Below are 57,671 nucleotides of genomic sequence, written 5' to 3'. Positions count from 1 at the left end.
TACGATGACCCGGTCACACATGCCGGCAACCACGCCGAGATCATGTGTAATCAGGATGATGGAGGTCCCTAGTCTTTGCTGCATCTCTTTCATAACTTCCATGATTTGCGCCTGAATGGTTACGTCAAGCGCCGTTGTCGGCTCATCCGCAATCAGGAGAGCCGGGCGGCAGGCCAGAGCAATGGCAATCATTACGCGTTGGCGCATCCCGCCGGAGAATTCGTGGGGATATTGGTTAAAGCGAGCCTCCGCATTTTTAATGCCTACTAATTGCAGCATTTCAATACCTTGCTGTTTCGCTTCGGCCGCTGACATATTCTGATGTTTGATCAAAACTTCGGTTATCTGTTTGCCCACTTTGATAGTTGGGTTCAAAGAAGTCATCGGGTCTTGAAATATCATGCCAATATCTTTGCCGCGAATCGATTCCATTTGTTTCATGCTAAGGTCCAGCAGATTCTTTCCTTGAAAAACAATCTCGCCTTGCTTCACTTTGGAGAGCGGGGCAGGCAGCAGCCGCATAATTGACTGTGCAGTGACACTTTTGCCGCTGCCGGATTCACCGACAATGGCTACGGTCTCGCCTTTGCCTACTTCAAAGTTCATACCGCGTACAGCCTGAACTTCTCCGCCTTTTACAAAAAAGGAAACTTGCAAATCCTTGACTTGCAGAATGGGTTCCATCATTGTTCACCTCCTTATTTCTTCAGCTTAGGATCCAGTGCATCACGGAGACCGTCACCAAAAATATTAAAGGAAAGCATGGTCAAGCTGATCAGGATAGCCGGGAACAGGAAACGCCACGGATAATAAAGCCAGCCAGTCAGTGAATCATTGATCATCGATCCGAGGGAAGCTACAGGAGCCTGTACACCAAGTCCGAGGAAACTCAGGAACGCTTCAGCAAAGATGGCATTTGGTACAGACAGTGTAATGGTTACGATAATCGGACCTACCGCATTAGGCAAAAGGTGTTTGAACAACAGTCTTTTGGACCCTGCACCCATCGAACGCGAAGCCAGAACGAACTCACGGTTCTTCAACTGCATAATCTCGCCGCGGACAATCCAGGACATGGTAATCCAGCCCGTTATCGTCAGCGCCAGGATGATCGTCCCAAGGCTTGGTTCAAGCACAACCAGGAGCAGGATAACAACCAACAGGTAAGGAATGGAGTAAAGAATTTCAGATACTTTGTTCATGATATTGTCTACACGTCCACCGAAGTAACCCATGATTCCGCCGTAGATAACCCCGATCAAAAGGTCAATGGCAGCGGCAGCCAGGCCGACAATCAGTGAGATACGTGCACCGTACCAGGTACGGACAAAGATATCGCGTCCCAGATCATCTGTACCAAACCAGTGCTCGGATGAAGGAGGCTTATTGGTACTGAGCAAATCATTTGAGTAGTAATTGTACTTTGAGAACAACGGAGCGATAAGCGCCGCAAGGATAATCAGTCCAAGAATACCCAGTGCTGTCATTGCCATTTTGTTCTGGCGCAGACGTTCCCAGGAATCCCGCCAGGCAGACAAACTTTCGCGCTGAATGACTTCAGCTTGCCGCTCATCAATTCCGATTTTACGGAAATCTTCCGGTTTCAGGTTCGCATCCTGCGATACCAATTTTTTGTCAGAAGCCAATCTTTAGCCCTCCTTTCCACCACTTAGTTTGATACGCGGATCTACAAACACATAAGCAATATCCGTGATAAAGCGTGCTAGCATGAGCAATACGCCGTAGAAGATCGTAATCCCCATAATAACGGTATAGTCACGCACACCAATCGCTTCGACGAATTGCTTACCGATACCGCCGACACCGAAGATCTGCTCGATAACTACAGAACCTGTTACGATGTTAGCCGTCATAGGTCCCATATAAGTTACAACCGGCAGAATTCCGTTCCGCAGTACGTGACGGCTTAGGATTGCTGCCCAGCTTAGGCCTTTGGCCTTAGCCGTCTTGATGTAATCTGCATGCAGCACTTCCAGCATACTTGAGCGCGTTAGCCTCGCTATAAAGGCTATCGGCTGTGCCGAGAGTGCGGTTACAGGTAAGACATAATACAGCGGCCCCTTAAATCCGGAAACCGGGAACATGTGGAACTTGTAGGCGAACACATACTGAAGCAGCGAGGCGACTACAAAGCTCGGAACTGCAATCCCCAGCACCGCCAGCACCATAGCCGCACTGTCAATAAACTTGCGATGATAGAGTGCCGCCATCATGCCGAGAAAGACTCCGACAATAACCGACACAATAATTGCGATAACCCCCAGCTTTAGAGACGCCGAGAACGTCTGTCCGATCAAGTGAGTTACATCCTGATTCAGACGCTTCATGGATACACCCAGATCACCCTGGACAATTTCACCCAAATACTTGAAATACTGATGATAGAGCGGCTTGTCCAGTCCATATTGCTCGTATAAACGCGCTTTTATTTCCGGCGGAACTTTCTTTTCAGAAGTAAACGGGTCCCCCGGAATGGCTTTCATCAGAAAAAAGGTCGCTGAAATTAGCACAAACAGCGAGACAAGCATATAGAAGAACTTATTGGCAACATAACGAACCATCCCCATCAACACCTCCTTCGACAATTTTTTTGAGACACATAATTAGATTTTATGAAAAAAATGGCCATTTGTCTAATTTCTTATTTTGTAAGTTCGTGAAATCTTTAACAAAAAGCCTGAAATGCAAAAAAAAGGGATATATATGGAATTCCACATATATATCCCGAAGTATATTGCTACCTTCAGACAACCACTATTCAGTTATGTTAACCGAAGGTTCTACAATTCTTAGTGCTCAAGCAGGTAAGCACGAGTGAAGTCAATTGCACCGCTGAAGTCAAGAGTTACACCTTTGAGGTACTCTTTAGTCAGGGAGTTGTTTGTGTAGTAGTAGAACGGAATCAGGATCATATCATCTTCAATGATCATTTTTTCAGCTTTAGCAAACATTTCTTGACGTGCTGCCAAGTCGGAGCTTGCTTTAGCGTCAGCGATCAGCTTGTCATATTCAGGGTTAGCGTAACCAGTATCGTTGTTACCGCCGCCTGTTACCCACATATCCAGGAAGGTCATTGGATCATTGTAATCCGCAGTCCAGCCAGCACGTGCGATCTGGTAGTTCAGGTTTTGACGGTTGTCGATAAATACTGCCCATTCCTGGTTAACAGTGTTTACAGTGATACCCAGAGCTTGTTTCCACATGTCAGCTACAGCCAAAGCGATTTTCTTGTGGCCTTCACTTGTGTTGTAAGACAGTTCAACCGGTGGCAGTTCAGTCAGACCTTCTTCAGCCAGACCTTCAGCCAGCAACTTCTTAGCTGCTTCGGTATCTTCAGTGAAGTAGCTGTCTTTAACTGCAGTACGGAATTCACCGTCAGCGCCAGCGATACCCGGAGGTACATAGCCGTATGCCGGAATTTGTCCGCCAAGTGTTACATTGTCGATCAGCGATTGACGGTTAACAGTCATTGCCAGGGCTTTACGGATTTTAACGTTGTCGAAAGGTTTTTCAGTGATGTTGAATTCATAGTAGTAGGTACTTGCGATACCTTTTCTCTGGAATTCGTTAGGAAGCTCTTTTTGTACGATAGGAATCTGTTCTTGCGGGATTTCGCCGTGTGGTGCACCAGCGCGGTCAAGTTCACCGTTCTTGTAGCTCAGCAGTTCAGTTGCACCGCTGTTAACCAGGGAGAAGTCGATTTTAGCAAGCTTGATGTTAGCAGCATCCCAATATTTATCGTTCTTGCTTACTTGCAGGGATTGGCCGGTAGTCCACTCAGTCAATGTGAACGCACCGTTAGTGATCATAGTATCTTTGTTTGTTGCCCATTTAGTATTACCCTCAACGGATTTGTGTACAGGGTAATAAGTATAGAAGGACAGAAGGCCAAGGAAGTATGGAGTTGGTGCTTTCAGCGTAACTTCAAGAGTTTTCGCATCAACAGCTTTTACGCCCACTTCGTTGAAATCTGTAACTTTCTTTCCATAATATTCTTCAGCATTCTTCAGGTAGTACAATTGGTAAGCATAAGGTGCAGTTGGATCTGTGTTAGGATCCAGCACGATTTTCCAAGCGCGAACGAAGTCAGCAGCTTCTACAGGGTCGCCGTTGCTCCATTGTGCATCACGCAGTTTGAATGTATATACCAGACCGTCAGGGGAAATTTCCCAAGATTCGGCAATTCCCGGCTCAGCTTGGCCAGTTTCGTCATTCATGCGGGTCAAACCTTCATACATAGTTTTCAGGACGGTATTAGCTTGGCTGTCCTGAGCTTGAGCAGGGTCAAAAGTAGGTGGTTCTGCAGTCAGGTTGACTCTAAGTGTCTGGTCAGCAGCCAGTTTCTCGTCACCAGTTGTTCCTGTGTTCGTGCTACCTTCATTACCAGCTGCATTTGTTGCTGCAGCATTGGTGCCGCTGTTAGCATTGTTGTTGTTTCCGCCGCAGCCAGCAAGCACTGTGCCGATAACCAAAACTAATGCGAACATGAGCAATAGACTTTTACTCTTCTTCATCTAGCAGTTCCCCCTAAATAGAATGTGGTATATGGTTTATGATTATACAACCAGTGGTCAAAAAAATCTAGAGCAATATTTTCTGAAAACGACTTTTTTTTAATTCTTTAAAATTTTGTGACGTTGACGCTTCACCGGAGCAGCGGAACATTACATCGCTTGTGATATGTATCGTATAAGGCCTACAATCATAAATAATACGTAACTGGCACCCATAAAAAAGAAAGAAAGTCGCCAAACTGCCCGTAGTAACCGTTTTCCGTCTACCGATCCTTTGAGCCGGTTTTGCGCGCCTCCAATCAGTCCAGCGGATATTAATACAATAAGTAGTATAAGAAAGAACCCGAAATTCGAATGAAAGATCGTATTAAATAATCCTGAAACTGACAGCAGTAAAAATAAAGTAGTCACGTCCATCGCCAGCAAAAAAGTTTTCCTCTTCTCTTGCTTAAGACCGATGCCCGTGAAATATACAATTAAAAAAGGAACAATCGGAATAACGCTTAACACGCCGAACGAATTCCGCAAAAATTCCAAACAGCCTCACCTCTCCCTCACAGTCATGCCCTCTACCAGTCCGCAGATCCAGCGGTGCAGCGGGACTTGCGCCCCGTGCTGCAGCCCCATATTCACAATGCTTCCGTTAATCCAGCGGATTTCCGTTTCCCTTGAGGCAAGCACATCGGCCAGCATGGATGAAATATTGCCCGATGTAGCCCGGCATACTTCAAGAATGGCCTCCCAGACATGCTTCTCATAGGTAATCCCGCAGGCATCATAGGTCTGTACAGCCTCTGTGAACAGTTCCTTCATGATCTGTACACGCTCAGGCGAAGCCAACAGCCCGCCGTTTGGGACCCGCCATATTGCGGTTAGAGGATTAATTACAGCATTGATCAAAAGCTTCCGGTAAATGATGGTATCCACTTCTTTCGACAGAGAGGCGTTGAATCCTGCTGCTGCAAGGGCCTCAGCAAAACTTATTACGCTGCCACGGTCCCAATCCTGCGCGTTTAATTCATTGTGATGCAGAGAGTGACTGCTTTTCCCTATACAGATTTCCCCTTTTCCTGCATGAATAACCTCTGTTAATGTTTTCCTCTTGGCAGCCTCAGTGGTTACCGCCACCCAGAGGGAGGATTCCGGCAGCAGCTCCTGCAGCAGCTCTATATGTCCGCAGCCGTTCTGGAAACATATCATTGTAAGATTCCGGTCTTGAAGCGGCCGCAGAATCTCCGGAAGCTCATGATGCAGCACCGTTTGTTTGACGGTTAGCAATGTCACCTCTCCCGGATCCGCCAGCTGCCGCTGCGTATACTTACTCACCGGTTCGGCCGAGAAGCGGTCACCCTTAACGGATATCGCCTCCCCGCCGTCCTCATAGCTGACTGTTAGACCGCTGCTTGCTAATTCTCTGCACTGCTGCTCACTCCGGCACCACAGTCTGACCTCACTCCCCGCACTGATGAGCTTGCCGGCAAGCAGGAGTCCGAGCGCCCCCGCCCCTATAATATCAATTTTCATGCAAACACATCCTCCTGCCGCCCGGTAATTTTCCTAATTATATCCTGCACCTCTGCTCAAAGCAAAACACAAAAAATCCTGCAATGCCGGTGCCGTGAGGCACTGGGATGCAGGATCTGCGGGATTCATGTTCTATTCGATCCGTTCCAGGTTTCCATTCGCGTCCATTTTGAAGCGGGTTTTTTCCTCTTCTTCTTCATTTAGAAATGCGAGTCTGCGGGCCCGGTCCATAATCTGGATCAGCGCTTTGTAATCATCATTGACTACACGGTAATCGCTCTGGGCTAGATTGACTTCCTTGGATAAGCGTTCATTCTCTGCTCTCAGCTCCGTCAGTTCATCTTCCTTCTCTCGCAAATCCCGCTCCAGCATCTTCAGCTGCCGCCCAGCCTCCTGGAACGTGCCTTTCCATTGTCTCAGAAACCGGATTACCGCATCAATCGATAAGCTGTTCTCGCTTAACCCTTCGCTTCGTCCGTAGTCCTCCTCAATGTCTCCAAGAATCAGTCCCGCTACCTGCGCACCTCTGGAAGCCGGCTGTTTCTTCAAATAACTTCGTTTCTGACGCTGGCCTTTAGCAATTCCAATAGCATCCTCGTAACTTTTGCGTACGCAGCTGTTCCAGCGGAAACCGCAGGCAGCCGAGGTTCTGCCGATTTTTTCACCCACCTCTTCAAAAGCAGCAAGCTGTGTGCTGCCCTCACGGATATGACGCAGCGTTATCTCTGCCAATATCAGATCATCTTCCGCACTCCAAGCATCCTGTCTAACGGCTGTCATAAAGCCTAACCCTCCTAACAACATCATGAAATAACCATCTTCAGAACCGGCAGCTCTTGCCGGGTAGTGAATAGGGATAAAAGCTGCTTACTCCATTTCTATGCCTCTATTAGAGTTCATAGAATCTATTTGATACTAAATTGTATTGCCATTTTGGCTGAACCTCATACTTACAATGCTATAAATTCTCGAATTCGAAGAGAAAAGATTGTGTCAATTATAAAAATCATAAAAATTATGATTTCCTGCCTTTTTTTTCAATGAATTCGTTTACAGTGTTTTGCAGAGCCGTTATAATGAATGGTAAGCAGCAGTATCCGGATTCATACTGGAAGGGGGACTCTCTCTTGGACCGCATGTTTCGCGTATTGGGATTTTTCACACTCGTTATCGGACTTATGGCTTTCGCCGGTGATCTTACGGAAATGGCCCTGCTATTCTTTTTACAAACCGCTTTTTTTGTGATCCTCGGCTACATGAAATTCACGGAAAAGACCTACATTCTGCTCTTCTGGGGTTATATGATCCTGACCTTTACAGGCTTCAGTTATTGGACAGTCTTTCAGATGGGTCTGCCGCTGTAACGCATATACCGCACTGAAACGGATAGTGTTCCTTTATCTCAAGGAGCAACTCCGTTTTTTTTGTATGGGAATTTATATGTTTTCGCTGTAATTTTGTTTGTCCGAATGTAGTTCCAGGATGCCGAAACAGGGTATGATATTTTAACAGGCAGAAACATATTATTAGTACATACCTATTACTCAACTCTGTTCAAGGTGGTGATGTGGTGTTATTCCGCAGTTCCTTACGTCGGTTATTTGCAGCTTTACTCCTTCTCACCTGCACACTTCTGCCGCTGGCTTCACCGGTATATCTGTCCGCCGACCCGGGTTCCGGCCTCAGTGCTTCAGCACCTGCCGTTCCGGATAATGAAGAAACCCGCAAGCTGCTCGAACAGACTCTGTCCTCAGCGGAGATTGAACGGGAGATTGTCCGGATTACGGCAGAACAACAAGCACTTGAAAGTGAAGTCGCCACGCTGACCCGGCAGTCTGCCGCCAAACAAACGGCCATTGCAGATCAGCAGGAACGCGCAGGCGCAGTTGTGCGGGCTTATTATATGGGGGAACGCGACGGATTGCTTGCAGCCTTACTGTCCGCCAAAAGCATCAGCAGAGTACTCGCTCTTTATGATTATTATGAGATTATTATGGGGCAGGACCGGGACACGCTGTCACAGTATGAAACACAATACAAGGATTTGAAAAAAACAATTGCGGCCGCACAGCGCAGCTCTGAAGAGCTCGCCGGACTCAAAACAGCGCTCCAGGAGCAGCAGAAGCGTGTGCTTGCTTTGAATGAAGAAATTGAGGGCGGGATTCAGGCCAGTACAGATCCTGAGCGCATGGGGGTACTGCTGGAGGAATTCAGTAAATATTGGGAGAATATCGGAATACATGAGGTTAAGACTTATTTCAAGGCGTTATCCTCGGCGATGAAGCATCTGCCGCAATTCGTTCAGAACCGGGACGGTGTGCTGGTCCGTAAGGGGATGACTTATAATCTTGCGCTGAAGGAAGAGGATTTGAACGAATTCCTGGTCACGCAGAATACGCTGTTCAAGGATTTCGCTTTTCATTTCAAGGATAACGAGATCACAGCCACGGGGAAAAGCGGCGGACTGTCACTGACATTGACCGGTCATTACACCATTCAGGAGGAACCGGTCAACGGATTAATGTTCCATGTGGACCATGTGGTCTTCAATGGACTGGAGCTGCCGGATACCACCCGTCAGGCGCTGGAGGAAGAGTTCGATCTGGGCTTCTATCCGTCAAAAATCGTCTCATTCCTGCATGCCACAGAAGTATCCAGCTCGGACGGCGTGCTCCATGTCAAGCTGTCCCTCTCATTCTGAGGCTGCGGCCGCTGCTTGATATCCTGCAGCATCCAGCTTGCCGGTCAGGAGCAGCATTGCCGCTTCAGCCTTGCGGCTCCACTCGCCCTCAGAGTCTGACTCGGGGGCATTATCATCGGTGAGGAATAATCCGGAGTCGAACGGAAGCCGGGAGATTTCAGGCAATCCAGAGCGGTACAGCTCATCCAGTGCAGGCAGATGGTCTGTATTCTCCAGCCATTCCAGCTGAGCCGAGCTCGAGGTCACATAAGCAAGCCACTTAACCGCCGCTTCAGGGCTGCCGGATTGTGCAGGGAGCGCAAAAAAGCGGCTATGGATTGCCTCGTAGATGTTGTGGCCCGTCTGTTCCAGCGGTGCTTGGACCGCCAGCGTGGAGTTTCCATATTTTCTCCATTCGGAGAGCGGCACTACGGCCACCGCAAGCTTGCCATCCTGCAGCATATCCCAGATATCCTGATTAAACCGGCTGGTCAGATAAAAATATCCGCGGGCAGCTTCCGTCCAAGCTGCTTGCGCATCACTCATAGACAGCAGTCCGCCTCCCATGCTCTGCAGTACAGCAGCATAACCATAAGGGTTCCGCGTATCCATTGCCAGCAAATAATGTTCCTTCGTCTCGTCCCCGTTCAGCCGGCCCAGCAGTCCGTTCCATCCTTCCAGACTTGACGGTGCCCCGGACAGCCCCCATTCCGCAAGCCGCTGCGGAGAATATACCAATACATAGGGATCAATATCGAGCGGAACGCCCCAGTCGTATCCGTTCCACTGCATTTGCGGGATCAGCATGGTAAGAGGGGTGCTCCCGGGAACACTCTGGTATATATCTACAGGCAACAAATAACCCCGGGAAGCCAGATCAAAAATACTGTGGCCGTCCAGCATTACAATATCCGGACTATCCCCAACCGTCAGTTCCTCCCGCACCTGAGAGGCTCCGTCTTCTTCAGTGTTCACATTGGTCAATTGTACGCTGACCCCGCTCGACAGGCTGTAATTATTGCTGATCCGCTGCAGTACGCTAAATTCCAAACTGCTGAGCGATACGCGGATGGTCAAGCTCTGCTCGTCCCCAAGTTCACCTGAAGGGGGGTGCTCTGATTGGTCGAGCGGCTGTCTGGGCGGATAACTTCCCTCGTCCGTGTCCAGCTCCATGCTGGGCGACAGGCTTGTCAGCGACAGCAGCAGAACAGCAAACAGCAGCCAATAGTTTTTGCGTCTCAGCACGTGCTTCTCTCTCCTCCCGCGATCCTCGTCTTCCTCATTTTAGCAGACATATACGTGCTTGTCTGCGTTTGTGAAAACGTTCTCTTTCTATTATATAGGTGTGAACGGCGTGAGGGGGTTAGTCTGATGAACCGGTCGCCGGTTGAGCGGTATTCGCACCTGCGGTGAATATTTGGACTTCCGGCCACTGTTGTCTCCAGATTTCTTCGATTAGACCGCTGCGCGCGGTTGAAATCCGGAGACAAAGGCGGACGCTCCCGCTCCTCCAGTTCCAAAATTCCCCTCCGGCACTCCCGCCTTATCGGCTCCAGCTATCTTAGAGCATCCCCTCCACCGTTCCGGGGCGGGGCAGACAAAAGCCGGGAGTGGTCATCTCCCGGCCGTGATTGTGCTTATCAACCGGCGGGCTGCCGATTGAGGAGCGGGTGCTGCCAGTTAAGCTTGCGGGCTGAAGCCTATTATGCCAGGTGCGAAGAGCGTAAGGCTACAGCAAATCCGCAGCCAGCTGAGCAAGATGCGAACGCTCACCCTTTTCAAGGGTAATATGGCCGCTGATGCCCTGCTGCTTAAATTTCTCAACGATATAGCTGAGCCCGTTGCTCGCGGCATCCAGATAAGGATGGTCGATTTGCTCCGGATCTCCCATCAGAATCACCTTGCTGCCTTCACCGGCGCGGGAGACAATCGTCTTCACTTCATGCCGGGACAGGTTCTGCGCCTCGTCGATGATGATGAACTGCGACGGAATGGAACGTCCGCGGATATAGGTGAGCGCCTCAACCTGGATGCTGCCCAGGCCCATCAATATTTTATCGATATCTCCGGCTTTTTTGGTATCGAACAGGAATTCGAGGTTATCATAGATCGGCTGCATCCATGGACGGAGCTTCTCGTCCTTCTCCCCCGGTAAATACCCGATATCCTTACCCATCGGGACCACTGGACGGGCGATCAGCAGCTTCTTGTATTTATGTTCGTCCTCCACCTTGAACAGTCCGGCGGCAAGCGCCAGCAGCGTCTTCCCTGTACCCGCTTTACCGGTAATGGTCACCAGCGGAATATCATCATTCAGCAGCAGCTCAAGCGCCATCCGCTGCTGGGCATTCCGGGCGCTGATGCCCCACACCGCATCATTGCCGAGGTACAGCGGTTCGAGTCGGCTGGCATCGCTGTTCACCTTGAGCAGGGCTGATTTGCCGCTGCCAATCTCATCCTTCAGAATGACAAATTCATGAGGGTAGAGCGGGTAGGACAACGACAGCTGTTTGATGGACAAGAAACGGTGACTATAATATTCATCGATCAGCGAAGGATGCACCATCAGCGACTGGCAGCCGGAGTACAGCTCATTCAAATCTCCGGTGCGGTCGGATAAATAATCCTCCGGTGTTATGCCAAGCACATCCGCTTTGATGCGGACGAGTACATCTTTACTTACGAGTACCACAGGACTGGGATCAGCCTTTTCATTCTCCTCATGGAGATAATTGAGGGCAACAGCCAATATGCGGTTATCGTTCGAGACCTCCCCGAACATTTCCTGTACCTTTACGAAGCTGCGGTGGTTAAGCTCTACCTTCAGCGTGCCTCCATGTTCCAGTACCACACCGCTGTGCAGGTGGCCCAGTTCCCGGAGTCCGTCTAACAAGCGTGACACGGTGCGGGCGTTGCGGCCGATTTCATCGGCATTACGCTTCTTGGAGTCGATTTCTTCCAGGACTACAGCGGGAATGACAACTTCATTCGCCTTGAAAGCAAAAATCGAATTGGGGTCGTGCAGTAGCACGTTAGTGTCTAGTACGAATATCTTTTTCATGTTATCCCCTCCACAGCGCCTGGTTTGATTGATCATACATAACTCTTTTCAGCAAGGGCAAGATAAGGTAAACCACTGAACTATGGCTGAAAGGAGTAAGCACATATGAGAAAATCAATGTGTCTGTTGCTGGTACTGCTGCTGCTGACAAGCTGCGGTATCGCTAATAAAGAGACATCACCCTCTCCTCAGGATAAACAATCGTCAAAGGCCTTGAGCAGCCAGGGGAATCACGGAGTACGGACATTGTCCGAAGATGGTACAGCCCTTGAACCTACACCAGAGAACGGACAACCTTCTGACGTTAAGGGCGAAAGCGATGTTGCACTTAAGGATCATTTTGAACAGTTAGCCAAAAGAGTTCCCGGTGTAAACGGAGCCCACTGTGTCGTAATGAACAACATTGCCGTTGTCGGCATTGATGTCGACGGATCGCTTACCCGCTCACGGGTCGGAAGCGTGAAATACACGGTAGCGGAAGCTATCCGCAAGGACCCGAGGGGTGTAAGAACGCTCGTTACTGCCGACATGGACCTCACCAGCAGGTTAGCCGAGATGGGAAAGCATATTACCAAGGGAAACCCGGTATCCGGCTTCGCCTCAGAAATGGCCGACATTATCGGCCGGATCATCCCGCAGCTGCCGGAGGATACCAAACCGCAAGGTAACGGACAATAAGCTCGCACATTCCTGTACAAAGCGCAGGATCTGGAGACAAAAAAAGCCTAGTGATGGCACACTAGGCTTTTTGCATGGCGGCAAATACTTGTCCGTCCAGCTTCTCAGCCGCACGCGCATCGTATACCTTCGCATATTTCGGAGCAGATTCCAGATGAGCGCCGTAGAACAGCGCATTGCGGACCGCTTCAATCTCAACATCAAAACAGCACATCTTAAAAGGAACATCCTCCAGCGGATCCTGCTTCACAGAAGCACGCCCGTTGATGGCATGAACCGTTCCCTCACCAAATACAGTAATGGTTACCAGCGGGTTGACCTTCATGTTGTTCACAAGTCTGGAACGGTGATCTACCGATAAGCGCACAATAGAAGGGCTCACTGCATAGATCCAGGAAATCGCAGTAGATGTAGGGCCACCGGATTCAGCATCCACAGTGTTTAGAAGAACAAAGGTTTCCGACTGCAGCATAGCTAGCAGAGTTTCGTTGAGCTGAGCAACGGCTTCGGACATAAGTACAGGCCCCCTATGCGGCGTGAGTGCATTCAATTTATTATATTATAGCACAGGATGAAACTTGCATTCAATTTGTAGATTCTTTCCTGCTCTTTAAGGACTGTCTGCGGCCGCAGCAGCAGCGGCACCTGAGAGGCCGGATATCTGGTCCTGAAGGCTTTGCTTGGCTGCGTCCAGCTCCTTATCGTCAATATATACATAGGGACTGCGCCAGGTTCCTGTCACCGGCACAAATTCTACATTCTCCTTAGATATATTCCAGTAAGTCGCTATCATGCTCTTGATCTGGGCATTCTCAATATCGCTGGCCAGATTATCGTCCACGGCATCCAGCACCTTGCCGATTTTGAGCACCCCTCCGAGTGACTGCATCTGCGCGATCAGCGAATTAAGCACTTCATTCTGGCGTTTATTGCGGTCAAAATCATCGGAAGGCTTCGTTGCCGGACTGCAATTGGATTTACGGTAACGTACATAATCAAGCGCCTTATCCCCGTTTAGCTGGGCTTGGCCTTTCTTGAGATTAATATCTGTTCCGTCCACACTGTCCGTGTAGCACATATTCTCGCTGATATTGACATCTACACCGCCGAATTCATCCACGATATCCCGGAAGCCCTGGAAATCAAGCACAGTAACATAATCGACCTGAATATCGAGATATTTACTCATCATGGTCTTCATTTCATCCCCGGCCAGAATCCCTGAGGTCTTCTCCTTGCTCTTGAAGCGGGAGTAGAACGCATTGATTTTCGTTTTCTTATAGCCGCTAAGCTCTACGTAAGTATCGCGCGGCAGTGAGACTACGGTCGCCGATTGGGTCTCCGGGTTCAGCGCCGCGACCATAATCACATCCGTCAGATTGGACGGGTGCTTCGGACGGTTGTCAGTGCCTAGCAGCAGCATCGTAAGCGGCTTCTCTGAAGCGGATTGCCCGGCCTGAACCGGCTGGTCCACTCCGAACCCTCCTTGATCAAACTTCCAGTACAAGTACCCTGCGTAGCCCAGCGCCGCAATTACGGCAACCAGGAGGATGATCAGCAGCAGTCTCATCAGCCGGGCGAAAAACCCGCGTTTCTTAGGCTTCTTCTTATTAGATTTGGTTGAGTTGGTTGATTTCGTTGATTTGGTCGAGGCAGCGGGTCTGGACTGCTGTCTGTTGGTTCCTTGCTGGCCGTTCGATCTGGGTGGCAGACTGCCCTTGCTTGTATTCATAATTGAATTAGGTCCTTTTCATTCAGGTAGAATTAGATAACTTTATAATAAGTTAGACGATCCGGAGCACTAAAAGTTGCGCCTAGTGCCGTTTCGCCGCAGCTGCAGCTTTCCGCTTCTGCCGGGCCTCTACCAGGTAGCGGACCCGCACGAGCAGCATTAACCCTACCGCCACCAGCAGGCACTGGATGATCGGAAGCTTGTCATGCTGGAAGATGAGCAGCATCCCCGAGCCTATAGCCATCATAATATAAAGTACGATCTCTTTGCCGATGGGCAGCTTCTGGTTGACGCGAAATACACGGTTATACACATAAGTCAGTAGAATAAAGATGACAATGTAAGCGACAATTGGATGCTCAGCGAACCAGCTCTGCACAGCTCGTCACTCCTCCCGGATATAAGTATCGTTTACATTATATCATCCTCAGCGGTTTTATACTGCTTTTAATCCCCGCAATTTGAACGGTCTTCTGTCCGGGAAAATAAACAAGAAAAGCCGCCGGATTCTTCATCCGGCGGCTTGAATGGGTGACAGCTTACGCTTGGCTGGCTTGCGCCGCTTTACGCTGCTTCTCTACACGTTCGCGCTCACCCTTGTTCAGGATCTTTTTGCGCAGACGAACGGATTTAGGTGTAATTTCGCAATATTCATCATCATTCAGGTATTCAAGCGCGCCTTCCAGAGAGAACATACGCGGAGTCTTCATCTTAACAGTCTCATCCTTCGTTGCAGAACGAACGTTGGTCAGCTGTTTTTCTTTGCAAATATTTACAATGATGTCATTATCGCGGGTGTGCTCACCTACGATCATGCCTTCATAAATTTCAGTTCCCGGTTCCAGGAAGAGAATACCGCGGTCTTCTACGCCCATCATGCCATATAGAGTCGTATTGCCGGTTTCACTGGATACGAGTACGCCTTGGTGACGTCCGCCAACCTGTCCGCCAATCAGTGGAGCATAGCTGTCAAACGCATGGTTCATAACGCCATAACCGCGGGTCAGGGTCAGGAAGTAGGTGTTGTAACCAATCAGGCCACGTGCAGGAATCAGGAACTCCAGACGAACCTGGCCAGTACCATGATTGATCATGTTGACCATTTCTGCTTTGCGTGTTCCCAGACTTTCCATAACAGCGCCCATGCTTTCTTCCGGAACATCAATCATCAGGCGTTCAAGCGGCTCCATCTTGGCTCCGTCGATTTCCTTGACGATAACTTCAGGCTTGGAAACCTGCATTTCGTAACCTTCACGGCGCATATTCTCGATCAGGATACCCAGGTGAAGCTCACCACGGCCGGATACGACAAATGCATCAGGCGAATCCGTTTCATCTACACGCAAGCTGACATCCGTTTCCAGCTCTTTGAACAGACGTTCGCGCAGCTTCCGGGAAGTTACCCACTTGCCTTCTTTACCGGCAAACGGACTGTTGTTCACGAGGAACGTCATTTGCATTGTAGGCTCGTCGATCTTCAGAACAGGCAGCGCTTCTGGATGCTGCGGATCGGCAATGGTCTCACCGATGTTGATGTCCTTGATACCGGCAATTGCTACGATGTCGCCTGCACCCGCTTCTTCAGTCTCAACACGCTTCAGGCCCTGGAAACCGAACAGCTTCTCGATACGTGCTGTTTTACTCTTGCCGTCACGCATGATAACAGTTACGGACTGGCCCTGCTTGATTACACCGCGGTTAACACGGCCAATGGCGATACGGCCAAGGTATTCATTATAATCCATCAGAGTTACCAGGAACTGCAGGGGCTCTTCAACTTTTTCAGTTGGAGCCGGGATATGTTCAACAATGGTTTCGTAAAGGGCAAGCATCGTTTCATCCTGCTTCTCAGGGTCCATGCTCGATGTGCCGTTAAGCGCAGAAGCATAAACAACCGGGAATTCAAGCTGATCGTCACTGGCCTCAAGCTCAATGAACAGATCCAGAACTTCATCAATAACTTCCTTCGGACGTGCAGCCGGACGGTCAATTTTGTTCACGACAACGATAGGTGTAAGGTGCTGCTCCAGCGCTTTGCGCAGAACGAACTTAGTCTGCGGCATGCAGCCTTCATAAGCATCCACAACCAGCAGTACGCCGTCAACCATCTTCATGATACGTTCTACTTCACCGCCGAAATCGGCGTGTCCAGGGGTATCTACGATGTTGATCAGGAACTCTTTATAGGTAATTGCTGTATTTTTGGCTAGGATAGTGATTCCGCGTTCCCGCTCCAGGTCGTTAGAGTCCATGGCCCGTTCCTGCAAGTGCTCGTGCGCGCTGAAAATCCCTGATTGCTGGAGAAGCTGATCGACGAGTGTTGTTTTACCATGGTCAACGTGGGCAATGATCGCAATATTACGAATATCTTTTCTTGAATGCATGATTTGTATCCAAATCCTCTCATTTATCAAATTAAAAATGTTTAAATTTATAGCATGTCACGGCAGTCTCACAAAAGAAGCGCCAGGCAGAAACCCGACGCTCCAACATATCCTTAATAGTATCGTGAAAGCACCATGAAAAGCAAGTCTTTTTCTGAAAAAAACGTTACCAACTTCGTTTAATTTTTCTAATTTTGCCTTGCGTTACATTCAGCGGTGCCCATTCCCTCAGTCTGTGCCGTTTACCCGGTTGTCTTACCAGCCGCCGTTCCACTTCTTGCGCCCGCCCGGTCTGCCCCGGCCCAGCATCAGCCATAGGCCTGCGGCAACCAGAACGGCACCCAGCAGATACAAGGCTCCAGTCCCGAGCAGGGTGAAGATGAACAATACAATGCTTAGCAGCCCCAGGATAACAGCAGTTGTTGTTAGTCCTCTGCTTCTGGCTGAAGAATACAGCGAATATTCATAAAGTCCGACCGCAATGCCCAGCAGCAGGATAGGCCATAAATGCCTCATCAGGTCCCAGCCCCATGTATTGCATAGTCCAAATAGCAGACCGTATACCGTTAATATGCCCGCAGGTATTAATACAGATGCAGAAGCACGGCGGGTGAAGAAGAGCACATGCAGGAACAGGCCCGGAACCAGAATTACGAGCGGCCACAAGGCATGTCCAAGAAATCCGAACACCCCCAGCTTCCCGAACAGAATCACAATGCCGGCGGCGGCGATGAACACACCCAGTTTCATGTCGTTTTTGGAAGACATCTTTCACCCATCCCTTCAAAATTCGCGTCTTTTCTCTGGCCCTCGTCATTTTATATTTTATCTGAAAAATAATTAAAACACCATCATTCTTCGTGTATTCGGGGGAATTGCACAAAAAAGCTGCACCAAAGCTTTCCAGCTTTTGGCACAGCCTCTAGTATTGCCGCTTCTTATCCTGCAGATACCATCCTCCGCTTAAGCATACCTGTTACTACGACAAGAATCCCCAGCACCATCGGCAGCATGGAGTGGAATGTAGGCAGCATGAAGGAAATGACCGCACCAAATTTGGCATCCTGCAGCAGCATATTACCGGCCGTATACGCCAGAATATAGGCTCCGATGAAGACCAGCACCGGGAAACGGTGCAGCCAGCCCACGATGATGCCGCTTCCCCAGACCACAATCGGAATGCTGATGGCAATCCCGATTACGATGAGTGCCAGATCTCCTTTGGCCAAGCCCGCAATCGCCAGCACATTGTCCAGACTCATGATGAAATCGGCGAGCAGAATGGTGCGCACCGACTTCCATACACTGGAGCTCCCCTCAATCTTAAGTTCCCCTTCCTCCTCCAGCAGCAGCTTAAAGGAGATCCAGAGCAGCAGTATCGCGCCTCCGGCTTCAATATAAGGAATTTTGAGCAGCAGCACTGCGGCAAAAGTCAGGATGCAGCGCAAACCCACTGCCCCTGCAGCTCCCCACCATACCGCTTGCCTGCGGTGCTTCTCCGGGAGATTCTTGCTGGCCATCGCAATGACCATCGCGTTGTCTCCGCTCAGCACCAGATTGATCATCAGTATTTCACCCAGCAGCAATAAAGAATCCATTCTTTTCAACCTCCCTGAACTCCATGTAAATACATGTATGCCTCAGGGTGACAAGCTATGCATCCTGTCCTGCTTTTTTAGAAACTACGCATGAGCGGGGCTGTTCCAGCGTATACAAAATTATAGCCTGCCTGCCGTATGTCAAAAAAGCCCGTATATCTTCCCAACAAATTCGAGGAGTGACCCCTATTGAATCCATCCGTTACGGATTTCATATTATCCCTGCTGAATATTGTCTTCCTCGATCTGATTCTGGCCGGCGATAATGCCATTGTGATCGGACTGGCCGCGCGGAACCTGCAGGGAAGTTCGCAGAAGAAGGCGATCCTGCTGGGTACAGGCGGCGCCGTAGTGCTGCGGATTATCGCGACGATTCTTGTTGTGTGGCTGCTCAAAGTGCCCTGGCTGCTGCTATTCGGCGGACTGCTGCTTATTATGATCGCCTACAGGCTGCTGACAGGGGGAAATACGGAGGACACGGACATACAGGCCGGAGGAACACTGTGGTCGGCCGTACGGACGATCATTGTCGCAGACGCGGCGATGGGGCTGGATAATGTAATCGCGATCGCCGGGGCAGCCAAACACAATATTACACTCGTGGTGCTCGGGCTGCTGATCAGCGTGCCGATTGTGGTCTGGGGCAGCACGCTGTTCATCAAGCTGATCAACAGATATTCCTGGATTATCTATATCGGCTCAGCCGTGCTTGGTTTCACGGCCGCAAGTATGATTACCAGTGAGAAGCGGATTGCCCCCTTCTTCGAACAGCAGCCGCTGCTCCATTATCTGTTTATTGCTCTGGTGATTGCAGGCATCCTTGCCGCCGGCCTCTGGCAGCGCCACCGCGCACAGGGCAGAATTCCGCATAGCGGCAACTCTACCCGGTAATGCATATATCGCCATATATCAGAAAGAGGTGCCCCGGCCAACCAGTATTACCGGCTGCAGGGCACCTCTTCTTCAGCTATTCTAGAACCATTCTTCCTGTAAACCTGCCTGTACAGGGATCACATCGCTCGGCTTCTCATCACCGTATGGTGTAATCGACACCGTCTCTGTTCCGGCAACAGCCGCTTCCAGGAGTGCCTGGTACCCGGGCAGCGTGGCTTCAATCTTATCCACAATCCGCATGTTCGGATTCGTCGTCGGCGACTTGGGCACGAACAGCGTACAGCAATCTTCATAAGGAAGGATGGACAAGTCATAGGTGCCGATGCTCTGGGAGATTCCGACAATCTCACTCTTATCCATCATCACCAGCGGACGCAGCAGCGGCAGCTCGGTGGCACGGCCAATGACATTCATGCTTGGGAGCGTCTGGCTGGCGACCTGCCCCAGACTGTCACCAGTGATCAGGGCCAGCGCCCCTTCGCGTTCGGCGAGAGCGGTAGCAATCCGCAGCATGGCCCGGCGCATTAGTGTAATAATCAGATTATCCTGGCCAATTCCGGTAAAAGAGGTCTGGACCTCCGTGAACGGAACCAGGTGGAGCTTGATCACTCCGGCATAACGCGACAGTACCCGCGTCAGATCTACAACCTTCTGACGGGCAAGCTCGCTGGTATACGGGTAGCTGTAGAAATGGACACATTCCACTTCAAGTCCTCTGCGCATGGATGACCAGCCCGCAACCGGGCTGTCAATGCCGCCGGACAGCAGCAGCATTGCTTTGCCGTTCGTACCGAGCGGGAACCCGCCGACACCGGCAATATTCTCGCAGAAAATATAGGTATGCCCTTCACGAATCTCAATTCTCAGCTCCATCTGCGGAGATTTCACATCCACAAGCAGCCCGGGATACCCCTGCAGCAGAGGAGTGGCAATAAGCTTGCCCATCTCAATGGAGCCATATGGAAATCCCTTCCATACCCGGCGGGCACTAACCTTGAAGGTCGTTCCTGCTGCCGGGGCAATAATATTCAGGAATGTCCTGCTGGCTGCAAGAATCTCTTCAAATTCCGACCGGGACACCTTCACCGGGCTAATTGAAGCAATGCCGAATACATTCTTCAGTGCATCCGTTAATTCTCCCGCCGGCTCACCGTTCAGTTCGACATATATCCGCCCAAATTCTTTGCTAAGCACCACGCCGGGATAGGGTTTAACCATCTCCTTCACATGACGGAGCACTGTTTTTTCGAACCGGCTGCGGTTTTTTCCTTTTAAGATAAATTCTCCAAAGCGCAGCAGAAGCATATCCGCATATTCAATGCTGCTTCCAATCCCCGCAGCGTTTGCTCCGTGGTCTGACTCTATAATTGTCATTTGTTATTTCACGCCTCCTTCAGCAATCTTCAAAGACTGGACAGCGGCAAGCAGCGCCTGCTCCAGCTGCTGCACCTCCTGCTTCGTATGGCTGTCACCCAGACTGATACGGATGCCGCCAAGCGCAGCAGCCCGGTCTCTCCCGATGGACAGCAGAACCCGGCTCGGTTCTGCAAGCCGTGACGAACAGGCGGAGCGGGTGGCAACGGCCATTCCCAGTTCCTCCAGCTTCCTGGCCATAACCTCCCCCTTCATTCCGGGGTAAGAGAAATGGACAATATGAGGCGCCCCGTCTCCGCTGCTGTTCAGCACAAGCTCCGGAATTCCTGATATATAATCCTCCAGCTGTTTTTTAAGCGGCGTAATCCGGCGGGTGAATTCCTGCCGCCGTTCGCCGCTCATGCGCACCGCCTTGGCTGTGGCTACAATATTTGGCACATTCTCTGTTCCGGCACGGTTGCCCATCTCCTGTGAACCTCCGGTAAGCAGAGGGAACAAGGTTACGCCTTCCCGTACATACAGGATTCCTGTTCCGCGCGGGCCGCGGATTTTGTGCGCTGACAAGCTGTACAGATCCGCCTGCCATTCCTTCAGCCGGGTCTCCAGCTTGCCATAGCCCTGCACCCCATCGACATGAAACAGTGTCCGGCGGTTCACCGCCTTGACCTGCCGTCCAATCTCTTGCAGCGGCTGCACCGTGCCAATTTCATTATTCACATGCATTACACTAACCAGCACGGTATCCGGCCGAACCGCAGCGGCAACCCGCGCGGGTTCGACGACTCCGGAGCTGTCCGGTGCAATAAAGGTAATCTCCCAGCCAAGCTGCTGCAGCTGAAGACAGCTCTCATAGACTGAAGGATGCTCCAGCTCGGTAGTTATTATATGTCGGCCTCTGCCCTGATATTGCAGCGCCGCCCCTTTGATGGCCAGGTTATTGCTCTCAGTAGCTCCAGAGGTAAACACTATCTCCTGCGGCTGCACGCCAAGCGCTGCCGCACACACTTCCCGCGCACGCTTGATCAGCTTGTCCGCCTCCGCCCCCGCACGGTGCAGAGATGAGGGATTGGCAAAGTGCTGCCTCATGACTTGTTCCATAGTCTGCACTACCTCCTCATACGGCGGAGCGGCAGCGGCATAATCCCAATACAGCATATATCGGCGTTCTCCTTTGCTTATCGTTTCAGCGAGAAAGAATAAGTATAGCAAAATTCATACTTTATTTATATGTTGCAAAAAGGATCAAACGGGCTGCTGCCGCCGGAGCGGCTGGATGCAGATTCCGTTTGATCCTTTATATTATAACGCGTATTGCGCGCGGGCGCGTTCTATTTTGGCAATATAGGCCTGAGTTTCCTTCGGAAGCTCTGAGAGATTAGCCATCAGTTCGGCATCGTTGCTGACGCCAAGCTTATTAACGCGGCCTGGTCCGGCATTATAAGCGGCCAGTGCCATATTCTCCTCGCCATTGTAACGTTTGAGCTGGTAAGAAAGGTAGCGTACGCCTCCGTCAATGCTCTGGGCCGGGTCAAACGGATCGGAGACACCCAGACCGTTCGCCGTTCCATCCATTAATTGCATCAGTCCTTTGGCCCCTGCAGAAGAAACAACATTAGGATTAAACGAGGATTCCGTATCAATTACAGCCTTGATCAAATCAACAGGAACGCCATATTTCGCGCTGGCCGTCTGGATCAGCTCTTCATAATCCGTCGGCACCGTGTGCGTTATTTCCCCGGAAATGCCGTCATACGTTTCAGCTGTTCCACCAAGCTGCTGCCAGAGCAGATTACTTAGTGAAGAAGCATCCGTGAGTGAGGTTAAAGTGCTTCCGCTGCTGCCGCCGCTTGCGGATTGCAGGGCCGCCTGCTGTAGTAAAGCCGCGAATTCCGCTGCCGAAGAACCTGTTACCCCGGATGAAACCTTGCCGCTTCCGCCCTTCATGCTTGAACTCCTCAGATCAACCCATTTCAGTTGCCCGGTTCCGCTTGCTGCAGCGGGGTCGATTGCCATGCTCCCATTCCCTCTTTCATCATAAATCTATATAAACAAAATAAAGCATTCTATTTAAATTTGAAATACGGCTTTATTTTACAATTTATTTGCAGTAATTACTATATGCCAAACAGAAAAAACAGACCTCAGACCCGCATAGTTAGGTCTGAAAGCCTGTTTTGAAATCATATTTCTGCATGCAGCTTACCCTAACGGGCAAAAGGAATTAAGACAAAATAACTTAAGGTAGAGACAATTCCAAGTCCCATGGACCAGGCGCCAGCAGTTTTTTGTCCCCTGGCATAGGCATAATACCCGAGCACTGCAGCAATAGGCCCCATAATTATTGACCAGATAAATAGGGAAACCACACCAAATCCGAGGCCAATATAACCGATTGTCCGTTCATCGCTTTCCTTTACACCGCCGGTTGTACGTTCTGTTTCCCTGCCTGCGGTACTATGGACCTGTACGGGAAGCGGACTGATTTCAGCAGCATATTCCTCGTTATGACTTCTGTCCCGGCGGGGATAATCCACTCTGCGCGGACGCAAAATAATTTTCCTGCGTTCCGAACGGTCCACTTTGGGTTCATCATTCTGATTGTCCATAAGGGCCTCCTCTAGGCGTTCGGCTTGAACGTCAGACAACAGGTTGCGGATGAAGTTCCGGCATGGTCATGATGATTATTTGCCGTCAGCTCTTCAGCATATTCTTCCTTGAAATGGCTGCCTGCATGCTTGTCAATTTCAATAACAATTTCTTCGGCACGGCACAGGTTCTGTTCTCCCCAATAATGACAGTTGCTCACACTGCATCTCACAAGCGGTTTTGCGTTTGTCATAATGATCACCTCGGCTTCATTATGTCCTCTCCGCTTTACTGCTATGCGGCTGAATGGTTTCCAGCTGATGAATGGAGCCGTTCATATGTACATCCAATTGTGCACGCAAAAAAGACCGGGCTGTCATGTTGCTCATGACAAACCCGGTCCTTTACCTGAAACCGGCAGCTCCGGTATTACACCTGATTCTGCATCCGTTTCTCCGTTAAATAATCGTTCTCATAATAAGCCAGATCATCACGCAGCTCTTCATAGACCTTGGTAATCTCCATAATAATATCGCGTGCCGGACGAACCGGCTTCTTGCGGAAACGGATCGCATCCTGACCTGTGTAGGCATAGCGTCCATCTTCGGAGTAGCTTTCGTTCTTAGGATAGAAGAAGTTGTTCACTCCAAAATGATATACATTATATAGCGCTTTTTGCGCGAAGGCTTCATCAAAAGTGGCGCGGCGCAGAGCAACCCCAAGCTTCTCATAAGACATCTCCGAGAACACCAGCAGATGGCGGAGATCGGACAAGAACCCTTGATAGAAATGCAGTGTTTCTTCATCCTCTTCGGCAACCAGTTGCGGAAGCGCATGCTCGTTCAGGAACAGTTCCATTTTTCCGATTACGGATTTAAGTTTTTCTCTCGTCGATTCACACAATTTCTGCACATTAGCTGCTGACATGGCGATTGCTCCCCCTTATTAGTCCTTGCTTTGTAGTCGTTACGACATAATCATTTCGAGTAGTTCTATCTTGATAGTATCACAAAACTTCACCGGTCTCCACCCACCGCAGGTGAGGAGAGTCATCCCGGTCCGGCAGACCGGATACAAGCCCCGGAAAGCGCTTATTTTCTGATATTAACATAAAACCCTGTACGGCGGTATCCTTTTCTAAGGGTGCATAAAACCGGCCCTCTCTTCTAAACCTAACAGGTATTACAATGCCAGGAAGGAGCGGAAACCATGTCACGAAAAAATTTAACCGTCGCCGGTCTGGTCACTGCTGCGCTGACGGTGGTGCTGCTTACTTTTGCCCTGCGGCCGGAAGACAGCGCCATAAGCGGTACCCTCAGACAAGCCTCTGTGCCGAATCCCTCTCAGGAGAAAATCATCAAGAAAACGGCCCTGGTACAAGATGTGAGTGCTACTGACCGCCTGAACCGCGTGGATGTAAGCAAGCATCTTAGAACTATGCTCTCGGATACCCACGGCGCTTCGCCTGAGGATATCTCAGCATATGCCAGGAACTTGCAGCAGGGACACGGTCATATCACCATGCTGATGCTGATTGATTTCCGCACGCAGAAGACAACTACCTACAAATCCTCCCTTCCGGAAGGAACGGACCAGGAGAACAAGCAGCTGCTCAAATACCTGAACACAGCCAAGTCGGCCATCAAGGGGCATCAAGCCTATGAGTCCCCGTCTTTTGTAATCGGCAGCAAGAAATATTATTTCGTGGCACAGCGTGACCAGGAGGGCCAGCTCGGCGTCATCGCCCTGATCAATCAGAAGATCCTTGACCGGGTAGCCCAGCACCAGCTGAAGAATCTTCGTCTGATCCCTTATCCTAAGGAAGGCAAGTACCGCGTAGAATCCGTTCATGCCGATACGCTGCAGGACCTCACTGTCAAGACAGGCCATGACAACGAGAATGCCAGCCACTACTACGAGAACGAGATCGTCGTCCGGTTCCGGAGCGGGCATCCTACAGCAGGCCAGCTCCAGACCATTGCCGCAGATATTCAGTGCAAGGAGCCGCGTAAGCTGGGATATGCCTATATTTTCCGCTCAGAGAAGATGAACTATTCCCAGCTCAAAACCTACTTCGCTTATAAATGGCACCCGCAATATTCCGAGCCTCACTATATGTATTTAACCAATGATACAGTGAGCGAAAATACAGGAGCCAATGTTATAACGCCTAATGATCTGCTCTTCTCCACCTATCAGTGGAATCTGCCGGCCATTGAAACAGAGCTGGGCTGGAATCTGTCCAAAGGCAGCAAGGAAGTCGTTGTAGCCGTGGTGGATACCGGAGTTCAGGCGGACCATCCCGATCTGCAGGGCCAGCTGCTGGCCGGATATAATGCGATAACTAACGGTGGAGCTCCGGATGATGATGTCGGGCATGGCACGCATGTCTCAGGCATCATCGGAGCATTGACCAATAATGAGGAAGGTGTGGCCGGCATCAGCTGGTATAACAAGATCCTTCCGGTAAAAGCGCTCGACAACTCCGGGGCTGGCACCACTTATTCCGTTGCCGAAGGCATTATCTGGGCTGCCGACCATGGCGCCAAAGTGATTAATCTCAGCCTGGGCAATTATGCCGACTCCCAGTTCCTGCATGATGCCATCAAATATGCCTATGACCGCGACGTTGTCATTGTCTCCGCTTCCGGCAATGACAATACCGAACGGCCGGGTTACCCTGCCGCCTATGAGGAGGTAATTGCCGTGGCCGCAACCAATTCCACCGGAGAGAGAGCGTCTTTCTCCAATTACGGGGATTATATCGATGTGGCTGCACCCGGGGAGAGTATCGCCAGCACCTATCCTGATAATCAGTATGCGGCATTATCCGGCACCTCGATGGCCAGCCCTCATGTGGCAGCGCTCGCCGGGCTGGTACGCTCGCTGAACCCCGAGCTGACCAATAAGGAAGTAACCGAGCTGCTGACCTCAAATGCGGTGGATCTGGGTGATGCCGGACATGATAAATACTATGGCTGGGGTCAGGTGGATATCTACAAGACACTGCAGGCTGCCGGCGGAGGTCAGGTTCCCCTGCAGTTATTCCCCCAGCATGTCGGTAAACAGCTGAAATCCATGCAATGAGTTAGGCGCTTGTCCGCCTGGCCTGACGCGGGAAGGCTTATTGGCGGATTGAACGCAGATGCCGGTCCAGCAGATGCAGGAACTGTCTGAGCCCGCGCTCCATGTCTTCTTGCGTAAGCTGCGAATAACAGAGCCGGATATGGCGGGAAGGCGTGTCTCCGGCATAACAGACATCTCCGGGCAGGAAGGATATCCCTTCCTGATCAGCCAGCGCATGCAGCTTGTCAATCCCGGGGGATTGGGGCAGCTGCAGCCATAGGTTCAGGCCGCCCTCAGGCAGCGTCCAGCTGACTCCGGCCGGGGCATACTGCTTCAGAAGCATCACCGCCGCTTCCTTGCGAAGGTGCAGGGCGGTCCGCAGCTTCGCCGCGTAGGCCTCATACCTGCGGTCGATGAACGGCAATACCGCCCGCTGGGTCAGCAGCGGGCTGCCCAGGTCACTCGACGACTTGGCGGCAATCAGCCTGGACAGGATATTGCCTTCAGCGGCAACGCAGGCGATCCGGCATCCGGGCGCGAGCACTTTGCTGAAGCTCTTCATATAGACTACATGCCCGGCGCCATCCATCGATTTGATCGACGGCGGGGGCGGCTGATGGAAATACAGATCACTGAACGGATCATCCTCCACAATGAGACAGCGGTAACTGCGGGCAAGCTCCAGCAGCCGCTGTCTTCTTGTTATGCTCATCGTAGCGCCGCTGGGATTCTGAAAGGTAGGATTCGTATAGATGAGCTTCGGCGGTCTGCGGTCACACATTGCAGTAAGCCTGTCCACCCGCATCCCTTGCTCATCCATCGGAACGAAGATCATCTCTGCCCCCCGTCCGGCAAAAACATCAATGGCCCCCGTATAGCTGGGTGCCTCCAGATACACGGTGTCCCCGGGACCAACGAAGGTCCGGGCCACCAGATCGATTCCCTGCTGCGAACCGCTGGTAATCATTAAGTCATTGGACCCAATCGCTATGCCCCGGCTCTGCAGATGCCTGCGCATCACCTCCCGCAGCTCCTGATCCCCCTGGAAATTCCCGTAGGAGGCCATCAGCTCCGGCTCTTCTTGTACCAGAGCCGCCATAGTGGCGCCAATCGGTTCAAGCGGAAGGAGGCTGCTGTGTATCGCTGCCAGATGGAAGGGATATTTCACTTCCGAATAATTGAAGTTGCGCCACAGCTGTGCCCGCGGCAGGTAGTCGTCATAACTGTCCTGCCATCCGGCTGAAGTATCGGGCAAATTCCGCTGCCGCTCCGCTACATAACAGCCTTTGCCCTGGCTGCAGACAATATGGCCGCGGGTTTCCAGATCAGCATAAGCCTTGCTGACGGTTACCTGGCTTACCTTTAAGGAGGAGGCCAGGCCTCTTACGGAAGGCAGCTTACTCCCCGGCTGGAGAAGTCCGGAAGTGATCCGCTGGGCGATTGTCTCACTGATCTGCTGCGGCAGAGATTTAGTGCCGCTGCGGAGTAAATCAATACGCATCCCGTTTCCCCCTGACTGTTATATTTAGCGCTTTACTGTTATACTGCTATACCGTTATGATACAACAAAATTCAGATTAGCGGGGAGCATGAACCATGAAGATCAATTATGCTGAGATGACGAACCACCTGGGGTCCTCAGCTGTCCGTGACATTCTCAAAATTACGCAGGGCAAAGATATTATCTCGCTGGCGGGCGGCCTGCCTGCTGAGGAGCTGTTCCCTGTAGAGGCTGTCCGCGATGCCTATAGCCGTGTACTCTCCAGTGATGTTTCAGCGCTGCAATACGGCTTAACCGAAGGATACCTTCCGCTGCGTGAAGCGGTCGCTGCAAGATTGGGACAGCAGGGTATTCCGGTGTCCGCACAGGAAATGCTCCTCACCACCGGTTCCCAGCAGGCTATAGATCTGCTCTGCAGAATACTTATTGATCCGGGTGATGCCGTACTGGTGGAAGCCCCGACTTACCTGGCTGCCCTGCAGGTACTGGGCTCGTACCGTGCAGACATCCGCGTAGTGGACAGCGATGAACAAGGCATGCTGCCTGAGCATCTCGAAGAACAGCTCCGTACGCACCGGCCTAAGCTCCTGTATGCCGTCTCTACGTTCAACAATCCCTCAGGTGCGACCTGGAGCAAAGAACGCCGTGAACAAGTTGTAGGGCTATGCAGGAAATACGGTGTGCTGATATTGGAGGACAATCCGTACGGCGAGATTGCCTTCGACGAGACACCGGGAGCATATCCGCCTGCGCTCGCCGCCATTGACAGAAGTATGGACGGGGATTCCTGTGTGGTCTACACCGGTACGTTCTCCAAAATCGTTGCACCCGGACTGCGCACCGGCTGGATCACCGGGCCCCTGGAACTGATTCGTGTCGTTGCCAAAGCCAAGCAGGCTGCCGATCTGCATTCCAGCGCCATTGATCAGCGCGCTCTGCATGAGCTTCTGCAGAGTTTTGACCTTGAGGGCCATATCCGAGTGATCTCCCGTGAATATCAGTCACGGATGAAGCTGCTCTCGGCTGAGCTCTCCTCGCGGAACTGGGAGGGGGCCAGCTTCCTTGAGCCGCGCGGCGGCATGTTCCTGTGGCTGACCCTGCCCGGCCGCATCCATACCGCTGAGCTGCTCCCGCTCGCCGTAGAGCAAGGCGTCGCCTTCGTTCCCGGCGAGGTGTTCTACTCAGAACATCCGCTGAAGAATGCGATGCGCCTCAACTTCACCCATACGCGGCCGGAGCTGCTGCCGCTTGCGGTGCAGCGGCTGGAGACAGCCATGTCCCGGTATGAGGAGCGCTTGCTTCCTATGTAGCCAGTCCCCCGGATGTTACCTATAACTGTATACAAAAGGCGGCCCCCTGAGGAGGCCGCCGTCTTAATGTCTGTATGTGTATTGAGTTACCGCACAGTGCTTATTTTCGTTGTCAGTTAGGAAAGTTTGCCGTAAGCCGGGTTCTGTGCTCGTTGTGGTTCAAACGGGAACTACCCTCCCACCATAAGCGACAATCATCTATCTAGGCCATACATTACTGCACAGCTCCAGCGACCAACCTAGACACGCCTCAGGCGAAGGCTGCTTCTCCCGGTTAGGGAAGACGCTGCGTCTCATTAGGTCTTGCTCCAGATGGGGTTTACCAGGAACGAAGTCACCAGCGTTCCTCGGGGTCTCTTACACCTCGGTTCCATCCTTGCCTGTGCTGCCCTAAAGCAGCCATCGGCGGTCCATTTCTGTGGCACTATCCTTCGGCTCGCGCCGACTGGACGTTATCCAGCATCCTGCCTTATGGAGCCCGGACTTTCCTCCCGCGGCGTTCTCACGCACACCGGCGATTGTCTGTCAAACTTTCCGGAACAACATTGTATATTATACAGACTTGGACCAGCGGACACAAGTGTAAATAATTGCAGCCCAGCAAGCTTAGAGGAAATTAAAAGGCTCGGTGTTCAGCTTGGAGGCATGCACCACAGTACTGCACTTATGCTCCGTCAGCTTACCGGCAAGAAATTCCGCTACTTTCCCCTTCATGATCTTCTCCGCGTTATGCCCGGGATCGATCAGTGCGATGCCTGCCAGGTGTGCATCCTGTGCCGTATGGTAATCGATATCACCCGTCACCAGCACATCCGCTCCTTTGAAGATGGCACTGCTGTAATACTTGGCACCAGATCCGCCCATCACAGCTGCCTTGCGGATAGGACGGTTCAGATCGCCGACGACCCGCACATGGCCGACATCCAGACCGCTCTTAACGGTCTCCACGAATTCTCCCAGTGTGGTCGGCTCCTTAAGCTTACCCACTCTTCCGAGGCCGAGGCTGCGGCCCTTGAGGTCCATGGAATAGAGATCATAAGCCACCTCTTCATACGGATGAGCCTTCAGCATCGCCTGCACAACTTTGTTCCGGATCGGTTGCGGCACAATGGTCTCAATGCGGATCTCTTCAGCCCGCTCCAGCTTGCCTTGCTTGCCGATATAAGGGTCTGTCCCCTCCTGCGGAATGAAGGTGCCATAGCCTTCAATGTTGAAGCTGCAATGGCTGTAATTGCCGATCCAGCCCGCACCGGCATTCAGAATCGCATCCAGTACCTTCTGATGGTGATCCTTCGGCACAAATACAACGAGCTTGGACAATTGCTCCGTATGAATATCCTTGATCGGTGCGCCGTTCTCAATCCCCAGCGCTTCCGCCATCCAGTCGTTCATTCCGCCTTCGGCCACATCCAGATTGGTATGGCTGATATAGACGGCAATGTCGTTTTTGATCAGCTTCTCATACAGCCGGCCCATGGGAGTATCTGTAAGAATGCCTTTGACCGGCCGGAAAATAATCGCGTGATGCGCGATGATCAGATTGCAGCCTTGGGCAATCGCTTCGTCCACGACACTGTCGTTAACATCCAGCGCGACCAGCACGCCGGTTATCTCCTTCTGCAGACTACCCAGCTGAAGCCCTACATTATCCCATTCCTCCGCCAGATGCTTCGGGGCAAGCTGCTCCATATATCCTATTACAGTCTGTCCTTTGGCAAACATTCCAGCACCTCCGCTATCCGCTTAATCTGTGCACTGATCTTACTGCGCTTCTCTTCTGCCGCCTCCAGCTCTGAACGCGACAATGAGGTCAGGATACCTTCCAGCTTAGAGATTTCCCCCTGCCACTTCGCCATGAACACTTCATTCGGCGCTTGCAGCAGCCAAGGACCCATCTGCAGCAGCAGACCCTGATCAAGGGCCACCTTGCCGCCGGCGAGCTCTTGTTCCCGGTACAGCTGTTCATTCGTCCGGCCAGCTTCAGTGCCTTCAGGGACCGCTGTCAGGATCTCATAAGTTTTGCCGTCTTCCTCCAAAATATGCTCCGAGATCAGCACCCAGCCGTTACCAAGCAGCCAGCGGCGCAGAATATCCTCGCCCACATTCGGCTGCAGCGCAAGTGTCTTCACCCCTGCCAGCTTACCCAGTTGCCGGCCGCGTTCAAGAATGGCGGCGATTAGCGATCCGCCCATGCCGGCAATTGTGATGCAGTCTGCTTCCCCCGGCTCCAGCACTTCCAGTCCGTCTCCACGCCGTACAGCAATCTGCTTGCTGAGGCCTGCTTCGGCTACGCCTCTGCCTGCTGCTTCATATGGTCCCAGGTTTACTTCCCCCGCAATTGCGGAAGGCACACGCCCGCTCTCAACTGCAGCTACAGGCAGCAAGGCGTGATCCGAACCAATGTCAGCAAGCCTGCTTCCTTCCGGTACCTGCTCCAGCAAAAGCTGAAGCCGGTCTGATAATTTTACATTGTTCATGAGGCCACCCACGTTATCCATTTTTTTCTGAAGATGAACAGCAGCGCTAAGCCAGCAGCGATCTTCAGTATTAATACAAGCGAAGTCCATTCCGGGAATCCCGATCTGAGCCACAGCGCATCGATTTCCGGCATCAGCCAGAGTGAAACGCCGACGCCCAGGTACACACCCGAGACCCCGCTAACCCGGTGATACAAAAGCCAGCTTAGCCAGATCATCAGCACACAGAGCGGAAGCCAGAGCAGTTCCAGCATGAGAATGGAAGCATCCGGCCGCGCCTGGCCGAAGAATCCGGCATACAGCAGGGCCCAAAAAGAAAAACCGCAAAAATGAAGGAGTCCGATACGCAAAAAGAAGCCAAGTACACACCATAGAAGACCGCAGGTTGCGATCAGCAAAGGTCTCCAAAAGTCCGGATCCAGATCATGCAAAGCAATTAACCATAGCCCGAACCCAAGGGTTAACACGCTACCGATTCCAGCCAGCACCAGACTGATCATCTTGTTGCGGTCCTGATAAATAGCAGAGTAGCCATAACATACAATTAATACACAGAGCGCCGTGGCAAGTTGCAAAGGCCAGGGAAAAACGCTAAAATAAAGACTAATCAAGAAAATCAAGGAAATTATTCCAAAACCAAACAGCCATATTTTGATGCTTCCCTGCTGGAGATTCCGCAGCGACACCGGATTGCTATCCTTAATTTCTGCTTGATCATCATACAGGTTGGTCAGGAAGTCACAATATTGCTCCGGCAGCAGCTTGCTTCTTCTCCAGTACTGAATTTCTCTTAAAATAGTGTCACGTTTCTCCAAATTCAACGGCTCATCCCTCTTTCCAGATCTTGCCTCCGGCCTGTTACATAACCCCCCGCAAAGTGGGGCTTTAGCTTCGATGATGACTCAGGTACTTTGCGGGGGCCCCAGAATATACACAAAGGACCTCCTGCCACCGTGCAGCAGAAGGTCCGGCCTTATACGTCTATTCGAGGAAATCCTTCAACCGCTTACTGCGGCTCGGGTGACGCAGCTTGCGCAGTGCTTTGGCTTCAATCTGGCGGATACGCTCGCGGGTAACACCGAACACCTTACCCACTTCTTCGAGGGTTCTCGTCCGTCCGTCATCCAGTCCGAAGCGCAGGCGAAGCACGTTCTCTTCACGCTCAGTGAGCGTGTCCAGCACATCCTCCAGCTGTTCCTTCAGCAGCTCATAAGCCGCTGCATCCGCAGGCGCAAGCGCCTCCTGATCCTCAATGAAATCTCCCAGATGCGAATCATCTTCCTCACCGATTGGTGTCTCCAGTGATACCGGCTCCTGGGCAATCTTCATGATTTCCCGAACCTTCTCAACGGTCAGTTCCATCTCAGCCGCAATCTCTTCCGGCGAAGGCTCACGTCCCAGCTCCTGCAGCAATTGGCGGGAGACCCGGATCAATTTGTTGATGGTTTCCACCATGTGCACAGGAATACGGATCGTCCGTGCCTGGTCAGCAATCGCACGGGTAATCGCCTGGCGAATCCACCAGGTAGCATAGGTACTGAATTTGAAGCCTTTATTGTGGTCAAATTTCTCAACGGCCTTGATCAGACCCATGTTGCCTTCCTGAATCAAGTCCAGGAACAGCATGCCGCGTCCGACATAACGTTTGGCGATACTGACTACGAGCCGCAGGTTCGCTTCGGCAAGTCTCCGCTTCGCTTCCTCGTCACCATTCTTGATTCTCATTGCCAGTTCCACTTCATCGTCAGCCGATAACAGCGGAACACGCCCGATTTCCTTCAGATACATCCGGACGGGGTCGTTGATCTTGATGCCCGGAGGCAGCGACAGATCGTCGTCGAAGCTGAAATCATCACTGTCTTTGTCCTCATTATCCTCACTTGGACGGAGGCTGTTGACCTCTTCATCATTCTCATTCACAACTTCGATCCCCAGATCGCTCAGCTGCTCGTAGAATTCCTCCATCTGCTCGGGGTCTTGATCAAACGGCGATAATTTCTCCATAATATCTTTGTAGTTCAATGATGATCTTTTCTTACCATGATCAATAAGCTGATCCTTAACCTGATCCAGAGTAAATTCCGCTTCCAGTTCAGTATGCTGATCGTTCGCCATAATTCGACTCCCTCCTCCCTAGGTACATCCTGTCAATGTCTCATTGTCTCTCTAGGGCTAAAATTTCACTTGCTATTTGTGCTGCACGCAAAAAGTCACCGGATTTTTCCGCCTGAATCATCTCTTCACGCTTGGGTTCTATTTTGCGCTGCAGAGGATACTTCTGCACTTCACGAATACAATCGTCCAGAACCTGGGTATTCCAGTCCGGAGGAGTATCCATCATGGAGATTGCCGTAGCGGTCTTCTCCAGACGGTCATCCTGAAGCGATGATAGAAACCGGCTGATGCCGGGTGGTTTGCCTTGCGCATAATAGGCATATAGATAAGCGGCAATTGCCGCATGATCATCAATATTGAAATCTTCCCCGAGGCGTTCGCCCACATAGGCCGCCGCTTCCGGATCTTGAATCATCAGGGATAAAAGGCGCCGTTCCGCAACATGGTAAGCAGGCAGCAGCGTAGGTGTCTGCACTTGCCCTTTTTTATGCCTACCATTATTCCACCTTTTGTCGTTATTATCCCCTTCGGGAATGTTTTTTTGCATGGACGCCCGAAGTAAATTGCAATCCTGCTTCAAGCTGTCATAGGACAACTCCAGCTCGGAGGCGATTTCCCTCAGATATACCTCACGCTCCGTCGAAGAATGGAGTCCGGCAATAATCTCCAGAGCCTCCTTGACATAGGCAATTTTGCCGTCTTCCTCTAGGAGTATATGGTTTTTTTTCAGATATATAAGCTTAAATTTTATGGATGATACGGCGGAGTCAATCACCTGTTCCCTGAATCTGTCCCCGCCATGCCGGTTGATGAATTCATCGGGGTCCAGACCGCTCGGGAGCAGCGCAACCTTAACTCTCAGCCCGCTTTCTTCAAGCAGCGGAATGGCCTTAAGTGCGGCAGCTTGTCCCGCCTTATCTCCGTCATAGGAGAGAACAATCTCATCCCCCAGGCTTTTCATCAGCGCCACATGGCCCTCGGTGAGCGATGTACCCATGGTCGCCACCCCGTTATGCACACCTGCATCCCAAGCCGAAATGACATCACCGTATCCCTCGAACAGGACGATTTGCCGCGTTTTGCGGATGGATGCTTTGGCCTGGTGCAAATTGTACAGGATCCGGCTTTTGTTGAATAACCGGCTCTCCGGGGAATTCAGGTATTTCGGCTGCCCTTCGCCGAATATTCTTCCGGCAAAGGCGATGGTCTTGCCCATGCGGTTAGCAATCGGAAAAATGACCCGGCCGCGGAAACGGTCCAGATAACCCTTGCCTTCCCCCCGGGCAGACAGCAGTCCGCCCTTCTCCATCTCGGCGAGATCAAAGCTCCGTTTCTCCAGAAACTGCAGCAGTGTATCCCAACGGTCCGGCGCATAGCCAATTTGAAACTGGTCAATCATTCTATCGCTGAAACCCCGGGTTCTTAAATAATCCATGGCGGCTGTGCCGTATTCCGTGTTCTTCAGCAGATAATGATAATACTTTGCCGATAAATCATACGCCTGAATCAGCCGGTCCCGCTCTGGATCGGGTGGAGCGAGCGCTCCCCCTCTGCCCTCGGGCACGGGTATATCACTTTCTTCCGCCATTATTCTGACTGCTTCGGGAAAGGATAATCCTTCGATCTCCATCCTGAACTTGATGGCATTTCCGCCCATACCGCAGCCAAAGCAATGAAATACTCCCCGGTCAGGGGTGACGGTGAAGGAAGGGGATTTCTCCGAATGGAACGGGCAGAGGCCCCATAAATATTTCCCCTGCTTGGACAAATGGACAACCTTACCGACTGTATCGACAATATCATGCCGCGCCAGCACGCTTTCGATAACCTCTTCCGGAATATTACCGTGTCCGCTAGCCACATTAGCCACCTTCATCTCTTAACAAATAAATATAATTCGCTACAGCTGTACATTCTCCTGCAAAAAAGTTAAAAGTTTTGTCAGTTTATGTTGAAAATAAATTTTTTCCTCTGCGGTAATCGCTTTTGGACCCTTGGAGTAGTGGCCTCGCCTGCGCTCTACCGCCCGGGCATGCCTGCCCTCCAGCATAAAATCCATTTTGGAATCCTCATACTCCTGCCCCCGGTTCGAGAGCACCCTGCAGCGTTTGCCCAGCGCCAGCGCCGCAAGCCCATAATCCTGCGTAATTACGACATCTCCCGCAGAAATATGATTGGCGATATACAAATCGGCACTGTCAGCTCCGCGGTCCACCTGGACAACCGTGACACCTTCTTCAGCTTTGAGCACATGATCGTAAGAAGAAACCATCAGCACCGGTATGCCAAAGCTGCGGGCCACGGTATTAATCTCCTGTTTGACCGGACAAGCATCCCCATCAACGACAATCTTTCTTTCCTGGGATCTTACCATGATTCTCACCAAATTCCCGTGTAATATATATACGCTCCGCTTGGCAGAAATCCTTCTTTGTAAAGCATAAATACGGAACGAATGTCAACTTACGCATTGGCACCGTTCCGTATATTTATACCCTAAACCCTCAATCTATACCATAAGTCACAAACATTAATTGAATTTCCAGCCCTTGATTACCACACCAGCTTGCCGAAATCGGCAAATAATCTGGAATCCGCGTTAATGCCGGACAAGAGTGCCAGACGGTTAGCGCGAACCGCCTCGTCTTCAGCCATGACCATAACGGAATCGAAGAATCCGGTAACGGCATCCTTCAGCCCCGACAGAATCTGCAGTGCTTCTGCAGCATGCAAGGCAGTCAAGGCTTCACGGTAAGGATCATGAATACTCTGCCAAGTCTGATACAGCTTCTGTTCGGCTTCTTCTTTGAGCAGAGAAGGATCGATTACCGTTCCTTCGGCTGCTTTGGCCGCCAGATTGCTGACGCGGGTCAGGGAATCCACAGTGATTTTGAAATCAGCTACGTCTGTTACTGCATTCATAAGCGCAAGACTTCTGCCTACCACGTCAACGATATCATCGAAACCGGCAGCAGTAGCTGCATCCACAACATCATAGCGGACATTGTTGTCGGATAATAGGCGTTTGACGCGCAGACCAAAGAACTCGTAAAGGTTTATACGCAGTTCAGGGGTGAAATGTTTCTCTGAACGTAAACTTTCATGAACTTCCAGCGCTGCAGCGAAAATTTCCTGCAAACTGATACTGAGCTGATGCTCCAGCACCATTTGCACAATTCCTGCCGCCTGCCGGCGCAGCGCATAAGGGTCCTGGGAACCGGTCGGGATGATCCCAATCGAGAAACACCCTACAATCGTATCGATTTTATCGGCAAGGCTAACTACCAGACCTGCCTCCGTTGAAGGAACAGCATCCCCTGCGAAACGCGGCTGATAGTGCTCGAAGATCGCTTTGGATACATTGTCAGCTTCGCCGGCCTTGCGGGCATAATCCTCACCCATCGTACCCTGCAGCTCAGGGAACTCGCCCACCATTTGCGTAACCAGGTCGAACTTACAGATATCTGCAGTCCGGCTGACTTCAGCCGCAGTACTCGCCGGCAGTGCAAGCTTCACAGCCAGACGGTCAGCGATGGCACGGATACGGCGTACTTTATCTCCTACACTGCCCAGCTCTTCGTGATACACGATATTCTCCAGCTTGGCCAGCGCATCGTTAATCTGCAGCTTCTGATCCTCTTCATAAAAGAACTTGGCGTCCTGAAGCCGGGCGCGGAGCACCTTCTCGTTACCCTTGGCGATCACGTCCAGCGATACGGCATTCCCGTTACGGACAGTTACGAAGAACGGAAGAAGCTTGCCGTCTTCGCCGAACACCGGGAAGTAACGCTGATGCTCGCGCATGGAAGTAATCAGCACATCCTGCGGGATGTTCAGGAAAGCGGGGTCGAATGTACCGAACAGGACGGTCGGTGTTTCTACCAGGAACAGCACCTCTTCGAGCAGATCTTCCTTAATCGCAATCTTCCAGCTCTTCTCTTCGGCGAGCTTGTTGATTCCGCTGAGGATCAGCTCTTCTCTTTCTTTCACATCTACGAGCACATGCTGGCTGCGCAGAGCTTCGACATACAGGTCAGGTTCAGCGATAACTGTCTCTTTCCCAAGAAAACGGTGGCCGCGGCTCACATTGCCGGTTTTGACTCCAGTAATCGTAAGGTCAATAATCTCCTGGCCAAAGAGCGCGACCATCCAGCGGATTGGCCGGACAAATTTGAAATCATAAGCGCCCCAGCGCATATTTTTCGGGAAAGTCATAGCATTGACAATACCTGTTAGCCCCTCAGAGAGCAGGGAGGCCGTTTCGATCCCGGTGCTGCTCTTGGTTACATAGATATATTCTACGCCGGCCAGTTCCTTGAACGTAAATTGCTCCGGTGCAACGCCCTGGCTGCGGGCAAAACCAAGTGCCGCCTTGCTCCACTCGCCGCTGGCGTCCAGAGCGATTTTGCGTGACGGGCCTTTGACTTCATCACTCACATCTTCCTGCCGCTCAGCAGCATCCTTCACCAGTACAGCAAGACGGCGCGGGGTTGCATATGCGCAAACGCCATTATGGCTGATCCGCGAGGCTTCGAGCCATTTGGCTGTTCTATCCTTCAACTGTTCCATGGCGGCGCGGATGAAGCGGGCCGGAATTTCCTCGAGACCGATCTCGAACAAAATGTCTTTAGACAAGGTCAGCACCTTCTTTCTTCAGCAGCGGGAAGCCGAGCTTCTCGCGTTCCTCCAGATATGTTGCCGCTACGGTGCGGGCAAGATTACGCACTCTTGTGATGAACCCCGTACGTTCGGTTACACTGATCGCTCCGCGCGCATCCAGAAGGTTGAAGGTGTGCGAGCATTTCAGCACATAGTCATAGGCGGGGAAAACCAAATGGTTCTCCATCGCTCTGCGCGCTTCCTCTTCGTAGGTGTTGAACAGGGTGAACAGCATTTTGACATCGGAAACTTCAAAAGTATACGTGGAATGCTCCACCTCCGGCTGATGGAACACATCACCGTAAGTCATTCCGTCTACCCATTCCAGGTCGAATACATTTTCCTTATCCTGAATGTAGGAGGCAAGACGCTCCATACCGTAAGTAATCTCCACCGCTACCGGGCTGGCTTCAATTCCCCCTACCTGCTGGAAGTAGGTAAATTGCGTAATTTCCATTCCGTCCAGCCACACTTCCCAGCCGAGGCCTGCACAGCCCAGTGACGGATTCTCCCAGTTGTCTTCGACAAACCGCACGTCATGCAGCAGGGGATCTACGCCCAGTGCCTTCAAGCTATCCAGATACAGCTCCTGAATATTGTCCGGGGACGGCTTGATGATGACTTGGAACTGGTGATGCTGGTACAGGCGGTTCGGGTTCTCCCCGTAACGGCCGTCTGACGGACGGCGTGAAGGCTCGACATAAGCGACCTTCCAGGGCTCCGGACCGAGTGACCGCAAAAAGGTCATCGGATTCATCGTGCCCGCCCCTTTTTCCGTATCATACGGCTGGACGAGAATACAGTTCTGGGCTGCCCAGAACTGCTGCAGTGTCAGAATCATCTGCTGAAAGTTCATACTACCGACTCCTTCGCTTTACAAGTGTGTACTGCCTCTTTACTTATGACTGGCTCTTGCTGCTGCGCGATGGAGGCGGTCACCGGCTTCTTTCTGTATCCCTGCGGCAGGTTATGGAGAGTATATCCTTCATAAGTCCGCCACAAGGCAAAAAAGCTCCCGCCCCCATGCCTGATTAACAGACATAGGGACGAGAGCCTGAATTCTTCTCCCGCGGTTCCACCCTACTTGATTACGCTACGCGAAATCCACTTTTCATTCTGCCGCTTCCGTACTCCCGGGCGCCATGTTCATGAACGTTGTCCTGCCAGGCTTCCACTATCCCCGGCTCGCTGAAGCGACAAATCGATTCATTACTTTCCCGATCGCTGCACTCTCTCCATGTCTGGAGCAATCACGGCATTCCTATAAATTGCTGTAAAAAGAAACTGAACTTATAGTAACGGATAATTCGCATTTCGTCAAATATTGTATTTATCAAGCTGATCGAGGAAACTCTGCGATTTCAGCCGGAGCCCCAGCTGCATATCCATAAATGCCCGCATAATGGCCTTAAGCTCTGCGCGTGTCTCAGGCTTCACATCCACATTGCCAAGTCTGGTCAGATCAAGTAGCGCGAATAGACGCAGCAGCTTCAGGGCACGCGGAGAAATCTCCATCGCGGGAGGATCATTATGCCGGCAGCTGCGGCAGATTACACCGCCAAGACGCGGACTGATTCTAAGCTCCTCATCCGGCTTGTCCATATCGCAGACTACACAGGTATCCAGCTGCGGGCCGTAGCCTGCCGCCTGCAGCACTTTCATTTCAAAAACATTTATGATGATGCCGGGCTCTTTGTCTTCTTCAAGTGCATTCAGGCAGGCGCTTAATTGACGGAACCAAAAGCTTCCCGTCTCTTCATCATGCAGTACCCGGTCAAGCAGCTCGCAGGCATAGGATGCATACGCCGCTTTGACAAGATCCTCACGCAGCGGATGATGGGACTTCGTGATCTCCCCGGCATTCAGTGTTCCCAGTCCGCCATTGTTACGGAAAAATACAAATTCTCCTGTTGTGAACAACTGGATCAGGGCAGCATGGCGGCTTTTCACCTTCTTAGCGCCCCGTACCAGAACACCTACTTTACCGGCGTTCTCGGTGCAAAGCGTAATAATTGCGTTCCCTTCGCCGTAGTCCATGCTGCGGATGACGATCCCTTCCACCCTGTATAGCATGCCTCTTCTCCCAACCACTCGGCAAGCAACCAGTCCTTATTGTGCTTCTTCATCAATGACCATCTCTTCCTCCGCCGGCAGCGGTCCGCTGCTCTCCGGCGAATCTCCAGCTTCTCTGTACAGCAAATAAGCATCGACATCTCCAGTCATTGCAAAATACTTCCACGAAAAGTTCCGCATTCGTATTCATCCTTTCTTCGGAAACACGATGTCTCTTCAGAAGTAGGATGTACGAAGCTGGGGGATCTATCCTTGCAATTCCTGCCAAGTAGAAGCGGAGGGAAGGTTTATTGGTCTTTATGGAAGCCCAAATCCCGCAGTACGCGGTCCTGATTGCGCCAGTCTTTTTTCACTTTTACCCATAGTTCCAGGAAAATCTTCGAACCCAGCAGGTTCTCAATATCCGTTCGCGCACGCCGTCCGACTTCCTTCAGCAGGGCACCCTGCTTGCCGATAATGATCCCCTTCTGGGAATCGCGCTCCACAAAAATAACCGCTGAAATATGCACTACGCCATTCGGTTCAACGCTCATGTCCTCAATCGCCACCGCAATGGAATGCGGCACCTCTTCGCGGGTCAGATGCAGAATCTTCTCGCGGATCAGCTCCGCACAGACGAATTGCTCCGGGTGATCGGTAATCTGGTCGTCCGGATAATATTGCGGGCCTTCCGGCAGATACTTCTGTACCTGCTCCAGCAGCGTATTGACATTGCTGCCCATTTTGGCAGAAATCGGCACGATCTCGGCGAACTCATGCAGCTTGTTGTATTCGGTAATCATCGGAAGCAGGGCTTCCGGCTCGATCTTGTCAATCTTGTTCATCACGAGAATGACCGGCGTCTTGATGGAGTTGAGCTGTTCCGCGATATAACGGTCACCGCCGCCCATCCCCTCTGAAGCATCAACCAGGAACAACACAGCCTCCACTTCATGCAGGGTGCTCATCGCCGTCTGGTTCATGTAATCGCCCAGCTTCGACTGTCTTTTATGGATACCCGGTGTGTCCAGGAATACGATCTGCGAATTATTGGCTGTATATACCCCGTGAATTTTGTTTCTGGTGGTCTGCGGCTTGTCCGACATAATGGCGATCTTCTGGCCAATCACCTGGTTCATAAGTGTCGATTTGCCTACGTTCGGTCTGCCGATAATGGCGACAAACCCTGATTTAAATTTCATAAAATCCTCCTATTTATCTTACAACTTGGTCAATCTGGAAACCTTGATACTAGGTCAAAAGCGTTTCGATCCCCCTAATTCCCCCTTAGCCAAGGGGGACCCCAAGGGCCCCGGCCCTCTGGACACCCGGAATTGGCGTGGGCACAGCGTCCGGCATGGGGAAAGCGGAGTTGGAGCCGGAGCGCTTACGTTCCCTGCGGGAACACGCTTTACTGTGGCGCAATAAGTGACTGACACGCTATACTGCGGCGCGAAAAAAACTGGTTACTTGAACAACCCAAAGCTTGGTCAAGACAATATTCCACATCTTTTCGATCCCCTAATTCCCCCTTAGCCAAGGGGGACCCCAAGGGCCCCGGCCCTCTGGACACCCGGAATTGGCGTGGGCAGAGCGTTCGGCACGGGGAAAGCGGAGTTGGAGCAGGAGCGCTTACGTTCCCTGCGGGAACACGCTTGACTGTGGCGCAATAAGTGACTGACACGCTATACTGGGCGCGAAAAAGACTGGTTACTTGAACACCTAAACCATACTTGAACCCTCTAAAACAAACTTAGTTGTATTTTGTACACTTATTCTGTTTAGAATCAGAGACTCTACAGGTTTAAATGTATTTCATACAACTATTTCCTGAATTAGAGGCTGTTTTCGGACAAACTAGCAAATATAGTTGTACTTTTTGCAGTTATATCGAAGTTTAGCGAAGTTAGCGGGAGTTTAATTGTACAAAATACAATTAAACTATGATCACAGGCATAATTAACCCAACTAAATACTTCACCTGTCTTGCTGCTACTCCGGAGCCTGACCCTGCTCCAGATCCGCAGGACCGAAAGCGCCGGGCAGCAGGTCGCGCACGGTAGTCTCCACGATGTCGCCCTTCAGGTTGCCGAGAATGACCGGCATATCAGGGCCGCACAGTTCAACCATTACCTGGCGGCAGACGCCGCAAGGCGAGACAGGTCCGTCCGTATCCGCGACTACAGCGATAGCCCGGAAGGTACCCGGCTTATGCCCGTCCGCAATCGCACGAAACATAGCGGTCCGTTCCCCGCAGTTGGTCGGTCCGTAGGCAGCATTCTCAATATTACAGCCGTGGTGAACATTCCCGTCCTGATCCAGCAGCGCAGCACCGACTCCGAAACGGGAATAAGGTATATATGCATTGGCTCTTGCCTTGATCGCTTCCTGAAGAAGTAGAGCAGAATCCATAGTTGTCCTCCTAAAAGTTTTGTGAGCATATACTTCTCTGATTAGTCTTCTTACAAAACTCACTTCGTAAGCATAACCTTAGTTTTATTGAGCATTCTCTTCATTGAATTTCCTTCGAAATAAAACTCACTTCGTAAGCATGGACCTAGTTTTGTGAGCATAATATCCTACTTCGATTATTCTCCGTACAAAACTCACTTCGTAAGCATAACCTTAGTTTTGCGAGCATACACTGCTTCGATTATTCTTCGTCTAAAACCCTGCTTTATAAGCATACACCGCATCCATTATTCTTCGTACACTACCGGCCGCTTAAACATGACCTGGTATTGTGGTTCTAAGTAAAGATGACGGAGCGCACAAAGCGGATCCGCCTCTCCCTAAGCTGAAGTTGTAAACTGATTATGACATAAGACTTGTGATCCAGTCCATCACGGGATGATAAAAAACATAGATTCCCGTAATAACAGCAAACACCGCCGTAAGCAGTACAGCTCCTGCGGCGGTATCTTTGGCCTTCTTGGCCAAGGGATGAATCTCCGGCGACACCAGGTCAATCGTCGCTTCAATCGCCGTATTCAGCAGCTCGGCGGTCAGCACCAGCGTAATCGCCAGAAGCAGCAGCATCCAGCTTGACAGGGGGAGCCTGAATGCAGCGGCGGCGGCCAACACTATAACAGCAAGGCCGCTGTGCACCTTCATATTCAGCTCCGACCGGAAAGCCGCAGCAATGCCATGAGCCGCAAAGCGAAAAGAATGCCAGAATTTTTTGTGGCCGACCGCCGTGTTCTTGACCATTAGCGTGTCAACCCGACCTGAGCCAGAACATTCTCCTGCTTAGACATCATCTCGGCCTCAGATTCCGGATCCTGATGGTCATATCCCAGCAAATGCAGGAAACCGTGGACGAACAGGAAGCCCAGCTCGCGCTCCAGCGAATGTCCATATTCCAGCGCCTGCTCTTGCGCACGCGTTACGGAGATAATGATATCTCCAAGCACGTTAGGTACTTCCTCCAGCTCCTCGCCCTCACCAGCGGGCACAGCATATATAATTTCCGGCTCATCTTCTCCGGTCTCATTCATCGCGAAGGACAGCACGTCCGTTGGACGGTCGATTCCCCGGTATTCCAGGTTCAGCTCATGGATGCGTTCGTTATTAACGAAGGTAAGATCCACTTCCCCCTCATCAATTCCTTCAGCGCTGCCCGCTTTCTGCAGAATAATCTCCAGCAGGGCGATCAGCTCGCTGTTAATCTCATGCTCTTCCTGTTCATTGCTCCAAACGACGCTCAGGCTCATTTTTGATGGCCCCTTCCTCTTTTTTGGGCTTGCGCACATCCTCGGGATACTCAATCCGGGAATGGAAAATGCCCATTACAGTCTCTTTAAGTGTCCGTGCAATAATGTCCAGCTCTTTGATGGTCAGGTCGCATTCATCAAACTGATGGTCATCCAGCCGGCTTTTGATAATCTTCTCGATCATCGTTTCTACCTGCACAACGGTAGGCTTGCGGAGGGAGCGGACCGCGGCCTCCACACTGTCGGCGATACCGACCACTGCAGATTCCTTCGACTGTGCCTTCGGTCCCGGATAACGGAAGTCCTCCTCCGTGAAGTCGGGCTCCACACCCTTCTCCTCTGCAATCTTCAGTGCTTTATGATAAAAATAATGCAGGAATGTTGTGCCGTGATGCTGCTCCGCGATATCGCGGATCGGCTTCGGCAGCTTGTACTCCTTCTGCATCTCCACCCCGTCACGGGCGTGGGCCACAATGATGGATTTGCTCAGCTTCGGCTCAATCGAATCATGCGGATTCTCCATATTGTTCTGGTTCTCAATGAAATAGAACGGCCGTTTCGTCTTGCCGATATCATGATAATACGAACCCACCCGGCACAGCAGGCCGTCTGCACCGATCGCTTCAGCCGCAGCCTCAGATAGATTCCCGACCATAACACTGTGATGGTACGTTCCCGGTGTCTCCGTAAGCAGCTTGCGCAGCAGCGGATGATTCGGGTTAGACAGTTCGACGAGCTTCAGCGCCGACAGGATGCCGAACGTAGCTTCGAAGAATGGCATCAGGCCGATTACCAGCACGGCAGTCAGCAGGCCGCTTGCAAACGCGAACCCGATGGAATACAGCGTCTGTGTCTCATTCCATACGCCTCCGCCCAGCATGGTCAGTATAGCTACCGTCAGGCAGCCGAACAGGGAGACCATAATACCGCCCTTCAGGAGGGTAGAGCGCTGTCCTGCCCGGTGAGTGGAGAAAATGGCCACATAGCTCACAATAAGTGCAAAGAAGCCGAAAGTGAAATCAAATACGGTGTTCTGCTGCACATTCAGAATAATACTGGCAAGAACGCTGAACAGAATGGAACAGAAATAGGCCAAGGTCATATCCAGCAGCATGGAGATCAGCATCGCGCCTATCGCTACAGGAGCCAGGAAGCCTATATACGTCCGGACATCCGTCTGCAGGAATGCCGCCAGCTTCATCATAATAATTGTAATTATAAACACCAGCACCAGCATGAGCAGCTGGGAGTTATTATACTTGAAACCGGAGGTCCCGCCGTTATAACGGATGAATGTCATCAGGCCAAAAGACAGCAGCACGGAGAGCAGCAGCAGCCCGAATTGCGGCCAGTAGTTGACTTCTTTGCTCAACAGACCGTTCTCGTCCAGCAGGGCATACAGCTCCGGAGTAATCTCCTGGTTCTTGGCGACCAGTACATCCCCCTGCTCAATGAATACATCAGGTGTATTCTGGCGGGCCTGCACCTTTGCTTCCTTGGTCGCATCCTCGTCGTAGAACTTGTTGCTTGTAATGACCAGCCGCACCAGCTCCTGCACAACCTCACGGGCGGTCCGCTGGCTCAGCGAACTGACACTGACCTGCTCGGCCACCTTAGCACGCGCGGTCTGGGCGTCAGTAATCTGGTCATTCATCAGTTTGGTGACAATATCCCGGGCAACAGGCTTCATCTCAATGATATCCTGGGAGGTCAGCCGCGGAATTTTAATATACGTTTCTTCAGGAATAGTGTAGGCCTGGTCCTTGATGACCGACTGCATTTCAGCGAGCAGATGCTCCGAATACGTTCCGGCTTTACTGCTGGCAGCAACAAAGTTAAGAATAAAATCGTTGGCCCGCCGCGGAATTTCCTCACGGTAGATCGTCGTCTTATCGCTTTGCGAAATCGTATCATCCTGATTCAGCCGGTCAATCCGGTCGAGCAGCAGGGTTACTAGATTCTCAGCCCGCATGGGTATAATTGCATACCGGTTAGTTACATTCTCGGCCGCTTCTTCCTGGGCTTTCAGCTTGGCATTGGTGTCCGGGATTTGCTTGGGCGCCGTGATTTCCTTGGCACTGCGTGTACCCTCTTTGATATCATACTTTTTGGGCAGCAGGTCAGAGGACAGGCTGAAGTAGAAAACAAGCCCCAATAACAGGAAAAGAGCATAGCGCGAGACCGCGCTATACTTCCACCCGTTAGTGCTATATACAAATCCGCTTAATTTCGATGGTTGCTTTGAGGCCATGAAGACAATCCCCTTTTTTATTGGAGGTTTTCGGCAGAGCGGTCATAGGCAACGATAATTTTCTGCACCAGGGAATGCCGGACTACGTCCTGTTCTGCAAAATAGACAAAGCCGAGCTCCTCAATACCGGATAATATCGCTTTGGCTTCTATCAGCCCTGACTTCTTGCCGCGCGGCAGATCGATCTGGGTAACATCGCCCGTAATGACCATCTTGGAGCCGAAGCCAAGCCGGGTGAGGAACATTTTCATTTGTTCTGGTGTCGTATTCTGGGCTTCGTCGAGGATAATAAAAGCATCCTCCAGCGTACGCCCGCGCATATAGGCAAGCGGCGCGATCTCGATCAGCCCGCGCTCCAGCGCCTTAGCTACCTGATCAGGCCCCATAACGTCGTACAGGGCGTCGTAGAGCGGCCGCAGATACGGATCTACCTTCTCCTGCAAATCACCGGGAAGGAAGCCCAGGTTCTCGCCTGCCTCCACTGCCGGACGCGTCAGCACGATGCGCTTGACGGAGCCTTCCTTGAGCGCCGTTACCGCAAGCACAACGGCAAGATAAGTCTTGCCTGTTCCCGCCGGCCCGATGCCAAAGACGATATCACGCTTTTTGATGGTTGTCACATAATGTTTCTGGCCAATCGTTTTGACGCGGATGGGTTTACCGCGGAAAGTTGTTGTAATTTCACCTTTGAACAGGTCAAGCAGCTGATCGGCACGGAAATCCTTCGCCAGTTCTACGGCGTACTGCACATCGCGTTCACTTAGTATGTAACCGCCCCGTACCAGGGACAGCAGCACGTTGAACAGCTGGCCCAGCATGTCCACTTCACGCTCAGCGCCGCGTATGGTAACTTCAGCTTCGCGCGAGTCGATAACCGCCGGAATTTCTTTCTCGATAATTTTCAGGAATCCGTCCTGCGGGCCGAACAGGGATTGAGCTTCTCCCGCATTTTGCAAAGATATACGAATGCTTGCAGTCTGTTCTGACAAGTAGCCTCATTCTCCTCAATTGTTTACTATCGGAAGTTCTTCCGCGATTCTCTCTTCCACTTCAAACAGCACTTTCATATAAACTTTACCATTCTCTTTCTTCTCATGCAAAATTTTTTGACTTTTGATGACGCTGTCAGCACCGTAACGCGCGAAAATATCACTCTTGGCCCGCGTCAGGCCTTCCTCCCGCGCGGCCTCCGGCGTCAGCATTTCAGCGGTATATTTAATCTCCAGCTCCTTCTCGGTCATCATGCCCAGCGGCAGCTGGAAGGAACGCCAGGACAGCATATCGGGCTCCGTGAGCGTGCGCGACTTCTCAAAGCCGGAATCCCCGTACCCCCACAGCTGCACCGCCCATTTGCCAAGAACGAGATACGTGCGGTCTTTGCGTTCTCCTGTATAGGAACTGCCCGTTCTTTTGAGGGGCACCTCAAGATTATATTCATGCCATACCAGGCCTTTAACATCGCCTTTGGCTACTACAAACTCTGTATTCTCCTCGTCCCCCAGCGCTCCGGAGATGAGGATCTCCCCTTTTTTGACGCGGGAGTTGCGGCTCACCACAGGTCTGCCCTGCTCTGCATAGATTTCAGTGACAACCGCGTCCGTCCTGCTGATCAGATGGCGCTGGCTGAGTAGCGGCTTAGTCTCCGGGCGGTCGGCTTCGACAACCTGGATCGTAATGCTCGTCCCCGTCCGGTGAAACCCTGCCCACGTCAGCCCCGGAACAAGGGTGGTCAGCTCCCTGGAGAGCTTGTCCGACTCTTCCATCTGCCAAATCCACTGAAAAGGGTACACCCCCTCCTTGCGTGCGGCTTCGAGAATGTCCTCGGTAGGAATGCGGGTATTCCCTTCAACCTTGATGCTCCATACCATAGAGGACAGCAGCAGCAGCCCCACACCGAAGATCAGCAGTCCTGCGGCAAAAAACTTCCGCTTCCACAGGCGGGCCGCCCGGAAAGGAATTCCGTTACGGGCCGTAACATGCATGCGGCAGCCTGTCTTCTTTAGGAGCGGACGGAGTCTGAAAAAATCATCCAGCAGCAGGTTCAGCGAAGCGCCGTCCCCGGCAGGCCTCACATCCCAGATGACGATGCCTGCTCCGGTTACAGCGTTGATAAAGGTCTCCACCTGCGGTCCCGTCACATGCAGTGTAACGAACCCCCGCAGCGATGACAGAGGCGGCTCTTTCATGGATTTTCCCCACTTTCCTTATACCTGATTTCACCGATAATACCTTCAACGGCAAGCTCCTGGCCCAGAATATTGCGGATGACCAGCCCTTCACCGGAAATCTCCAGATATCCCTTGGCCAACGCCAGCCTGAGCTGCTCCGATGAGAAATGCAGCACGCCGCGGTGGTTCTCAATATACAATTCCTTATTGCCGATCAGGGTGATCCGGGGCATCTCCTGCAGCACATCCTGCGGAAGATCCAGTACCCCGTTTGTCCATCCCCGCAGCCTGCGGCCAATACGGGTCATATATAGACGCTCCCCCTTCCTGCCTTCTGTACACCTTATGCGGGAGTGCGTTTTTTTATGAGAAGAACTCACATCATTTGTACCGGGAAGCTCCTGCGGCTCCATCCGCCAGGCAGTGGGAGATGCAGCGGATTCTGCAGGATAAGCACACGGATAAACACGGCAAAAAGCCCGGATCTGCTCCTCTTAAGGAGCAAATCCGAGCTTTCAGGCAGAGCAAAGAGGTAACCGCAGTGCAAAGCAGCCGCTCTTCTGCCGGGGGTTCAGCCTTCCTTGCGGACAGAGGCATGCGACTGCCGGGAACGGGGCGGTCCCAGAATCTCCGCCCACACCAGCCCGCTGCGCAGCGCCTCACGGTCCTGCGCCAGCGGATGCTGCCCTGTACCCACCTGAGACGGACTGGCGCCCTCTCCGGCAGTCATTGCGCCTGTGGAAGGCACTGCAGCCGCCACGCCGTCAAAAGCCGCCTGCAGCCGCTCCAGCTCCCGCTGCATGCGTTCTGTCCGCGCCTGCACACCGTCCATATCGCCGGTCTGCTCCATGGACATCCCTTCGCCTGTCTCATAGTCAGGCGAAGGCTGCTCTGCCCGCTCCGGCCACGCCGGCGAAGCATCGTATTCCCGCTCTTCCGGCGCGGGATCAGGCCGGCCCGAATTCCCCCGGCGCCCCCCGGGCTCCGGAAATCCGCTGTCCGGCCGTTCAGGGCGCCCGCTATCCGCTGCCTCGGCGGGAGCACGGGGGCGGCGCAGCGGACCGCCTTCGCCCCCGCCGCCAAAGGTAGGCATGCCGCCGCGCGGGGCGGACTTGCCTTTATTTTTGTTCCAGTTGCTGATGACCGCGATCACCGCAATGACCACAATGTAGATTATGCTGCTCATGGGAATCACATCCCTTTATTTGTGGGGCGGACGGCTGCTGTCGTCCCCGTCGTTTAATTTACCGAGGGAGCCGCGCATCTGCGTGTCGGCCTCAATATTTTTGAGGTTCATGTAGTCCATTACACCAAGCTTGCCGGAGCGCAGCGCTTCGGCCATCGCCAGCGGAACCTGGGATTCGGCTTCAACCACCAGCGCCTTCATCTCAACTACCCTGGCCTTCATTTCCTGCTCGTGGGCGACAGCCATGGCTCTGCGTTCCTCGGCTTTGGCCTGGGCGATGCGTTTATCCGCCTCTGCCTGCTCGGTCTGGAGGTACGCGCCAATATTCTTCCCAACATCAATATCCGCAATATCTATAGACAGAATCTCAAAAGCCGTACCAGAGTCCAGACCCTTGGACAATACCGTCCGCGAGATAGAGTCGGGATTCTCCAGCACATCCTTATGCGAATCACTGGAGCCCACTGTAGTTACGATCCCCTCGCCGACACGGGCAATAATCGTTTCTTCACCGGCACCGCCGACGAGACGGTCGATATTGGCCCGGACGGTTACCCGCGCTTTGACCTTGACCTCAATCCCGTTCTTGGCCACAGCCGCAACAATCGGAGTTTCAATAACCCGCGGGTTAACGCTCATCTGAACCGCCAGCAGCACATCGCGTCCGGCCAGATCGATGGCCGCAGCACGCGTGAATTCCAGCGGAATATCCGCTCTCTGTGCCGCAATCAGCGCATTAACTACCCGGTCTACATTCCCTCCGGCCAGGTAGTGGCTCTCCAGCTGGTTGATATTCAGACCCAGCCCGGCCTTGGTAGCCTTAATCAGCGGATTAACAATCCGGCTTGGCGTTACCCGGCGCAGCCGCATCGCTACCAGTGTAATAATGCTGATTCTAACGCCCGATGCCCAGGCCGACACCCACAGCATGACCGGGAAGAAGCTGAAGAAGACGCTTAGTACAATGATCACGACAACCGCGATCAGCAAAAAAGTAATCATAGATGCTTCCATCATACGCTTTATAACCTCCGTTATTTTTGGGATTAACCTTATTTCCATACAGTATTACATGTTGCTGCCAGCTCATAACAGAGGTACAGCTATTTCACGGCTTCCTTCACGACCACCCGGCCGCCTTCGACCTTTACCACCGAAATGGCGGTCTGTGCGTCGATGAATCCGCCCTCTGTCACCACATCAATCCGCTCGCCGTCAATGGCGGCAGTTCCTGCTGGTCGCAGCGGAGTTACGCTGATCCCGGAAGCTCCGATCAAACGCAGCTTCTCCGTCACAGGCACAAACCCCTGCTCTTTGGTAAGGCTATCCTGGAGAATGAACCGGTTCCAGATCCCCCGCTCCTTGAAGACCACAGCCACTATCACAATCACCACTGCCGCTGCCGAAAAAGCAATGCCCAGACTGAACATCGCATGCGTCAAGCTGTAAGCAGCTCTTACAACACCCGCCACAAGGCTGACGGAGCCCAGCAGTCCCAGAATACCAAAGCTAGGCACAAACAGCTCGAGCACCAGCATTACGAGTCCCAGAATGAACAGCAGCAAGGTCTCCGCCCCGGCGAAGCCAGCCACATAGTTGCCGAAGAAATAGAGAGCGAACGCCAGCGTCCCGATAATTCCGGGCACCCCAAAGCCGGGTACCAGCAGCTCAATGAATACCCCGGCGATGCCGACGAAGAGCAGAATCGTCATAATAACCGGATTCGTCAGAAAATGCGACATTTTCTCCGCACCGGTATGCTCTACGCGAAAAATGTCATCTGTGGAATAACCCAGCCAAGTAATGGCCTCATTGGCTGTACCCGCAATACGGTCGGCATAACCTGCCTGGAGCGCTTCCTCACTGCTCAGAGCGATGATTTCCCCCTGCCCCTTGGACACGCCAAGTCCGGGCTTGTTCACCACCAGGTTGATATCCATCATCCCTGCAGCCACTTCCGGATCACGCCCGTTCAGCGATGCGGCGCCTACCATCTTGGATTTCCAGTAGGATACCATTTTTGCGTCATCCACGCTATTGCCATTACTGTCTACCAATGAAGCGGCACCGATCATACTGCCCGGCTTCATGATAATGGCGCCAGCATTAAGCGCTATGTAACTGCCGGCGGAAGCGGCGTCGCCTTTGATGTAGGCTGCGGTAGGAATTTTGCTGTCCCTGACCATATTGCCGATTTGTTCAGCTGAATCCACCCGGCCGCCCGGTGTGTCAATCTCCAGCACAATCAGAACCGCGCCGTAATTGGCAGCCTCCTGAAATCCGCGTTCCAGAAAGCTCTGCAATCCGCGCTCAATCTCCTGATCCACCGGAATGATAAACACAGGACCGCCCACAACTGTACCCGCAGCCGCAGCCGGTGCGCGAACCGCTTCATTATCTGCATGGACCCTGCCCGCTAACGGCAGAACCAGCAGAATCATCATCGCGGCAATGCAGGACAAGACCCCTATGCGTAACTTTTTCAAGCTTGCTGCCTCCCTTCTGCACGAATTAAAACCACTGCATCCTTATCATATAATAAAACGCAGCATATAATCCTTAGTACGGCTGTTTCTGCATAGGCGTTTCAACAGTGGATCAAGTGTATGTATTAAGATCATTTTCACTGATGGATTGCAAAACTGTTTTGAAGAGGGAATACGGGAAACTAGAGGTTAATAGAAAGGTTTAGAGAGGTTTATGTTAATAGAGGTAATAAAGAAGCTGATATTTTTATTATCTAAGCTGCCGCATCCGAAGCTATTACTACTTGGAGTCCGCAACACTCCACATAACGAAAAACACCCCTAATTAAAGGGGTGCTAGCGTTATATTATTGCAGAAATTGCTGAACCGCCTGGTTCACGAGTTTACCATCGGCGCGACCTTTGACCTTAGGCATCAGTGCGCTCATCACCTTACCCATTTCACTTTTCGAAGAAGCACCGGTTTCCTGGATGGTCTGCTGTACAATTACTTTAATTTCTTCTTCGGAAAGCTGTTCAGGAAGATATTGAATGATAATCTCGATTTCTGCCTTAGTACTCGCGGCAAGCTCTTCGCGACCCGCTGCTTCAAATTCTTGGAGGGCATCTTTGCGCTGTTTGATTTCACGACTAAGGATATCAAGCACTTCGTTGTCGTCTAATGTTCTCTTCAAATCTATTTCAAGATACTTTATTGTAGAACGAACCATTCGAATGGTGGAGAGTCTGAACTTGTCCTTACTCTTCATCGCTTGCTTCATATCTTCGTTTAATCGTTCGCTAAGATTCATGCGTGGGTAATCCTCCTAAAACTTTCTCTTACGAGCAGCCTCAGACTTCTTCTTGCGCTTTACGCTTGGCTTCTCATAATGCTTGCGTTTCTTCACCTCAGCCAAGACACCATCTTTAGCAATGGAACGTTTAAAGCGACGAAGTGCAGCATCAATTGTCTCGTTTTTGCGAACTTTCGTTTCAGACACCAGTTTTCCCTCCCTCCGACCAGACCGTCCAAGAGCATAACAACACGGTTCATCAAATTTCATTATAGGTCAAACCTAAATAAGGTGTCAACCTTCGTGTTATTATTTTTTAGCCGGTCTGTTTTATTGAATTCATGATTATGCGTGGGAAGCAGAATTCCCGACGAGGGCACCGAGTTTGGCTCCGCCCAGCAGATGATAATGCAGATGAGGCACCGCTTGTCCGCTGTCCGGTCCGCAGTTGTTAATCAGCCGGTATCCGGTATCAGCGATTCCCAGTTCTACCGCAATTTGCTGCGCTACAGCATGGATCTCGCCGATCAGCGGCAGGTCTTCGGGCGTGACATCATTCATCGAAGCGATGAACTTCTTCGGGATGATCAGCACATGCACAGGGGCTGCAGGCTCAATATCGTAGAACGCCAGAATCCGCTCATTTTCGAATACTTTGCTCGCCGGGATCGAACCTTCGATAATTTTGCTGAACACAGTTTCCATACAACGCTTCCTCCCCAAAATTTGTGATGCAGAAGCTTGCATCCGGCACTTTCCGCGGTAAAATCTGTAGCACCGGCAGTCCTTATATTGTAAAAACAGGCGTATTCACGGCCGTTTCCACTTCATAAAAATCCACCGCTCACAGGGGCATACCCTGTAATCATTAGCTCAGCTTTTGGCCGGCGGGGCGCATTAGCCTGAATCTGTTGGTTATTCCGGCCTGATCCGCTTCGCGACAAATATAGTTTATGGCTCTAATCATACAGGAAATTGAACGATAACGAAAGGTGGAGTCCAAGCATAAAGGTCCCCCAGGGAGAAGAAAATGAAATAAGAAAAGGAGGACAAGGCTGTATTATAACAGGCAGCATAATTCTGGTGCGGTGGAGCGAGGGTGTAAAGCTTAGAAATTCTTATTCAAAAAAGACAAAAAAAAAGAAACACCCTTCACAGCTCATAGGAGCTGCTTCGGCGGCGGACGTATGAGAAGGAACAAATTCCCTGTCATACGTCCGCCGAGGTGTTTCAAATGATGTCGGCTTAGCTGTATTATAACAGGGGGTTGAAGGTGTATCTGTGATCGTTGTCACATTCAACCCCGCCTTTCACATTTTTTCCAAAAGAATGGTTGAACCCCCGCCGCCCTGCTCTGCAGGAACTACAATCAGCTTGCGCGGCAGACGGGCACGAAGCTCGGGAACATGGCTGATGATGCCTACGGACAGCTGGTCATTGTGCAATCTTTCCAGTGAGGTTATCACGGTATCAAGCAGATCCGGGTCCAATGTACCGAAGCCCTCATCCAGGAAAAAGAATTGCAGCGGGTATTGTCCGCGCAGCTGAATCTGGGCTGACAGGGCTAATGCCAGCGCAAGGGAGGTCAGGAAAGTCTCTCCGCCGGAAAGCGTGGAGACCGGCCGTTTCATACCGCCGTTCCCGTCATCACGGATGACAAAACCTCCGCCGGAGTCCACTTCCAGCGCATAACGCTGCTTGCTCAGGAAACGCAGGCGCTGTGAGGCAGCCTGACATACCTGCATCAGCTGTTCTTCTGCTATATATTCCACAAAGGCGTTGCCGCGCAGCACCGTCTGCAGCTTGGACAAGCGTTCCTGCATAGCAGCATGTCCTGCCCGCTGGCCTTCAAGCTCCATCCAGCGGATGTGCCGCTGCTGCAGATCCTCCAGATCACGCTCCGCACGTGCGCGGGCCTGAAGTGAACTCTCATCCTCTTCCCTGCACTTCTGCAGTGACTCCTGGCTCTCCTGCCACTCCTCACTGCTAAGCACAGCACCATCCAGCTTCTCCTCTATGCTCCGCAGCTGCAATGCACACTCCGCTTCCTCCTCGCGGTGAGCCCGCACCCGTTCTGCCGCCTGTGCCCGCTCAGAGGTCTCCAGCGACGCGGCTTCAACCTCAGCGGCTGAAGTAAACGCCGAAGACTGCAGCGCCTCCTTCCACTGGGAGTCGGCTGCCGTATAATGCTCATGGGCAGACTCTGCCGCCTGCCGGGCAACCGCTGCTTCCCGGGTCTGCTGCTGGGCGTTGTCCGCCGCCTGGCGGTGCTCCTGCCGGCTGCGTTCAAGCGCAGTCTGAAGCTCCAGCAGCCTGCGCTCGCATTCCGCCAGCAGTGCCGCCGGCGGACGTCCGCCGGTCCATTCCCGGAGCAGCTGCTCTTTGTCACGCGCAAGCGCTTCTTTGCCTTCTAGCTGAGCGTCCCACTGTGCAAGTTCCTTGTCGAGCCCGGCCAGCTGCTCCTGCAGCGTCTGTACAGCTAGACTCTTCTCGTCCAGGAACTTGACGCTGATCTCCAGCCTGCTGCGGATTTCCTCGGCCCGCTCATCCTTGGCGAGCAGCTCCTGATAAGCTTTCTCCGCCTCCTCAGGCGCAAGCTCCGGAAAGAGCCCGTTCCATTCTTCCCTAAGCTTACTCGCCGAGGCAGCAAGTTCCTCCGCCTTGGCAGCAAGTCCCTGCACCCAGGTCTGCTCGGCTTCGGCACCGGCCGCTTCCTTGTGATACAGCTGCTCCAGCTCCTGCATGGAGCGCTGCCAGTCTGCAGCCGCACGCCGCAATTCTCCGGAGCGTGCCTTCAGCGAGGACAGCCGGGCATTCAGACCGGATAATGCTGCTTCATCCGGAATGTCTGCGGCTGCAAGAGATGCAGCGGACGCAGGGGCTCCGAGGGACTCAAGGGCTGCCGAGGACTCAAGGGATGCATGAGAGTCATGTGCAGAGGACCCAAGAGAGCCGCGGGCGGCTGAGGACTCGAGAGCTGCAAGAGAGCCGCCGGCAGCAGAGGCAGCAGACTGCTCCATCGCCTCTTCGGACGCTGCTCCGCCCAGCTGGACAAGCCATGATCCGTCCTGCTCCAGCAGGCTGCGGAACAAATGGCGCGTCTCCAGCGCCTGCCGGGCCAGAACGCGGACATGGCGGAGCCGTTGGTCCAGCTCTTCATGTTCCCCCTGCTCCTGATTAAGCGCAGGGGAGGGATGGTGCTGGCTGCCGCACACCGGGCAGGGCACACCCTCCTGGAGTTCACGGGCGAGCGCCAGCGAGAGCCTGTGAACCTCCTGCTCCTTCAGCGCAGCTTCAAGCGCGCTGGTGTGCTGCTCCAGGCGGCCGGCAGCGGCTCCCGCTGCACCTTCGGCCGCAAGCAGCTCTTCCTGGTGCAGGGCAGCGGCGGCAAGCAGCTCCCCGCGCCCGGCACCAAGCGCCTGCCGCCGCGAAGAGGAAGCGGCCAGCCGCGCCTGCGCCGCTGCGAGCACCGCTGCGCGCTCGCGGTGCTCGCGGGCTGCCGACTCCCGCTGGAGCTCGGCAGAACGCAGCCCTTGCAGTCTCTGCATGGCTTCCTGCAGAGACTGCCGCTCCTGGGAGCGGACCGCGAGCGGCTGCAGGCTCTGCTGCAGCTCGTGCTGTTTCTTTTGGCCACGGGCCAAAAGCTCACGCTCCCGGGCCAGGCTCTCCCGCCCGGCGGCAAGGCCCCGGGCGGCTTCGTCCTGGCGCGCCAGCAGCGCCGCGCGCTCCCGGCGCAGCCCGCCGAGCTCGGCTTCCAGCTCGAGCGCGCGGCGGAACAGGCCCTCCTCCTGCCGGAGGGCCGGCTCCCCGGCGGTAAGCGCGGCCTGTGCCGCTGCTTCCGCCTCCGCCTTTACCGCCGCCTCCTGACCGGCGGCGGAGGCCAGAGCCTCCAGGCCCTCCGCGCGGGCATGGCGGCTCTTCCAGGCCTCTTCCGCGCTGCGCCAGGCCTTCAGCGCGGGCAGCCTTTTCTCGGCATCGTCAGCCTTGCCGAGCTTCTGCTCCAGGAGGAGAATCTGCTCCTCCTGGGCTTGTAGAGCCTGCCGCTGCTGCCCCCGGCGGGCCTGCTCCTCCTGCAGCTCGCGGATGCGGGCGAAGCGCTCTGCGCGCGCCGCCGCTTCCGCGAGCCGCTTGCGGCATTCTTCCGCATGCCGGACTGCCTCCTGCACCCGGACAGCTGCCGCTTCCACGTCTGCCTTGCCTGCGCTGCCCAGTCCCTGCTGCTCGGCCTCCAGCGCGCGCAGTGCCGCCTCGTTCTCTTTGACGCGGCGGCTAAGCTTAAGGGCCAGCCCATCCCCGTATTGCTCCAGATGGAACAGCCGCTGAAGCATCTGCCTGCGGTCTACACCGCGCAGGGACAGGAACTCGGCGAATTTGCCCTGCGGCAGCACTACCGCCCGGGTGAAGTCATCCATCTTCAGCCCGATATGCTCTTCCACACAGCGGGTAACATCCGCAAGCTTATCGGCCATCACAACATCGCCGTCATCCTTGACCTCAATGAACCTGCTGATCGTATTACTGACCGATTGCTCTCCGGTCCGCTTAAATTTGCGTTCCACCCGGTAACGCCGCGCTCCGGAAGAAGAGGTCAGCTCGAAGGTGAAGGCTACACTGAGCTGGTCCTCAGAATGGTTCATAATGCCTTGAGTTCCGTTCACTGCGCGCTCTACTTTCCCGTACATTGCCAGCGTGATCGCATCCAGCAGACTGGATTTGCCGCTGCCGGTCGGACCAAAGATCCCGAACAGCCCGGTCTCGGTAAGACTGGTAAAATCTATTTCCTGCTGCTCTCTATAGCTTTGCAGTCCGGATAGTTTCAGTAGTATCGGCTTCACTTAAGCATCTCCTCCTCTTCCGCAGATTCCTGC

Annotated in this window: 54 protein-coding genes and 1 other RNA gene (2 of these 55 running past the window's edge); 6 read left to right on the top strand and 49 right to left on the bottom strand. The window is 52.4% G+C overall.

Going from position 1 to position 57,671, the window contains the following annotated elements:
* The 7 genes from MHI42_RS28970 to MHI42_RS28940 all read right to left on the bottom strand — a co-directional run.
* A protein-coding gene (locus MHI42_RS28970) for an ABC transporter ATP-binding protein (RefSeq protein ID WP_042141541.1) crosses the window boundary here: on the bottom strand, positions 1-684 show its 5' portion. Its footprint begins 312 nt before the window's first position; the window shows 684 of its 996 coding nt (coding positions 1-684); the start codon lies at positions 682-684; its stop codon lies off the left edge, out of view.
* A gap of 14 nt (positions 685-698) precedes the next feature.
* On the bottom strand, positions 699-1,646 hold the full coding sequence (locus MHI42_RS28965) for an ABC transporter permease (RefSeq protein ID WP_042139397.1): 948 nt from the start codon (positions 1,644-1,646) through the stop codon (positions 699-701).
* Between the two features lie 3 nt (positions 1,647-1,649).
* A complete protein-coding gene (locus MHI42_RS28960; protein ID WP_039304450.1) occupies positions 1,650-2,582 on the bottom strand; it encodes an ABC transporter permease in 933 nt (310 codons plus the stop codon).
* 228 nt (positions 2,583-2,810) lie between these two features.
* Entirely contained in the window at positions 2,811-4,535 is a 1,725-nt protein-coding gene (locus MHI42_RS28955; protein ID WP_342421397.1) for a peptide ABC transporter substrate-binding protein, read from the bottom strand.
* A 150-nt stretch (positions 4,536-4,685) separates the two neighbouring features.
* On the bottom strand, positions 4,686-5,045 hold the full coding sequence (locus MHI42_RS28950) for a DUF3397 domain-containing protein (protein ID WP_342424821.1): 360 nt from the start codon (positions 5,043-5,045) through the stop codon (positions 4,686-4,688).
* A gap of 33 nt (positions 5,046-5,078) precedes the next feature.
* Positions 5,079-6,059 (bottom strand): 2-dehydropantoate 2-reductase, encoded by a 981-nt coding sequence (locus MHI42_RS28945; protein WP_342421396.1) that lies wholly within the window; start codon positions 6,057-6,059, stop codon positions 5,079-5,081.
* A gap of 132 nt (positions 6,060-6,191) precedes the next feature.
* Complete coding sequence (locus MHI42_RS28940) at positions 6,192-6,839, bottom strand: RsfA family transcriptional regulator (RefSeq protein WP_039304213.1); 648 nt, start codon at positions 6,837-6,839, stop codon at positions 6,192-6,194.
* Between the two features lie 347 nt (positions 6,840-7,186).
* Between MHI42_RS28940 and MHI42_RS28935 the strand changes: the two genes are divergently transcribed.
* Both MHI42_RS28935 and MHI42_RS28930 read left to right on the top strand, forming a co-directional pair.
* The gene (locus MHI42_RS28935; RefSeq protein ID WP_039304209.1) at positions 7,187-7,423 is read left to right on the top strand and encodes a DUF2626 domain-containing protein; all 237 of its coding nucleotides are present in this window, start codon (positions 7,187-7,189) and stop codon (positions 7,421-7,423) included.
* Positions 7,424-7,629: 206 nt separating this feature from the next.
* Positions 7,630-8,760: a hypothetical protein gene (locus MHI42_RS28930; protein ID WP_342421395.1), complete on the top strand. Its 1,131-nt coding sequence runs from the start codon at positions 7,630-7,632 to the stop codon at positions 8,758-8,760.
* Here the strand turns inward: MHI42_RS28930 and MHI42_RS28925 are convergent.
* Positions 8,752-9,984, bottom strand: a complete 1,233-nt coding sequence (locus tag MHI42_RS28925) for an extracellular solute-binding protein (protein ID WP_342421394.1) — start codon at positions 9,982-9,984, stop codon at positions 8,752-8,754. The genes MHI42_RS28930 and MHI42_RS28925 overlap by 9 nt on opposite strands.
* A gap of 484 nt (positions 9,985-10,468) precedes the next feature.
* Positions 10,469-11,800, bottom strand: coding sequence for a PhoH family protein (locus MHI42_RS28920; RefSeq protein WP_039304201.1), 1,332 nt, complete (start codon positions 11,798-11,800; stop codon positions 10,469-10,471).
* A 105-nt stretch (positions 11,801-11,905) separates the two neighbouring features.
* Here MHI42_RS28920 and MHI42_RS28915 point away from each other — a divergent pair, with 105 nt between their 5' ends.
* Positions 11,906-12,478, top strand: a complete 573-nt coding sequence (locus MHI42_RS28915) for a YhcN/YlaJ family sporulation lipoprotein (RefSeq protein WP_171721005.1) — start codon at positions 11,906-11,908, stop codon at positions 12,476-12,478.
* A 61-nt stretch (positions 12,479-12,539) separates the two neighbouring features.
* Here the strand turns inward: MHI42_RS28915 and MHI42_RS28910 are convergent, their stop codons facing one another.
* The 6 genes from MHI42_RS28910 to MHI42_RS28885 form a co-directional block, all read right to left on the bottom strand.
* Positions 12,540-12,992: a pyridoxamine 5'-phosphate oxidase family protein gene (locus tag MHI42_RS28910; RefSeq protein WP_039304195.1), complete on the bottom strand. Its 453-nt coding sequence runs from the start codon at positions 12,990-12,992 to the stop codon at positions 12,540-12,542.
* A 96-nt stretch (positions 12,993-13,088) separates the two neighbouring features.
* On the bottom strand, positions 13,089-14,210 hold the full coding sequence (locus MHI42_RS28905) for an LCP family protein (protein WP_171721003.1): 1,122 nt from the start codon (positions 14,208-14,210) through the stop codon (positions 13,089-13,091).
* An 82-nt stretch (positions 14,211-14,292) separates the two neighbouring features.
* Positions 14,293-14,589 (bottom strand): YlaH-like family protein, encoded by a 297-nt coding sequence (locus MHI42_RS28900; RefSeq protein WP_042139406.1) that lies wholly within the window; start codon positions 14,587-14,589, stop codon positions 14,293-14,295.
* A gap of 160 nt (positions 14,590-14,749) precedes the next feature.
* Complete coding sequence (gene typA / locus MHI42_RS28895; RefSeq protein WP_039304185.1) at positions 14,750-16,594, bottom strand: translational GTPase TypA; 1,845 nt, start codon at positions 16,592-16,594, stop codon at positions 14,750-14,752.
* Positions 16,595-16,849: 255 nt separating this feature from the next.
* Complete coding sequence (locus MHI42_RS28890; protein ID WP_076244067.1) at positions 16,850-17,362, bottom strand: hypothetical protein; 513 nt, start codon at positions 17,360-17,362, stop codon at positions 16,850-16,852.
* A 170-nt stretch (positions 17,363-17,532) separates the two neighbouring features.
* Complete coding sequence (locus tag MHI42_RS28885; RefSeq protein ID WP_042139408.1) at positions 17,533-18,192, bottom strand: TerC family protein; 660 nt, start codon at positions 18,190-18,192, stop codon at positions 17,533-17,535.
* Positions 18,193-18,381: 189 nt separating this feature from the next.
* Here MHI42_RS28885 and MHI42_RS28880 point away from each other — a divergent pair, with 189 nt between their 5' ends.
* Complete coding sequence (locus MHI42_RS28880) at positions 18,382-19,083, top strand: TerC family protein (RefSeq protein WP_039304177.1); 702 nt, start codon at positions 18,382-18,384, stop codon at positions 19,081-19,083.
* An 81-nt stretch (positions 19,084-19,164) separates the two neighbouring features.
* Here the strand turns inward: MHI42_RS28880 and thiI are convergent, their stop codons facing one another.
* The 6 genes from thiI to MHI42_RS28850 all read right to left on the bottom strand — a co-directional run bounded on the left by thiI (position 19,165) and on the right by MHI42_RS28850 (position 23,973).
* Positions 19,165-20,460: a tRNA uracil 4-sulfurtransferase ThiI gene (gene thiI / locus MHI42_RS28875; RefSeq protein WP_342421393.1), complete on the bottom strand. Its 1,296-nt coding sequence runs from the start codon at positions 20,458-20,460 to the stop codon at positions 19,165-19,167.
* Positions 20,461-20,463: 3 nt separating this feature from the next.
* Positions 20,464-21,615: a cysteine desulfurase family protein gene (locus MHI42_RS28870; RefSeq protein WP_342421392.1), complete on the bottom strand. Its 1,152-nt coding sequence runs from the start codon at positions 21,613-21,615 to the stop codon at positions 20,464-20,466.
* A gap of 144 nt (positions 21,616-21,759) precedes the next feature.
* On the bottom strand, positions 21,760-22,473 hold the full coding sequence (locus MHI42_RS28865; RefSeq protein WP_342421391.1) for a lytic transglycosylase domain-containing protein: 714 nt from the start codon (positions 22,471-22,473) through the stop codon (positions 21,760-21,762).
* 191 nt (positions 22,474-22,664) lie between these two features.
* Positions 22,665-23,066, bottom strand: a complete 402-nt coding sequence (locus tag MHI42_RS28860; protein WP_342421390.1) for a hypothetical protein — start codon at positions 23,064-23,066, stop codon at positions 22,665-22,667.
* An 11-nt stretch (positions 23,067-23,077) separates the two neighbouring features.
* A complete protein-coding gene (locus MHI42_RS28855) occupies positions 23,078-23,302 on the bottom strand; it encodes a DUF1540 domain-containing protein (RefSeq protein ID WP_144026083.1) in 225 nt (74 codons plus the stop codon).
* A gap of 173 nt (positions 23,303-23,475) precedes the next feature.
* On the bottom strand, positions 23,476-23,973 hold the full coding sequence (locus MHI42_RS28850) for a YpuI family protein (RefSeq protein WP_042139416.1): 498 nt from the start codon (positions 23,971-23,973) through the stop codon (positions 23,476-23,478).
* Between the two features lie 282 nt (positions 23,974-24,255).
* Here MHI42_RS28850 and MHI42_RS28845 point away from each other — a divergent pair, with 282 nt between their 5' ends.
* On the top strand, positions 24,256-26,133 hold the full coding sequence (locus MHI42_RS28845) for a S8 family peptidase (protein ID WP_342421389.1): 1,878 nt from the start codon (positions 24,256-24,258) through the stop codon (positions 26,131-26,133).
* Between the two features lie 37 nt (positions 26,134-26,170).
* On the opposite strand, the gene MHI42_RS28840 is transcribed toward MHI42_RS28845, so the two are convergent.
* Positions 26,171-27,613: a PLP-dependent aminotransferase family protein gene (locus MHI42_RS28840; protein WP_342421388.1), complete on the bottom strand. Its 1,443-nt coding sequence runs from the start codon at positions 27,611-27,613 to the stop codon at positions 26,171-26,173.
* Between the two features lie 95 nt (positions 27,614-27,708).
* Between MHI42_RS28840 and MHI42_RS28835 the strand changes: the two genes are divergently transcribed.
* On the top strand, positions 27,709-28,923 hold the full coding sequence (locus MHI42_RS28835; RefSeq protein ID WP_342421387.1) for a PLP-dependent aminotransferase family protein: 1,215 nt from the start codon (positions 27,709-27,711) through the stop codon (positions 28,921-28,923).
* Positions 28,924-29,040: 117 nt separating this feature from the next.
* On the opposite strand, the gene rnpB is transcribed toward MHI42_RS28835, so the two are convergent.
* The 27 genes from rnpB to MHI42_RS28700 all read right to left on the bottom strand — a co-directional run.
* An RNA gene (gene rnpB, locus MHI42_RS28830) (RNase P RNA component class A) lies at positions 29,041-29,457 on the bottom strand.
* 72 nt (positions 29,458-29,529) lie between these two features.
* Positions 29,530-30,645 (bottom strand): Nif3-like dinuclear metal center hexameric protein, encoded by a 1,116-nt coding sequence (locus tag MHI42_RS28825; RefSeq protein WP_342421386.1) that lies wholly within the window; start codon positions 30,643-30,645, stop codon positions 29,530-29,532.
* Positions 30,621-31,421, bottom strand: a complete 801-nt coding sequence (locus tag MHI42_RS28820; protein ID WP_342421385.1) for a class I SAM-dependent methyltransferase — start codon at positions 31,419-31,421, stop codon at positions 30,621-30,623. The genes MHI42_RS28825 and MHI42_RS28820 overlap by 25 nt, the downstream gene beginning before the upstream one ends.
* Entirely contained in the window at positions 31,397-32,221 is an 825-nt protein-coding gene (locus MHI42_RS28815; RefSeq protein WP_342421384.1) for a hypothetical protein, read from the bottom strand. Before MHI42_RS28815 ends, MHI42_RS28820 begins: the two co-directional genes overlap by 25 nt.
* A gap of 160 nt (positions 32,222-32,381) precedes the next feature.
* Positions 32,382-33,515 carry an RNA polymerase sigma factor RpoD gene (gene rpoD / locus MHI42_RS28810; RefSeq protein ID WP_039304147.1) on the bottom strand — a complete coding sequence of 378 codons (1,134 nt, stop codon included), beginning with the start codon at positions 33,513-33,515 and terminating at the stop codon, positions 32,382-32,384.
* Positions 33,516-33,555: 40 nt separating this feature from the next.
* Positions 33,556-35,391: a DNA primase gene (dnaG, locus tag MHI42_RS28805; protein WP_342421383.1), complete on the bottom strand. Its 1,836-nt coding sequence runs from the start codon at positions 35,389-35,391 to the stop codon at positions 33,556-33,558.
* 24 nt (positions 35,392-35,415) lie between these two features.
* The gene (locus tag MHI42_RS28800; protein ID WP_039304144.1) at positions 35,416-35,889 is read right to left on the bottom strand and encodes a DUF188 domain-containing protein; all 474 of its coding nucleotides are present in this window, start codon (positions 35,887-35,889) and stop codon (positions 35,416-35,418) included.
* 179 nt (positions 35,890-36,068) lie between these two features.
* Complete coding sequence (glyS, locus tag MHI42_RS28795; protein ID WP_342421382.1) at positions 36,069-38,150, bottom strand: glycine--tRNA ligase subunit beta; 2,082 nt, start codon at positions 38,148-38,150, stop codon at positions 36,069-36,071.
* Positions 38,143-39,030: a glycine--tRNA ligase subunit alpha gene (gene glyQ, locus MHI42_RS28790; RefSeq protein WP_039304138.1), complete on the bottom strand. Its 888-nt coding sequence runs from the start codon at positions 39,028-39,030 to the stop codon at positions 38,143-38,145. Before glyQ ends, glyS begins: the two co-directional genes overlap by 8 nt.
* 461 nt (positions 39,031-39,491) lie before the next feature.
* Positions 39,492-40,247: a DNA repair protein RecO gene (gene recO / locus MHI42_RS28785; RefSeq protein WP_076244088.1), complete on the bottom strand. Its 756-nt coding sequence runs from the start codon at positions 40,245-40,247 to the stop codon at positions 39,492-39,494.
* 36 nt (positions 40,248-40,283) lie between these two features.
* Entirely contained in the window at positions 40,284-40,427 is a 144-nt protein-coding gene (locus tag MHI42_RS28780) for a YqzL family protein (RefSeq protein ID WP_081972193.1), read from the bottom strand.
* A gap of 107 nt (positions 40,428-40,534) precedes the next feature.
* Positions 40,535-41,428 (bottom strand): GTPase Era, encoded by an 894-nt coding sequence (era, locus tag MHI42_RS28775; RefSeq protein WP_039304132.1) that lies wholly within the window; start codon positions 41,426-41,428, stop codon positions 40,535-40,537.
* A 790-nt stretch (positions 41,429-42,218) separates the two neighbouring features.
* On the bottom strand, positions 42,219-42,680 hold the full coding sequence (locus MHI42_RS28770; protein WP_331281734.1) for a cytidine deaminase: 462 nt from the start codon (positions 42,678-42,680) through the stop codon (positions 42,219-42,221).
* Between the two features lie 360 nt (positions 42,681-43,040).
* Positions 43,041-43,436: a diacylglycerol kinase family protein gene (locus tag MHI42_RS28765; protein WP_042216793.1), complete on the bottom strand. Its 396-nt coding sequence runs from the start codon at positions 43,434-43,436 to the stop codon at positions 43,041-43,043.
* A complete protein-coding gene (gene ybeY / locus MHI42_RS28760; RefSeq protein WP_342421381.1) occupies positions 43,436-43,939 on the bottom strand; it encodes an rRNA maturation RNase YbeY in 504 nt (167 codons plus the stop codon). Before ybeY ends, MHI42_RS28765 begins: the two co-directional genes overlap by 1 nt.
* Positions 43,911-46,190 carry an HDIG domain-containing metalloprotein gene (locus MHI42_RS28755; RefSeq protein ID WP_340985742.1) on the bottom strand — a complete coding sequence of 760 codons (2,280 nt, stop codon included), beginning with the start codon at positions 46,188-46,190 and terminating at the stop codon, positions 43,911-43,913. Before MHI42_RS28755 ends, ybeY begins: the two co-directional genes overlap by 29 nt.
* Positions 46,191-46,207: 17 nt before the next feature.
* A complete protein-coding gene (locus tag MHI42_RS28750) occupies positions 46,208-47,179 on the bottom strand; it encodes a PhoH family protein (protein ID WP_039304117.1) in 972 nt (323 codons plus the stop codon).
* Between the two features lie 15 nt (positions 47,180-47,194).
* On the bottom strand, positions 47,195-48,376 hold the full coding sequence (gene yqfD / locus MHI42_RS28745) for a sporulation protein YqfD (protein WP_342421380.1): 1,182 nt from the start codon (positions 48,374-48,376) through the stop codon (positions 47,195-47,197).
* Positions 48,373-48,666, bottom strand: a complete 294-nt coding sequence (yqfC, locus tag MHI42_RS28740; protein WP_039304110.1) for a sporulation protein YqfC — start codon at positions 48,664-48,666, stop codon at positions 48,373-48,375. The genes yqfD and yqfC overlap by 4 nt, the downstream gene beginning before the upstream one ends.
* 263 nt (positions 48,667-48,929) lie before the next feature.
* A complete protein-coding gene (locus MHI42_RS28735) occupies positions 48,930-49,544 on the bottom strand; it encodes a hypothetical protein (RefSeq protein ID WP_342421379.1) in 615 nt (204 codons plus the stop codon).
* A 15-nt stretch (positions 49,545-49,559) separates the two neighbouring features.
* On the bottom strand, positions 49,560-50,561 hold the full coding sequence (floA, locus tag MHI42_RS28730; protein ID WP_039310446.1) for a flotillin-like protein FloA: 1,002 nt from the start codon (positions 50,559-50,561) through the stop codon (positions 49,560-49,562).
* An 86-nt stretch (positions 50,562-50,647) separates the two neighbouring features.
* Complete coding sequence (locus tag MHI42_RS28725; protein WP_342424820.1) at positions 50,648-51,988, bottom strand: NfeD family protein; 1,341 nt, start codon at positions 51,986-51,988, stop codon at positions 50,648-50,650.
* 389 nt (positions 51,989-52,377) lie between these two features.
* Complete coding sequence (locus MHI42_RS28720; protein WP_039310385.1) at positions 52,378-52,821, bottom strand: GatB/YqeY domain-containing protein; 444 nt, start codon at positions 52,819-52,821, stop codon at positions 52,378-52,380.
* A 15-nt stretch (positions 52,822-52,836) separates the two neighbouring features.
* Positions 52,837-53,010, bottom strand: a complete 174-nt coding sequence (rpsU, locus tag MHI42_RS28715) for a 30S ribosomal protein S21 (RefSeq protein WP_005547957.1) — start codon at positions 53,008-53,010, stop codon at positions 52,837-52,839.
* A gap of 138 nt (positions 53,011-53,148) precedes the next feature.
* A complete protein-coding gene (locus MHI42_RS28710; protein WP_342421378.1) occupies positions 53,149-53,508 on the bottom strand; it encodes a histidine triad nucleotide-binding protein in 360 nt (119 codons plus the stop codon).
* Between the two features lie 605 nt (positions 53,509-54,113).
* Positions 54,114-57,638 carry an SMC family ATPase gene (locus MHI42_RS28705; protein ID WP_342421377.1) on the bottom strand — a complete coding sequence of 1,175 codons (3,525 nt, stop codon included), beginning with the start codon at positions 57,636-57,638 and terminating at the stop codon, positions 54,114-54,116.
* A protein-coding gene (locus MHI42_RS28700; protein WP_342421376.1) for an exonuclease SbcCD subunit D crosses the window boundary here: on the bottom strand, positions 57,635-57,671 show its 3' end. The gene runs 1,151 nt beyond the window's last position; 37 of the gene's 1,188 nt are visible here — the last part of the coding sequence; its start codon lies off the right edge, out of view; it ends in the stop codon at positions 57,635-57,637. The genes MHI42_RS28705 and MHI42_RS28700 overlap by 4 nt, the downstream gene beginning before the upstream one ends.

This window comes from Paenibacillus sp. FSL E2-0178, from assembly GCF_038593005.1.
Lineage (GTDB): Bacteria > Bacillota > Bacilli > Paenibacillales > Paenibacillaceae > Paenibacillus_AQ > Paenibacillus_AQ phytohabitans.
The sequence above is the reverse complement of the archived record's forward strand: the minus strand, read 5'-3'. Positions and strand labels throughout refer to the sequence as shown.

Bases quoted from the DNA above. Each gene is read 5' to 3' on its own strand.
- MHI42_RS28835 (WP_342421387.1), top strand. From the start codon at position 27,709: ATGAAGATCAATTATGCTGAGATGACGAACCACCTGGGGTCCTCAGCT.
- MHI42_RS28720 (WP_039310385.1), bottom strand. From the start codon at position 52,821: ATGAATCTTAGCGAACGATTAAACGAAGATATGAAGCAAGCGATGAAG.
- MHI42_RS28910 (WP_039304195.1), bottom strand. From the start codon at position 12,992: ATGTCCGAAGCCGTTGCTCAGCTCAACGAAACTCTGCTAGCTATGCTG.
- MHI42_RS28725 (WP_342424820.1), bottom strand. From the start codon at position 51,988: ATGATGATTCTGCTGGTTCTGCCGTTAGCGGGCAGGGTCCATGCAGAT.
- glyQ (WP_039304138.1), bottom strand. From the start codon at position 39,030: ATGAACTTTCAGCAGATGATTCTGACACTGCAGCAGTTCTGGGCAGCC.
- MHI42_RS28960 (WP_039304450.1), bottom strand. From the start codon at position 2,582: ATGGTTCGTTATGTTGCCAATAAGTTCTTCTATATGCTTGTCTCGCTG.
- MHI42_RS28850 (WP_042139416.1), bottom strand. From the start codon at position 23,973: ATGTCAGCAGCTAATGTGCAGAAATTGTGTGAATCGACGAGAGAAAAA.
- typA (WP_039304185.1), bottom strand. From the start codon at position 16,594: ATGCATTCAAGAAAAGATATTCGTAATATTGCGATCATTGCCCACGTT.
- MHI42_RS28890 (WP_076244067.1), bottom strand. From the start codon at position 17,362: ATGTCTTCCAAAAACGACATGAAACTGGGTGTGTTCATCGCCGCCGCC.
- MHI42_RS28940 (WP_039304213.1), bottom strand. From the start codon at position 6,839: ATGACAGCCGTTAGACAGGATGCTTGGAGTGCGGAAGATGATCTGATA.
- MHI42_RS28780 (WP_081972193.1), bottom strand. From the start codon at position 40,427: ATGCGGAACTTTTCGTGGAAGTATTTTGCAATGACTGGAGATGTCGAT.
- ybeY (WP_342421381.1), bottom strand. From the start codon at position 43,939: ATGAGCCTGAGCGTCGTTTGGAGCAATGAACAGGAAGAGCATGAGATT.
- MHI42_RS28820 (WP_342421385.1), bottom strand. From the start codon at position 31,421: ATGGATAACGTGGGTGGCCTCATGAACAATGTAAAATTATCAGACCGG.
- MHI42_RS28710 (WP_342421378.1), bottom strand. From the start codon at position 53,508: ATGGAAACTGTGTTCAGCAAAATTATCGAAGGTTCGATCCCGGCGAGC.
- recO (WP_076244088.1), bottom strand. From the start codon at position 40,247: ATGCTATACAGGGTGGAAGGGATCGTCATCCGCAGCATGGACTACGGC.
- MHI42_RS28915 (WP_171721005.1), top strand. From the start codon at position 11,906: ATGAGAAAATCAATGTGTCTGTTGCTGGTACTGCTGCTGCTGACAAGC.
- MHI42_RS28870 (WP_342421392.1), bottom strand. From the start codon at position 21,615: ATGCTGTATTGGGATTATGCCGCTGCCGCTCCGCCGTATGAGGAGGTA.
- MHI42_RS28905 (WP_171721003.1), bottom strand. From the start codon at position 14,210: ATGAATACAAGCAAGGGCAGTCTGCCACCCAGATCGAACGGCCAGCAA.
- MHI42_RS28765 (WP_042216793.1), bottom strand. From the start codon at position 43,436: ATGGTCAAGAACACGGCGGTCGGCCACAAAAAATTCTGGCATTCTTTT.
- era (WP_039304132.1), bottom strand. From the start codon at position 41,428: ATGAAATTTAAATCAGGGTTTGTCGCCATTATCGGCAGACCGAACGTA.
- MHI42_RS28920 (WP_039304201.1), bottom strand. From the start codon at position 11,800: ATGAAAAAGATATTCGTACTAGACACTAACGTGCTACTGCACGACCCC.
- MHI42_RS28755 (WP_340985742.1), bottom strand. From the start codon at position 46,190: ATGGCCTCAAAGCAACCATCGAAATTAAGCGGATTTGTATATAGCACT.
- MHI42_RS28825 (WP_342421386.1), bottom strand. From the start codon at position 30,645: ATGTTTGCCAAAGGACAGACTGTAATAGGATATATGGAGCAGCTTGCC.
- MHI42_RS28735 (WP_342421379.1), bottom strand. From the start codon at position 49,544: ATGAGCAGCATAATCTACATTGTGGTCATTGCGGTGATCGCGGTCATC.
- MHI42_RS28955 (WP_342421397.1), bottom strand. From the start codon at position 4,535: ATGAAGAAGAGTAAAAGTCTATTGCTCATGTTCGCATTAGTTTTGGTT.
- thiI (WP_342421393.1), bottom strand. From the start codon at position 20,460: ATGACAATTATAGAGTCAGACCACGGAGCAAACGCTGCGGGGATTGGA.
- MHI42_RS28845 (WP_342421389.1), top strand. From the start codon at position 24,256: ATGTCACGAAAAAATTTAACCGTCGCCGGTCTGGTCACTGCTGCGCTG.
- MHI42_RS28945 (WP_342421396.1), bottom strand. From the start codon at position 6,059: ATGAAAATTGATATTATAGGGGCGGGGGCGCTCGGACTCCTGCTTGCC.
- MHI42_RS28800 (WP_039304144.1), bottom strand. From the start codon at position 35,889: ATGGTAAGATCCCAGGAAAGAAAGATTGTCGTTGATGGGGATGCTTGT.
- dnaG (WP_342421383.1), bottom strand. From the start codon at position 35,391: ATGAAGGTGGCTAATGTGGCTAGCGGACACGGTAATATTCCGGAAGAG.
- yqfD (WP_342421380.1), bottom strand. From the start codon at position 48,376: ATGAAAGAGCCGCCTCTGTCATCGCTGCGGGGGTTCGTTACACTGCAT.
- MHI42_RS28840 (WP_342421388.1), bottom strand. From the start codon at position 27,613: ATGCGTATTGATTTACTCCGCAGCGGCACTAAATCTCTGCCGCAGCAG.
- MHI42_RS28885 (WP_042139408.1), bottom strand. From the start codon at position 18,192: ATGGATTCTTTATTGCTGCTGGGTGAAATACTGATGATCAATCTGGTG.
- rpoD (WP_039304147.1), bottom strand. From the start codon at position 33,515: ATGGCGAACGATCAGCATACTGAACTGGAAGCGGAATTTACTCTGGAT.
- yqfC (WP_039304110.1), bottom strand. From the start codon at position 48,666: ATGACCCGTATTGGCCGCAGGCTGCGGGGATGGACAAACGGGGTACTG.
- MHI42_RS28860 (WP_342421390.1), bottom strand. From the start codon at position 23,066: ATGGACAATCAGAATGATGAACCCAAAGTGGACCGTTCGGAACGCAGG.
- floA (WP_039310446.1), bottom strand. From the start codon at position 50,561: ATGATGGAAGCATCTATGATTACTTTTTTGCTGATCGCGGTTGTCGTG.
- MHI42_RS28865 (WP_342421391.1), bottom strand. From the start codon at position 22,473: ATGGCAATCGACCCCGCTGCAGCAAGCGGAACCGGGCAACTGAAATGG.